Genomic DNA, 40,758 nt, shown 5'->3' with positions numbered 1-40,758 from the left:
ACCGACTTCGAGTGCGGTATCGGCCTCGGCAAGTACAACGACATCCAGGTCGGCGACGAGATCGAGACGACCGAGCTGGTGGAAAAGCCGCGCGGCTGAGCAGAAGGGGTCGTGACGCTCGAGGCGCCACGACCCCCGGGGCGGGCTTGGGGGAGAGCCCGCCTCTGGCCGGTGCAGGCCTCCGGGAGGCTACGGGGGATCGCCCTGGCCTGCACCGGATCAGCAGGGACGTCGGCGGCGACCGCTCATACTGACCCGTTCGTGGCGTGCGGCACCGTCGTCTCGCTCTGCGGTGCGATGGTCCGCGCGAGGAGGGGGCTGACGGGAGTCGTGCGCCGAGGACGATAGACGACACGTGACATGAAGACGAACCGGATCACGAATGCGACCAGGATCGTGACGCCTTGCGCGATGACGCTCGGCACCGGCGTGGTCTCCACGAGCAGATAGAGCAACGGCAGGCGCAGCATCGACTCGATGGTGTTGAAGCCGACAGAGGCGACGAACCTGTGCCAGAACGATCGGCCTTCGTGTCGGAGGTCGCGGAAGACGAAGATCTCCTGCAGGAAGAAGTTGCCGAGTATCGTCACGGCGGCCGCCACGGTGGCCGCGATCACGTAGCCGATCCCGAGAGCCACCAGAGCCGCCATGATCGCGAGGTTCGCGACGGCGCCGATCGCGCCGATCGCGGCGAACCGCGACATGCGGCCGAACCGCAGCGCAGCGAGCTGACGCAGGAAGCGGATGCCTTGCGCCAGGTCCGCCTTCGATTCGCCGGCGTGGCGCTCCGCGAAGATGAACGGCTCCTCGACCACCTGCATCCGGTGTCGGGCCAGGATCTCGAGCAGGATCTTGAAGCCGCGGGGGCGCAGCGCATCGATGTCGACCGATGAGCGCCGAACCGCGAAGAAGCCGGTCATCGGGTCGGTGCAGTTTCGCAGCCGCGCGGGGAACATGGCCCGCGTGAGCGCGATCGAGCCGTTCGAGACGAGCCTACGTCGCACGTCGCTGAGCCCCTGGTTGCTCCCGCCTCGCACGTGGCGCGAGGCGACGACGACATCAGCGCCGGTGGCCTGGGCCGACTGCAGCAGCACCGGCACCATCTCCGGGGGATGCTGGAGGTCGCCGTCCATGACCACGCACCAATCGGTCGCCGCGGATTGGAGGCCCTCCACGACGGCGCCGCTGAGTCCCCCGATCGCCTCCTCCCGGTGGATGACGCGAACCGGGATGGCACTCCACTGCGCCGCGTGCGCGACGGCCTGCGGCGTGTCGTCGGACGAATCGTCGACGAAGAGGATCTCAGCGGCGCCGGTGCCGACGGCGTCGTTCAGGCGTCGCACGATCTCGGCGACATTCGGTGCCTCGTTGAATGTGGGCACAATGATGGTGGCGTTCATTGGTCGTTCCCTTCGTCTCGGGTGGCGTCAGCGTGCGGCGGGGCGATTTCGGAGTCGTGCACCTGGCGCACGTTCCACGCGCCGAAGCTCACGACCACTCGGGAGTTGTCGTACGCCTGCCGCGCGGTCTCGAGTCCCAGGTAGTCGATGTTCGGCGCCACCGTCGGGCCGTCGATGATCCAGTCGATGTCGCGCCAGCCCCCGGGGTGCACGGCGTCGAACTCCGAATCGAGGTCGACCTTCTCCAGCACGATGGCGCGCCAGGGGTCGTTCCATCCGAGTTTGTCGACGTCCTGCCAGAGCGAGTACGGAACGACGACGACATCTTCGCGGGGCAGATGCCGGTCCACCCACTCCAGGGTGCGTCGCCAGTCCCTGTTCTCGTCCGCCATCAGCAGCGGCGTGCCACGGGCGACCCACTGCTCGAGCGGTATCAGCACGACGAGCAGACCGATGACGGCCGCGGCCAACGGGCCACCGGCCCGGGTCGCCGGCATCCGATTGCGAAGCAGGCTCTGCAGACCGCTCCAGGTGAGGAAGGCTCCGGCGCCGATGGCGAGGCTGAGCAACGGCAGGGCGCCGATGATGTACATCGCGGGCAGATAGCCCTGGCTCGCGACGATCGGCAGCGCGAAGCAGACGATGGCGACCGAGATCCACCGTGTGCTCGCCGCGAAGGCGCACACGAGCGCCCCGGCGACGCCGCCGACGATGATGTAGCCGTCCAGGAAGAACCAGGAGGTGAGCAGCTCGTGCCTGGATGACCCGGCCTCCCAGATCCAGCCGGATCCTGATCGGGACAGGAACTGGTATGCGAGGGCGTCTTGCAGCGACACGTGATCCGGGCCGGCCAGCAGTTCGCCCCGCAGCAGCGCCATGAGGGGATAGAGCGCGATGACGAGTGCGCCGATGGTCAGGAAGGCGACCACCGAGAACGAGCGGCCGCGCCAGCGGTGCTGTCCGACCGTGGCGAGCAGCAGCGCGGGGCCGAACGCGGCGAGCGTGAGCTTCGAGAGGATCGCGATCGCGAAGGCGACGCCGGCCGCGACATGGTCCCAGAGGGCGCGGCGGGGGGAGAGCGCGAGGTAGAGGGCCAGGAGGACCCACGGCATGCCGACGGTGTCGAGGAAGACCTGCCTGCCGAGCGTGAGCGACAGCGGGGAGCACACGAAGATCGTGGCCGCGGCGAGGGCGAAGGGCAGCGAGATCCGGATGCGCCGGGCGAGCAGGAAGATCATCGTCGCGGTGACGGCGAACAGGAACGCCGACACGTATCGCATCGCGGCGAGGTCCGAACCGCCGCCGAGGCCCAGCAGCTGCGGGATCCAGCCGAGCGCCGCGAGCTGGATCCACCCGAGCGGCGGGTGATCGTACCAATAGGTGTAGGGAGCGAGGGTGCCGTTCTGCACCGCCACGGCCTGCGCGACATAGGTGCCCTCGTCGTCCTGGAACGCCGGCGAGCCGGCCACGTTCCACGTGCCGATGACCAGCGCAACGACGAAGATCGCGAGCGGTACGGCGTTCTCCGGCCGAGCGAGCCACGCGACCGCGCGGCGCCGGATGCGCACGGCCGGGCGCTCGGGCGCCGGGGAGGAGATCGCCGAACCTACGGCCGCCTCGTCCGCCGGTGCGAGATCCGGGTTCTCCGGTGCCGTGATCGTCATCGCGCGACCTCCGCGCTGAGATAGCCGAGGTGGCTGCCGGAGTGCGCGGTCTTCTCCCACCGGAAGTCCCCGCCACGGAACTTCACATAGGCGCGGAGGGCGGCGATCGCGAGCAGGAGCTGGTAGGCGGGTGTGCTGAGGGCGAGCACCGCGTAGTCCCGTGCGGTGACCGGCAGGCCGTGATCGCGCCCGAACTCGCGGAACATGCAGGCTTCGAGTGCAACGGTCGCGATCGTCGTCACGAGCGGCAGGAAGGTGACCATCGTGACCGGCAGGGGGAACTTGGCCCAGATCGCGAGGACGATGGCAAGCGGGATGGCGATCCCGGTCAGCGCGACCAGGTGCTGCTGCGTCAGCGTCCACCACGCCGTCGCGCGCTCGCGCAGGGTGGGCAGGCGACGCCACAGGCCCTTCGAATAGACCTGCATGAAGCCCAGCGACCAGCGTGTGCGCTGTTTGACGAGAGCGCGTACGGTGTCGGGCGTCTCTTCCCGGGTCACCAGCTCGGGGGAGTAGGCGACCACGATGCGCCGCTGCATTGTCGACAGGCGCACCCCGAGCTCGCAGTCCTCGGCGAGGCACTCCTCGTCCCAGCCGCCGACGTCCTCCAGCAGCGCGCGACGGACGAAGACGGTGTTGCCGCCCAGCGGGATGAATCCGAGCCTGGCGTGCATGTGCAGACGCGAACTGAACCAGATGAAGTACTCGAGGCAGTTGCGCAGCGAGAACCACGTGTCGCGGTAGTTGATCAGCTGGACCGCGCCCTGGACGGCATCGGCGCCCGTCCTGCGAAAGCTGTTGTCGATGTTGCGGAGCAGATCCGGGGCGGCGACCGACTCCGCGTCGAACACGCCGACGATGTCGTTGCGGCACTGCCGCAGCGCCGAGTTGAGCTGCCGCGGCTTGTTCTTCACGGGGCTGTCGTCGACGGCCACGCGCACCCGATCGGGGCTCTCGGCGGCAAGGCGACGGGCGATGGCCGTCGTGGCGGGGTCGTCGTGACCGACCGAGATGAGGACTTCGAGCTCACGGTGGCTCTGCGAGAGCAGCCTCTGCAGCGTCGCCCGCATGACCTCCTCCGTCTCGTGGCGGCACGGCATGATGAGCGAGAAGCTGTGCGCGTCGTCGCCGTCGAGATCCGGGTACCCGGTGCTGGCGCGTGCGCCCGGATCCCACCACGCGTAGGTCGCGGCGTAGAGGGTGCTCACCGAGACCGCGAGCAGCAGCAACGCGAAGGCGATCAGTAGGACGGATGCGATGATCATGTGACGCTCCTGGGCAGAATTCGGGTTGCTGGGCCTGGGCGGATGGTCTGAGGTTCAGGGGACGGCGGATGCCGGATCGTCGGGCTCGCACGCCAGGCCGTCGCCGTCTCCGTCGAGTCGGTCGGGGTCGTCATCCGGGGCTCGTACAGAGATGCCGTCGGGGAAGAGCTGGACGACCTCGGTGCAGGTCCATGGGTGCGGCATCGAGAGCGGGTCCTCGCCGGCCTGCAGCATCTGTGCGGCGTGCGCCGCCATGCTCGGCGGGATCACCGGCAGGCATTGCCCGTCGTCGCCGTAGGAGGCGTGGCATCCGCCCGGAGCGATTCCCGACGCCAGCACCTCGTCCGGATCGATGGCCGCACGCGGCGTACCGAGCGAGTCCGCGCGACTGGTCTCCGGTGCGGCCGAGCTCGCTTCGGCCAGCGACGTGCGCGCCAGGTCTCCGGCCGATGCCCCCGCGGGAGGTTGCACGACCTCGGCCGTCGTCATGTCGACCGCGAGCGGTGCTCCGCTCGCCTGGACGGTGGGGAGCGCGTGGTGCTCGTGCAGGTCTTCGCCGGTGACGACGTCTTCGGTGCTGGTGGCCGCGCCGCGCGGCCACAGGAACACCGCGCCGACGAGCACGATCGATGCGATTGCGGCGACCGCGATCAGTGCGCGGCGCCGGCCGCCGCGTTCGCCGAGGAAGCTGCTCATTGCACCCACACCCACTCCGCTGTGCTCGGCACACCGTCTGCATCCAGCACGGTGAGCATGTACGGTCCCGGCGGCAGCAGGTTCGGATTGGCCGGGACCTGGGCCGTCCGTGTGTCTCCCGCGCCGACGATCGGAAGGTCGACGAGGCGCGCGTTCGTGTCGGTCTGGTGCGTCGACGACATGGGCGACATGAGCGAGGCCGAGGTGACGTCGCCGGTGAGCTGCAGGTCGAACACCTCGCCGTACGTCAGGGTCTGCGGTGCAGAGGTGATCGTCGGTCGTTCGCCGCGGTGCAGGTAGGCGGGGAGGTAGATCGAGATCCGCTGCTCGAACGAGTTGTCGGCCGGGTTGGAGCCGAAGACGGCGACCCGTCCGTCGGGGAGCACGAGCGACGTCGAGTGATAGTTCCGCCCGACCGGATCGGGACCGATGCTTGTCCACGCGTTCGTGACGGGGTCGAAGATCGCCGCGGTGAGCACGTCGTCCGCACGATTGAGCCGGGCCCCGTCCGCCGCCAGCACGGTGCGGTCGGGAAGATTGAGCACGTTGACGTAGGCCTTGCCCGGGCCGGGCAGGTCGGCAGCGGGCGTGTACTCCGGGGCGGGCAGCGAGAGGTCGATGATGTCGACCAGGTTGATCGCCGGCACGTTGCTGTCGGTGTTCCCCCCGCCGACGATCATGACACGCTGGTCCTGCGCGGGGGGCAGCAGCACGGAGCCGGCCTGGTCGCGCAGGTCCTTCTGGCGCAGCCCCGGGACATCCCACATCTGGGCGGTCGTCCAGTCGTAGAGGGAGGCGCCCGTGCCGGGGAGCCCGTTGCCGAACGTGTGACCGCCCGCGTAGAACAGCATCCCGTCGTCCAGCAGATACATGTGCGGATAGGTGCCCCAGAAGCTCCACGTCTGAGGCACTTCGCCGGGTGCCAGCCAGCGCATCTCGGAGGAGTCGAAGATCTCGGTGAGGACGGTGCCCTCGGCCTTCTCGTCGAGCCCGCCGGCAGCCCACAGGTCTCCGTTGCCCAGTTTCGTCAGGGTCGGATACCAGTGGGCGCCGGCCATGTCGGCGGTGGGGTGGAACTGGTCGTCCGCGGGATCGAAGTAGTAGCTCTTCCTGCTGCCCTTGAAGGTGTTCGGCCCCTGGTCCTCCTCGGGGAACGCTTCGGTGCCGCCCGTGAGGAGGACCTTCCCGTCGGGAAGGGTCACATGGCCCGCGCAGAACATGTCGTACGGCACCGGCACGTCGAGATAGGTGTCGTCCGCCGGGTTCCACACCACCGCCGTGAAGCTTCCTGCCGCGAAGGCCGTCCCGTCGTTGCCGCTTCCGGCGACCAGCAGAACGCGGCCGTCGTGGAGGAGCGTCGTGTGGATCGCGCGCACCGGCATGGGCGCGTCGAGCACCTCCCATGAGCCGATCTCGGCCGGATCGCCGGCCGGGTCGGGGCCGGGGTCGGGGTCGGGAGTGATCGCGCGCAGGGCATAGCCGGTCGTGGAGAGCTCCCCGTCCGCTGCGACGGAGACACCGAAAGCGACGCGGTCGACGGTGTCGGGCACGACGGGAAGGGCGACCGTCGTGCTCTCCCAGCCGCTGGTGGGCGGCAGCTCGCCGAGCTCGGTCCAGTACGACCAGCCGGTGGCCGTGTGCTGGAACGCCGTCAGGCCGGTGGCGGCCGACGTCGAGCGATAGCTGACGGCGAGCTCGTAGCTGGTCCCCGCCGTCACCCCTGGCGCGCACCCGGGCGCCTCGGACTGCAGCAGCTTCGCGTCACCGGACGAGCGGCCGGCCATCGAGATGGTGAAGGAACGCGCACCTGCCGGAGAGGTCGCCGGCACGTCGGCGCTGATCGCGCCGGTCGCGCCGTTGTCGCCCCAGCCGGCCAGCATGAAGCAGTCCGGAACGTCCCCCGATCCCTCGGCGAGATCGGGATTGACGATCAGGTTGTCGGTCACGGTGGGCACCTCGGGCTCGTCCGTGCCGGTCGCCCAGAGCGAGTAGTCGTCGGTGACCAGGGTGCCGCTGGCCGAGAGCGCGAGGCCGAAGACCATCCGATCGGTGCCGTCCGGGACGGCCGGGGTCGTCGCGACGGCCTGCGACCAGGTGGCGGATGCCGGGAGCACCGCGAAGTCCGCCCAGTACGTCCAGCCGGTGGCGTCATGCCGGAAGGCGGTGAGCTGGACGGGGACCGTCGAGGAGTACCAGACCCCGAGCTCGTACGTCGAGCCCGCCGCGACGGCGGGCGCACAGGCATCCGACTCGGTCTGCAGGAGCTTGCGGTCGCCGCCGGTGTACGCGCCGATCGTGACGGCGACCGCGCGGTCGCCGTCGTGACCGTCGACGAACGCCCATTCGCCCTCTGAGCCCCAGCCGCTCGCGTGGAAGCAGTCCGGCCACGCGCCCGCTTCGAGCGAGGCGTTGGCGACGAGGTTCTCCGGCGCCGCGGATGCGGTCGGCGGTGGCGCGATCGTGACGCCGAGCACGACGAGCAGAAGTGCTGCGGCGGCGGTGACGGCGATGGAGCGCAGAACGTTCACGGGTCCCCCAGCGACGCACCCGACCTTCGGTCGACGGCGTCAGACTCGCGTTGTGTGACAGCAGAAAATGGCCCGCTCCTGGGGATCCCACATCCCCGTAGTGCGGTGGATGGCGGTGCCGGCCGGGTTCCCCGTCAGGCTCAGCCACCTGTGGCGACGGTGCCCAACGTGTTGCAGTCGTCACGGTATTGCTCCGAGTCGCATGAGGGGAACTCCTCGAAATTCGGATCGGCGGGCGTGTCGCGGTCGTCCGAGAGGCCGCGGGCGGCCTGTTCCGCTTCGACGTCGGCTGTTCGGCCGGTGCCGAAAAAGACCCGGCCGAGTTGTTAATCCGAGCGCTCTGCTCAGGGGCTGCACTGGTCCCGGACAGGCGATGGAAAGGGTGCGGGAGACAGGTTCGGGGGTGTGGCGGAAGGGGCGAAACTTCGCCCGCGGTTCACCCCTTCTTAATGACGGCGAAACGCGAGACGGGCGAGAGCTGGTCTTCGACGCCCGGTTATCCTGGCAGTGCCGGGCTGGATCGGGCCTGCGGCATCGATCATGGCGCGTCGCGGGCGCGAGAACGGAGACACGATCATGGCCGGCAGCGACAGGGTGGCGCGGCTCGCGGATCGCATCCGCGTGCTTCTCGCGGAGCGTCTCGAGAAGGGGTTGCGCGACCCGCGCCTCGGGTTCGTCACGATCACCGACGTGCGCGTGACGGGCGACCTGCAGCACGCGTCGGTCTTCTACACGGTGCTCGGGTCCGACGAGGAGCGGGCGTCGTCGGCTGCGGCGCTGACCTCGGCCACCGGCATGCTCCGAAGCGCCATCGGGCGCCAGCTCGGAGTGCGGCTCACCCCGACGCTGGAGTTCATCCACGACGCGCTGCCCGAGAACGCGGGCCACATCGCCGACCTCCTGCGCGAGGCGCGCGAGCGCGACGAGGCGGTCGCCGGGCTCGCGGCATCCGCCCAGTACGCGGGCGACGCCGACCCGTACGTCAAGCCGCGCGAGGCCGACGCGGACGACTAGCCTCGCAGCGGATCCACCCGTCTCAGTCCGGGGATTCCGTCGAACGCCGGATCCGACGACGCGATGGTCTCGATGCCGTAGGCGAGGGCCGGTGCGCCGAGTGCGTGGAGGATCACCGAGGCGTCGATGAGCACCGCATCCTCGCCCATGGGGTTCATGAGATCTCGCGGAGCACCGGGGAGTCCAGAAGATCGTCCTTCGTGTGCGCCCAGTCCAGTGGCGTCGGCGTCGGATGGGCATCGGCGCGCGCGAACAGGCGCTCGAGCGCGGCCTGTGCGTCGGCGCGTCGACGGTTCAGTCGGGTCTCGACCGCCTCGCGGATGATGGCCCCGACGCTCGTCCGCTCGGCGCGCGCCTCGGCCTCCAGTCGCGCGTACAGCTCGGTGTCGAACAGCACCTGAACCCGCTTCTCCAGCATCGCCATGGATGAAGCCCACTCCTGCATGCACATGCATGTGCATGTCTCGCCGGCCGCGCGCTGACGCGGATCAGCTCGGCAGACGCAGCGTGCCGCCGGATGCCTCGGCCAGCCCGTCGGCGACGAGCGAGTCGATCGCGCGGTCGCGCTGGAGCGGATCGGGCCAGTCCGGGATGACGGCATCCTGCGGCATGGCATGGGCAGCTCTCAACGCCCTCAGCACCGCACCGCGCGCCTGCCGGTCGCTGCCCTCGTACCGGGCCTGACGGCGGCGCTCGTCGCCGGTGTCGGGGTAGCCGGCCGCCCGCCACGCGCATGCATGCGCGATCGGGCATATGTCGCAGCGCGCCGTGCGCGCGGTGCAGACGACGGCGCCGAGCTCCATCGTCGCGGCGTCGACGATCGCGGCATCGGCCGGCGCCTCGGGCAGGATCGCCGCCATCGCGTCGAGATCGCGCTTCGAGGGCGCGCCGGGCTGGCTGCGTCCCTCGATCGCACGGGCGAGCACGCGTCGGGTGTTCGTGTCGACGACGGGATGCCGGTCGCCGTACGCGAACACCGCCACCGCCCGCGCGGTGTAGTCGCCGATGCCGCTGAGCTCCAGGAGCGCCGCGACATCGCGGGGCACGGTGCCCTCGTGCCGGTCGCGGATCTGCACCGCGGCGCGGTGCAGCCACAGCGCGCGGCGCGGATAGCCCAGGTTCGCCCACTGCCGCACCGCCTCGGCCGGCGCGTCGGCGGCGAGCGCGGTCGGGGTCGGCCACCGGTCCAGCCAGGCCTCCAGGTGCGGGACCACGCGAGCGACCGGCGTCTGCTGCAGCATGAACTCGCTCACGAGCACCCCCCACGCCCCGAACCCGGGGCGTCGCCACGGGAGGTCGCGCGCGTTGTCGCGGTACCACGCGATGAGCGGGGTCGCGAGATCCGGCATCCGCTCAGCATAGGCGCGGGTCAGCCCACGACCTCGACACCGCGTGCCGCGGCCGCCGACCGGAGCCCCTGGTCGAAGGTCGCGAGCGGCGCGCCGAGCTGCTCGGCAAGCACGAGCACGTAGCAGTCCGGCAGCGCGACCCTAGTCTGCGCGCGGACAGTCGCCACGCGGACGGGCTCGTCCTCATCGGGCGTCCACAGCCGCAGGCCCAGCCCGTCGACGAGTGCATCGCGCACCTCGTCCGCGATGCCCGCCCGAGCCGGGACCACGAGGCATTCGGCGAGCGTGACCGGGTGGATGATCAGGTCGTCCGCCCGCGCCAGGAGCGCCGCGGCGCGTCCGGCATGCCGGTCATGCTCCGAACGGAGAGCGATGACGACGCTGGCATCGAGGATCATCGCGCCCACTCCGCGCGGAGGCGCTCGCGCTCGTCGGGAGAGTGGAGCTCCCCGGCGAGCGCGCGCAGGCGTGTCAGAGCAGCCGCACGATCGGCGGCGCGCCGCACGTGCTCCTCTGCACCGGACCGGTCTCCGGCGAGAGCGAGCCGGAGGACCAGCTCGCTCCGCGAGGCGCCGGGCCAGCGCTCGGCGGCGCGCTCCAGCGCGGCGAGGAGCTCGTCGTTCGGCGTCACCTGGATGCGCGGGTGTACCGTCGTCATGACAGGAGTGTACCACCCGGTCGCAACCGTAGGCTGGTGCCATGCGCCTGCCCACCACGCCCGCCTCGACGCTGTGGCGATCGCTGCGCGACGAGGTGCGGCAGCACAACCGGCGGGGCCGCGTGCTCATCGGGGTCGACGGGATCGATGGGGCCGGCAAGACGACCTTCGCCGGCAACCTCGCGAAGGTCTTCGCCGAGGAGGACGTGGCCGTGTTCCATGCCTCGCTCGATGACTTCCACCGGCCGCGCGCCGACCGGTATGCGCGCGGACGCAGGTCACCCGAGGGGCACTACCGCGACTCCTACGACCTCACGACGTTCCGGCGGGTGCTGGTGGATCCGTTCCGCGGCGGCGGGGACGTGGGAACCGGCTTCCAGCTGCGCGCATTCGACCTCGACCGTGATGCCCCCGTCGAGGCGGACTGGACGACGGCTCCGCGCGACGCGTACCTGATCGTCGACGGGCTCTTCCTGCACCGGCCCGAGCTTCGCGGGCTCTGGCACTGGTCGGTGTGGCTCGACGTGCCGGTCGACGTGGCGTACGCCCGGATGGCGGCACGCGACGGCACCGACCCCGACCCGGCCGCGCCGTCGAACGCGCGCTACCGGCAGGGGTTCGAGCTCTACCTGCGCGACGGCGACCCGCGTGCCGCCGCCTCGGCGATCGTCGACAACACCGACCCCGCCGCTCCGACCCGCGTGTACCGGGACTTCTGCTGATGGCCGGGGACCGGCTCGGGGCCGCGCCGAACGGCATCCTGCTCGTCGACAAGCCCGGCGGCATCACGAGCCACGACGTCGTCGCGCGGGCGCGCCGCGCCCTGCAGACCCGCAGGATCGGGCACGCCGGCACGCTCGACCCGATGGCGACCGGCCTGCTGATCCTCGGCGTGGGCGCCGCGACGCGCCTGCTCACCTACCTCGTCGGACTCGACAAGACCTACGAGGCGACGATCCGGCTGGGCGTTTCCACCGACTCCGACGATGCCGACGGCGCCGAGACGGCGAGAGCGGATGCCGCGGCCGTCGCCGCCGTCACCGATGACGCCCTGCGCGCCGGGGTCGCCGCGCTGACCGGCGAGCTCGCCCAGGTGCCCAGCCGCGTCTCGGCGATCAAGGTCGGCGGGCGCCGCGCCTACGACCTGGCCCGCGCGGGGGAGGAGGTCGAGCTCAAGGCCCGGCGCGTGACCGTGTCGCGCTTCGACGTGCTCGCCGTCCGGCGGGCGGAGGGCGTGCTCGACCTCGACGTCGTCGTGGACTGCTCCAGCGGCACGTACATCCGCGCTCTCGCCCGCGACCTGGGCGCGGCGCTCGGCGTCGGCGGCCACCTGACGGCGCTCCGCCGCACCCGCATCGGGCCGTTCGACGTCGCAGGCGCGGTCGCCGATCTTGCGCCGGGGGTCGAGCTGCGCAGCGCGGCCGAGGTCGCGGCATCCGTCCTCGGCGTCTTCGCGGTGACAGCCGACGAGGCGCGCGACCTGCGGCACGGCAAGCGGCTGATCGGTGCCGCGTCGCGCCTGCCGTCGCCGACGCCCGCGGCTCTCGATCCGGCAGGGCGGCTCGTCGGCGTCGTCGAGCGGCGCGGCGAGGACGTCAAGAGCGTCATGAACCTGGCGGAGGAGGCTTCGTGATCCTGTGGTTCTCGATCGTCCAGGTGATCGCGGCGAGCGTCGCGGGAGTGCTGTGCGTGGTGCTGGGGCTCGCCGGGCGCCGCCCCAGCGACCTCAGCGTCGGCGCGATGGCCGCGGTGCTGCTGCTGCTGATCGTCCAGGTCGTCGTCGCGATCATCGCCCCGCTGGCGGGAAACCCTCCGACCGGGAGCCTCCTGGAGTACTGGGTGTACCTCGTCTCGGCGGTGCTGCTGCCGCCCGGCGCCGTGCTGTGGGCGCTCGTGGAGCGCAGCCGCTGGAGCACCGTGATCATGGGCATCGCAGCTCTCGCCGTGGCGGTCATGGTCTGGCGCATGCACGTCATCTGGACCATCCAGCTGGCCTGAGCGGAATGGGCGGGTTGCCGTCGCGCGGTCGCTATCATTGACGGGTCATGACTTCGTCCCGCCCCCGCGTGACCGGCATCGGCCGTGTGCTCGTGATCGTCTACGCGATCATGGCGCTCGCCGCGACCGGTCGCTCGTTCGTCCAGATCGTGCAGCGGTTCGACGAGGCGCCGGTCGCCTATACGCTGTCCGCGGTCGCCGCAGTCGTCTACCTGGTCGCGACGCTCGCCCTCGTGTTCGCCGGCTCCCGCCGCTGGTACATCATCGCGTGGCTCACGATCACCTTCGAGCTGGCCGGCGTGATCGTCGTCGGTGCGCTGTCGTTCGCACTGCCGGAGCTGTTCGCCCACCAGACCGTGTGGTCGTGGTTCGGGCGCGGCTACCTGTTCATCCCGCTCGTGCTGCCCTTCTTCGGCCTGTGGTGGCTGGCCAAGCACCCCGTCGCGGTCCCGGTCGCGGTCAAGGATGCCGCCGCCGAGCCGGTCGCCACGTGATCGTCTTCCGCGACGAGAGCGATGTACCGGCCGGGTTCGGCCCCTCGGTGGTCGCGATCGGCAAGTTCGACGGCGTGCACGCCGGGCACCGGGCGGTGCTCGAGCGCGCGCGTGTGGACGCGACGCCGGGAGGGGCGAAGGTCGTTGCGGTCACGTTCGACCGCAACCCGCTCGCGCTGCTGCGGCCGGACCTGTGCCCGGTGAGCCTCATCGGCGTGAACCAGAAGCTGCAGCTGCTCGCCGACAGCGGCATCGACGCGACGCTCCTGCTGCGCTTCGACGACGCGCTCGCGAGCCTCGATGCCACGACGTTCGTGGAGCGCTACCTCGTCGAGGCCCTCCACGCGAGGACGGTGCTCGTCGGAGCGGACTTCCGCTTCGGCCGGGGCGGCGCGGGAACCCCCGAGCTGCTGCGCGAGCTGGGTCGGGTGCACGGGTTCGAGGTCGACGTCGTCTCCGACGTGCGTGCGATCGGCGGTCGGCGGGTCTCCTCGACCTGGATCCGGGAGCTGCTCGACGCCGGCGACGTGGCTGCCGCGCGGCGGCTGCTCGGCCGTCCGCACGCGGTGTGGGGCGAGGTCGTGCGCGGGATGGCCCGGGGACGGGAGCTGGGCTTTCCCACCGCGAACCTGTCGCCGCAGCTGGAGGGCTTCGTGCCCGCCGACGGCGTCTACGCGGGCTGGCTCGTCGACGAGGGGTCGGCCGACGGGCTGCGCCCCGGCCTCCGGTACCCCGCGGCCATCAGCGTCGGCATCAACCCCACGTTCGACGACGTGCACGCGCGCCAGGTGGAGGCCTACGTGCTCGACGAGACCGACCTCGACCTCTACGGGCACCTGGTCGAGCTGCAGTTCGTCGCCCGGGTGCGCGGCATGGCGGCCTTCGACGACGTCGACGCCCTCGTCGCGCAGATGACCGCCGACGTCGCCGACGTCCGGCGCCTGCTCACCTGACCGGCCGCCGCGTCCCGCTTACAGGGCGAGGTGGCCGTAGTGCGGCTGAAACCCGTCGTCGGGCCCGGTTCGCCCTGTAAGCGGGACCACCGGGGCCGCTGCTGAGCCATCCCACGGGGCGTGCAGCCACCAGCGGCGCACGGACGCCGCGCAGTGCGGCTACACTGGGCGTGAAGGATCTCGTCGCCCCGATCGCCGCAGCTCGCCGAAGCGAGTACCCGCAGCCGGGAGGACCGTTCCTCGCCGAACCCGTCGCACGTCGCCCGCGTGCGGCGATCAGAAGCGGTCGCTTCGCGACCACGCCGGCGTATACCGGCCACACGCTCAGGAGGAGCATGCCGACCACGGCATCCACCGCGCAGAGGACTGCGCCGAACCGCAGAAGGACGTCGTCCGCGCGCCGCGACGAGGACGCGCCCCTCATCCCGATCCTCGCCCGCAAGGTGCGCGAGGTGGAGGCCAAGGCCCAGCGCGGCAAGCTCGGCCCCACGAACCGCGTGAAGTTCCAGGTCATCGCGTTCCTCGTGCGCGAGGAGCGCGCGAGGGTCCGCTCCGATGCGACCGTGGACCTCGCCGCCCGCACCGAGCTGCTCAAGCGCCTCGACGGGGTGGCGACGATCCTCGCCAAGACGGCGGCCCGCGACACCTCGCTGATCCACCTGCTCGAGGTCGACCAGGCGACCTCGCCGGTGGCGCGCCGCATGCGCCGGGACTGGCTGATCGAGTCGGGGGCGGAGCTCGCGCCCGACGAGCTGATCATCACGGATGCCGCGCCCGCGCCCGCAGCCCCGGTGGTGCCGCCCGCGCTGGCCGACCGCCAGGTCGTGCCGCCGCAGATCGAGGCCCGCCGCGAGGCCAACCCGTTCCTCGCCCCCGACTTGACGCTGCGCGCCCCCGCGGCCACGCCGCGCCGGAGGCTCGACGGCTGGGAGCTCATGCAGCCGCTGTACAAGGCGTTCGAGTCCGGCGCGGGCGGCGGCTCGGCCTCGATGGAGCTGCCCCCGGTGCCCGAGTTCGACCGGCTCTCGCCCAAGGGTCTGGAGGTCATGCCCCACCAGTCGCGGTTCCTGGAGGCCGTCCGTGCGGGTCATCGTTCGTTCCTGCTGGCCGACGAGCCGGGCCTCGGGAAGACCGCGGAGTCGGTGCTGGCGGCATCCGTCGCGAACGCCTATCCGCTCCTGGCGGTCGTCCCCAACGTCGTGAAGATGAACTGGGCGCGCGAGGTCGCGCGGTGGACGCCGCAGCGCAAGGCCACGGTCATCCATGGCGACGGCGAGACGATCGACGCGTTCGCGGACGTGTTCGTCGTCAACTACGAAGTGCTCGACCGGCACCTGTCGTGGCTGAGCTCGATCGGCCTGAAAGGCATGGTCGTCGACGAGGCGCACTTCATCAAGAACCTCGGCTCGCAGCGCTCGCAGAACGTGCTGGCGCTGGCCTCCCGCATCCGCGAGCAGGTGCGCGATCCGCTCCTGCTCGCCCTCACCGGCACGCCGCTGATCAACGACGTCGAGGACTTCGACGCGATCTGGCGTTTCCTCGGCTGGACCAACGGCGAGAAGCCCGGTCCCGAGTTGATGGCCAAGCTCGACGCCACCGGCCTCACCCCGGCCGACAAGGCGTTCTATCCCGAGGCGCGCGACGCGGTGATCTCGATGGGCATCGTGCGCCGCAAGAAGAAGGACGTCGCCCACGACCTCCCCGACAAGCTCATCGCGGATCTCCCGGTGGAGCTCGACGACGAGTTCGGCCGGTCGATCCAGCGCGCCGAGCGCGAGCTGGGACAGCGGCTGGCGGCGAAGTACCGGTCCATCCTCGAGGCGCGCGGCGACCGCGTGCGCATCGGCGAGGTCGACGAGGACATCGTCCGTCTCGTCGCGCAGGCCGAGCTGGAGGAGTCCAAGGCCGCCGGCACCGGCGCCGACAACGTCTTCACGATGGTGCGCCGGATCGGTCAGGCCAAGGCACTGCTGGCCGCCGACTACGCCGCGCAGCTGCAGCGCTCGGTCGGCAAGGTCGTGTTCTTCGCCAAGCACATCGACGTGATGGATGCCGCGGAGGCGCACTTCGCCTCCGTCGGGCTGCGCACGGTCTCGATCCGGGGAGACCAGACCACCCCCGCCCGGCAGCAGGCGATCGACGCGTTCGACAACGACCCGGGCGTCGCGATCGCGGTCTGCTCGCTGACGGCTGCGGGCGTGGGCGTGAACATGCAGGCCGCGTCCAACGTCGTGCTCGCCGAGCTGAGCTGGACCGCCGCGGAGCAGACGCAGGCCATCGACCGCGTCCACCGCATCGGTCAGGACGAGCCGGTCACGGCGTGGCGGATCATCGCCGCGCACACGATCGACACGAAGATCGCCGAGCTCATCGACGCCAAGCAGGGGCTCGCGCAGCGCGCTCTCGACGGCGTCGCTGTGGACCCGGCATCCAGCGACTCGGTGCAGCTGTCCGCCCTCATGCACCTGCTGCGCGAGGCGCTCGGGGCCGCGTAGCCCTGCGCGCTGCCTTCATCGGCCGGATGCCGCGAGGCGGACCTGCCGGGTGTCGTTCCACGGGATGCCGGCTGCCTCGAACGCGAGGAGAGCGGCGCCGCGGAGCGGGTCGAGCGCGGGTGCGACGATCGTCGCCGGCGCCTCGTCGCCGTCGGCGCGCAGGGCGGCGGCCAGCCTCCTGCGGAAGGCGGGGTCGGTGGCGACCGCGCCGGCGAGCGCGACCGGGGCGGGCCGCTCGCCGATCAGCGCGCTGAGCAGTCGAACCCCGCGAGCGGTCTTCTCCGCCAGGAAGCGGACCGTCCGGTCGGCCAGCGGCGATGTGTCGGCGGCGGCCGTGATCACGGGCGCGAGCGTGCCGTAGCGGGGCATGACATCCCGGCGCTCGAGTCGATCCGGGGGAGCGTCGGCTCCCGACCCGGGCCCGTTGGTCAGCCCGCACCGCTGCACTAGGGTCGGGTGTGGCAGCGTCGCCGTGACCGTCCACCACTTCGTACCCGAAGGACATCACCATGAAGATCGGCATCCTCACCAGCGGCGGCGACTGCCCGGGCCTTAACGCCGTCATCCGCGGCGTCGTGCTGCGCGGAACGACCTCGCACGACCTCGAGTTCGTCGGCATCCGCGACGGCTGGCGCGGCGTCGTCGACGGCGACTTCTTCCCGCTCACGCGGCACGAGGTCAAGGGCCTCGCCAGAAGCGGCGGCACGATCCTCGGCACCAGCCGCACCAACCCCTACGACGGACCGCGCGGCGGCGCGCAGAACGTGGCCAAGAACCTCGAACGGCACCGCGTCGACGGCATCATCGCGATCGGCGGCGAGGGCACGCTGGCCGCGGGCAACCGCCTGTACAACGACGGCATCAACGTCATCGGAGTGCCCAAGACGATCGACAACGACCTGCGCGCGACCGACTACTCGTTCGGCTTCGACACCGCGGTCAACATCGCCACCGACGCGATGGACCGCCTGCGCACCACCGGCGAGTCGCACCAGCGCTGCATGGTCGCCGAGGTGATGGGGCGGCACGTGGGCTGGATCGCGCTGCACTCCAGCATGGCCGCAGGGGCACACTCCCTGTGCATTCCCGAGGTGCCGATGACGATCGATGAGATCTGCAATCAGGTCACGAAGGCCCACGACCGCGGCCGCGCGCCGCTCGTGGTGGTCTCGGAGGGCTTCACGCTCAAAGGCATGGTCGAGGCATACAGCGACAAGGGGCTCGATGCGTTCAACCGGCCCCGGCTCGGCGGTATCAGCGAGGTGCTCGCGCCGGAGATCGAGCGCATCACGGGCATCGAGACACGTGCCACGGTGCTCGGCCACATCCAGCGGGGCGGATCGCCGTCCGCCTTCGACCGGGTGCTCGCCACGCGCCTGGGGCTGCACGCGGCCGACGCGGTCGTCGACGGCGCCTGGGGCAGGATGGTGGCCCTGCGCGGCACCGACATCGTCCGGGTGCCCTTCGCCGACGCCCTGGGCGAGCTCAACACGGTGCCGCTGGAGCGCTACCAGGAGGCCGCGGCCCTGTTCGGGTGACTCGCGGCGCTCAGGCCTGCGCCAGACCGAGCACGTCCAGGAGCCAGGCCAGCTCGAAGGCCCGCTCGCGCCACGCGTTGTAGCGGCCGCTCACGCCCCCGTGCCCGGCCGCGAGCTCGCACTTGAGCAGGGCGTCGGCACCGACCTCGCGCAGGCGTGCGACCCATTTGGCCGGTTCCACGTACAGCACGCGCGTGTCGTTGAGCGAGGTCACCGCCAGGATGCGCGGATACCGAACGCCTTCGCGCACGTTCTCGTAGGGCGAGTACGACTTCATGTAGGCGTACACCTCCGCGTCGTGCAGCGGATCGCCCCACTCGTCCCACTCGATCACGGTGAGCGGCAGCGACGGGTCGAGGATCGTCGTCAGGGCGTCGACGAACGGCACGTCGGCGAGGATGCCGGCGAACAGCTCCGGCGCGAGATTGGCGACCGCCCCCATCAGCAGGCCCCCGGCGGAACCGCCCTCGGCGACCAGCAGCTCGGGGGTCGTGTAGCCCTCCGCGACGAGGTGGCGCGCGCAGTCGACGAAGTCGGTGAACGTGTTGCCCTTGTGCAGGAGCTTGCCGTCCTCGTACCACCGCCGGCCGAGCTCTCCGCCGCCGCGCACGTGTGCGACGGCGAACACCACGCCGCGGTCGAGCATCGACAGCCGCGCCACCGAGAAGCCCGGCTCGATCGAGTGCTCGTACGAGCCGTACCCGTACAGTTGCAGCGGGCGGGGGGCGGCGCCGGGCTCGCCGGCCGAGCGCTTCCAGACGAGCGACACGGGCACCTGTGTGCCGTCGGCGGCCGGGGCCCACACGCGCGCCTGCCCGTACTGCCGCGGGTCGTAGTCGCCGAGGACGACCTGACGCTTGCGCAGCAGCAGCTCCCCGGTGGCGACGACGTAGTCGTAGACCGTGCCGGGTGTGACGAACGAGGCGTATCCCAGCCGGATCACCGGGGGAGCCCACTCGCCGTTCCCGCCGATGCCCGCGGAGTACAGCGGCTCGTCGAAGGCGAGCTCGGTCAGCGCGCCGGTGGGGTAGTCGAGCATGCCGAGGCGCGCCAGCCCGTCGCGGCGGAAACCCACCACGGCCCAGTCGCGGAAGGACGACACCCCCAGCAGCCGCCGGCCCGGCTCGTGCGGCAGGACGACCTGGCGTTCGCCGGCCGGGTCGGCCGCCGAGACCCTCACCAGCTCGAAGTCGAGCGCACCGTCGTTGTGCAGCACGAACAGCACGTCCTCGCCGTCGAGGACCGCGTGCGAGGCCGAGTACTCCACTCCCTCGCGTCGCGGCCACACCGGACGCGGCGCGGCGCGGAGGTCGGCGGCATCGACCAGCAGCTCCTCCGACGTGATCGAGGAGCCCACCTCGATCACGAGGTAGCGCTCGCTGCGGGTGAACCCGGCGCCCACCCAGTACCGCTCGTCGGGCTCGTGGTACAGCCGCGTGTCGGCGGCGACGTCGGTGCCGATCTCGTGCAGCCACACCGTGTCGGGCCGCCAGGCGTCGTCGACTGTCGTGTAGACCACGAACCGGCCGTCGGGAGAGAGCACGGCGCCGGCGAACGTCTCCGGGATCTCGTCGGGCAGCTCCGTTCCGGTGCGCAGGTCCCGCAGCCGCAGCGTGTAGCGCTCGTCGCCGTCGGTGTCGACGCCGTAGAGCAGCAGCGTCCCGTCGGAGGACACGTCGAACGTGCCGAGCGAGAAGAAGTCGTGCCCCTCGGCCTCGACGTTGCCGTCGAGCAGCACCTGCTCGCCGGGCACGTCCGCCTCGGTGCTGAGCTCGGGCGGGGTCCAGTCGTCGGGCGAAGCGAGCGGGGCGCGGCAGTGGATGCCGTACTGCTTGCCCTCGACGGTGCGCCCGTAGTACCACCAGTCGCCCTGTCGCGAGGGGACGGAGAGGTCGGTCTCCAGCGTGCGGCCCTTGATCTCCTGGAAGATCCGCTCGCGGAGCGCCTCGAGGTGGGCGGTGCGCGCCTGGGTGTGACGGTTCTCCGCCTCCAGGTGGGCCCGCACGTCGGCGTCGTCCTTGGCGCGCAGCCACTCGTAGCGGTCCACCACCTCGTCGCCGTGGTGACGGCGCACGACGGGTCGCGCGGCGGCGACGGGCGGGGAGTCGGATGCCGCGGTGCCGGCCTGTTCGTTCGTCACCGCTCCACGCTAGCCGAGCTCTCAGGGAGGGGTACTGCGCACCCAGGATGATGTGCGAGGATTTGTGTGTTCCGGGTTGCCGGAGCCTGAAGCCACGGTGAACTGTTCGTTCGCACCGCCGATCTCGTCGGCATCCTCTTTCGACACAAAACGGAAAGCGAACAGTGGAAACCGCTGTCTTGATCGTGCTGCTGGTCATCGCACTGGCCCTGTTCTTCGACTTCACGAACGGGTTCCACGACACCGCGAACGCGATGGCGACCCCCATCGCCACCGGGGCCTTGAAACCGCGCACGGCGGTGATGCTGGCCGCCGCCCTGAACCTCGTGGGCGCCTTCTTGTCCACGGAGGTGTCCAAGACGGTCTCGCACGGCATCATCCGCGAGGACCAGATCAGCCCGGAGGCGTTCCTGCCGCTCATCTTCGCCGGCCTGATCGGCGCGATCACGTGGAACATGCTCACGTGGCTGCTGGGGCTTCCCTCCAGCTCATCGCACGCGTTGTTCGGTGGACTCATCGGCGCCTCGATGGTGGGGGCGGGCGTGCTCTCGATCGACTTCGGCGTGGTGCTCGGCAAGGTGGTGCTGCCGGCGCTGATCGCACCGGTGACCGCGGGGGTCATCGCCTTCGCCGCCACGCGGGTGGCCTATGCGCTCACCCGCCGGGACGACAACAAGCCGGACGGGCGGGACGGGTTCCGCTGGGGTCAGATCTTCACTTCGTCGCTGGTCGCCCTCGCGCACGGCACGAACGACGCGCAGAAGACGATGGGCGTCATCACCCTGGCCCTGGTCATGGCCGGCTGGCAGAGCAGCGCCCACACCGAGCCGCAGGTGTGGGTCATCTTCGCGTGCGCCATCACGATCGCCCTCGGCACCTACATGGGGGGGTGGCGCATCATCCGCACGCTCGGCAAGGGGCTGACCGACGTCAAGCCGGCGCAGGGGTTCTCTGCCGAGACCTCCACGGCCTCGACGATCCTCGCCTCCAGCGCGCTGGGCTTCGCCCTGTCGACGACGCAGGTGGCGTCGGGGTCGGTGATCGGCTCGGGACTCGGCCGGCGCGGCTCGAAGGTGCGGTGGGGGACGGTCGGTCGCATCACGATCGGCTGGGTGCTGACCCTGCCCGCCTCCGCGGCGGTGGGGGCGTTCGCCGCACTGCTGGTGGTCTGGCTCGGGATGTGGGGCGTGCTGCTGGATGCCGTGATCGCCATGGCGATCATCCTCTTCCTGTTCTGGCGCTCCCGGGTCAACGAGGTCAACGCGCACAACGCGATGAGCGAGGTCGCCGACTCCGCCCTGGCCGTCAAGGTCAAGCGCTCCGCGCCGAAGGGGGGATCGCGGCGATGACCGTGTCGATCGACTGGCTGGCCTTCGTGCAGGTGTTCGCGGCGGCGCTGGCGGGCGCGCTCCTGGTCGTGGGGTTCTATGCGATCGGACTGCGCCTGCTCGTGCGCGGCGGCCGACCGCCCGTGGTGGCGCCTGCGGAGTTCACCGACGCGATCACGGTGATCACCGAGAAGGAGGCCCAGCGGGCGGCCAAGGCCGCTGCGAAGGCCGCCAAGAAGAGCCCGCTCACCGAGGGGCAGAAGCGTGTGGCGCTGGTGGGCGCCTACGGCTCGTTCGGCCTGTGCGCCCTGGCGGTGCTCGCCGGCATCGTGATCATCGTCCTCGGCCGCTGACCGTCGCGCGCGCCGGCGGGCGCGGCCTAGGCTGGCCGCATGCAGCCCGTGCAGTTCGGCGTGCACCCGCCCGCCCGGCGGGTCCTCGTCCACCTGAGCGACACCCATCTGCTCGGCGACGGGACCGCGCTGGGTGGTCGCTTCGACGTCGTCGCGAACCTCCAGGCCGCGCTGGATGCGCTCGAGCGACTCGAGGTGCGCCCCGACGCGATCGTGTTCACCGGAGATCTCGCCGACGTCGGCGACGAGGCGGCCTACCACCGGCTGCGGGCGGCCGTCGAGCCGGTCGCCGAGCGCCTCGGCGCCCCGATCGTGTGGGTCGCCGGCAACCACGACGAGCGGTCGGCGCTGCGCCGTGCGCTGCTCGATGCCGCGCCCACCGAGGAGCCGGTCACCGGGGTGTGGGACCTCGGCGGCCTGCGGCTGATCGCGCTCGATTCGACCGTGCCCGGCTGGCACCACGGCGACCTCGACGCCGCGCAGCGGGAGTGGCTCGGCGAGGTGCTCGCCGAGCCCGCGCCGCTGGGCACGCTCCTGGCCATGCACCACCCGCCGCTTCCCTCGCACGTGCCGCTGTTCGACATCCTGGAGCTGCGCCATCAGGAGGAGCTGGCCGAGATCGTGGCGGGCAGCGACGTGCGCGGCATCCTCGCCGGCCACCTGCACTACTCCATGAGCGGAACGTTCGCGGGGGTGCCGGTGAGCGTCGCGGCGGCCACGTGCTACACGATGAACCTGCAGCGCCCCGCGGAGCGCGTCAACGGCATGGATGCCGGGCAGTCGTTCCACCTCGTGCACGTCTACGACGACACGATCACGCACAGCGTCGTGCCGCTTGTCCAGGCGCCCACCGGCGACGTGTTCTCGGCGGAGTGGGTCGCGCGCATGGCCGCGCTCACCCCCGACGAGCGCCTGGAGGCGTTCTCGCGCAAACGGTGACGGCGCCCCTGCCGCCGTTAGGCTGGAAGCGCACCAGCCCACGGTGTCAGACCGATGAGGACGTTCACGAATGACACAGGACGCGACGACGCGCACCCGTACCGAGACCGATTCCCTGGGGTCCCTGGCGATCCCCGACGACGCCTATTGGGGCATCCACACCGCCCGGGCCCTGGAGAACTTCCCGATCTCCCGACGGCCGATCTCGGTGTACGCCGACCTCGTGCGGGCGCTCGCGATGGTCAAGCAGGCCTCGGCGCGCGCGAACCGCGACATCGGGGTGCTCGATCCCGAGCGCGCCGACCTCATCGACCGCGCCTCGCAGCGCGTGATCGACGGGGAGTTCCTCGACCAGTTCGTCGTCGGGGTCATCCAGGGCGGGGCCGGCACGTCGACGAACATGAACGCGAACGAGGTGATCACCAACATCGCGCTGGAGCTCGCCGGCCGCGAGAAGGGCGACTACGCCTACCTGTCGCCGATCGACCACACCAACCGCAGCCAGTCCACCAACGACGTCTACCCGACCGCCGTGAAGATCGGGCTGAGCCTGGATCTGCAGACCCTGCTGGAGGAGCTCGATCTGCTGCGCCAGGCGTTCCTCGTCAAGGCCGACGAGTTCCACGACATCCTCAAGATCGGCCGGACCCAGCTGCAGGATGCCGTGCCGATGACCCTCGGCCAGGAGTTCCACGGCTTCGCGACCACCCTCGGGTACGACCACCAGCGGCTCACCGAGAACGCCCACCTGCTGTTCGAGGTCAACATGGGGGCGACGGCGATCGGCACCGGGATCACGACGCATCCGGCCTATGCGCCCGCGGTGCTGCGGCACCTGCGCGAGATCTCCGGGCTCGACCTCGCCACCGCCGCCGATCTGGTCGAGGCCACCAGCGACACCGGGTCGTTCATGTCGTTCTCGGCCTCGCTCAAGCGCAACGCGATGAAGCTGTCGAAGATCTGCAACGACCTGCGCCTGCTCTCCAGCGGCCCCCAGGCAGGGCTCGGCGAGATCAACCTGCCCGCGCGGCAGGCAGGCTCGAGCATCATGCCCGGCAAGGTGAACCCGGTGATCCCCGAGGTCGTCAACCAGGTCGCCTATGCGGTGGCGGGTGCCGACCTCACCGTCACGATGGCCGCCGAGAGCGGCCAGCTGCAGCTGAACGCCTTCGAACCGGTGATCGCGCACTCGATCTTCCAGTCGATCACGTGGATGCGCCGTGGCATGCACACGCTGCGGGTGAACTGCGTCGAGGGCATCACGGCCAACCGCGACCGCCTCGGCGCGATGGTCGGCTCGTCCGTGGGCGTCGTGACCGCGCTGACCCCGTTCATCGGGTACGCGGCGGCGGCCGCGCTCGCGAAGACGGCGCTGCTCACGCACCGTAGTGTCGCCGACCTCGTGGTGGAGGCGGGCCTGATGTCGCGCGAGGAGGTCGACAAGCAGCTGTCCCCGGCGCGTCTTTCCGGGCTGGAGACGGTGACGCAGGCGATCCCGATCGTGCAGGCCGCCGAGAACCTCGTCGAGGGATGAGCGCCGCGCCGCGCGCGCGTCTTTGCGCCGTGCGCGTCGGGTCGGTAGCGTGCACGTGCCGGGGGGAACCGGCCCAGAGCCTGAGGAGGGCACCATGACAGATCCGCAGACACCGAACCAGCCGCCGCCGTACGACCCTGCGGCATCCGCACCGTCGGCCTACCCGCCGCCGCCCGCGTACACAGCCGCACCGCCGGCGTATCAGCCCCCGCCGCCGGCGTACACCGGCTCGGGGCCGGTTCCCGGACGCACCCTCGGGATCGTGGCGTTCGTCCTGTCGTTCTTCGCTCAGCTGTTCGGCCTGATCCTGGGGATCGTCGCGCTCGTGCAGAGCCGCAAGGCCGGCGCGAAGAACGGATTCGCGCTGGCGGCGATCATCATCAGCGCGGTGCTGGGGGTCGTGGGCATCGTCGTCGGCATCTCCCTGCTCGTCTACTTCGCCGACCTCGGCAATCAGGTGGCGCAGCAGTGCGGCCCGGGCGGTTCCGGCGTCGTGGAGGTGTGGGGTCAGCAGGTCCCGTGCTCGGAGATCGAGGGCTGACCCGCCTCCCCTCCCGCCTCCCTTCCCGCCGACCCTCCCGCCGACCCTCCCGCCGACCCTCCCGCCGAGTCACTGCTCTACACGCGAGTCACTGCGCTGGAGGCCAGTGATTCGACGCCGAAGCAGTGACTCGCGGGGATAAGGGCTCGGCAGGCAGTGACTCGTGGGGGGGTGGTGGCTCGGCAGGGCAGGGACCGGACGGGTGCGGGGCCGGGTCAGGCGGCGGATGCCGTCAGCACGGCGCGGACGGACGTGCTGCGCCGGCGGGCCACCACGACGACCGTCGCGGCGAAGGCCACGATCGACCACGCGAGCAGACCCGCCAGGGCGGCCCCGGCCCCTCCGGCGGGGGTGAGGGCGGTGAGCATCGCGCGGTAGGCGGGCGCCGTCGGCATGAGGTCGGCGACCCCGACGATAAAGCCGGGCACGGTCGACACCACGCCGGTGGCCACGGCGAGCACGCCCACGAGTGCGGCGACCCAGCGCCCCGCGCCTTCGAAGACGGCCACGAACCCCTGGTGCACGATCGCGAAGACCACGCCGGTCACGGTGGTGACCCCGGCGAAGGCGACCCAGGTCGCGCCGTCGTAGGCTGCCGCGAGCTGCACGACGCAGGCGACGAGGAGGCCCTGCAGCGCGCCGATCCCGGCGGCGGGGGCGAGCGCGCGCAGGGCCAGCACGATCGAGGGACGCCGCGAGGAGAGCACGCCGCGCGGCACGGCGCGCAGCGCCACGAAGGTCGCGAGCCCGCCGAACCACAGCGCGAGCGTGGCCAGCAGCGGAATGGCGGAGGCGCCGAAGAAGTCGGAGCCGACGCCCTCGGTGGTCACCGGGCGGGCGACGACCTCGGCGAGGCGGTCGGCCTCGCTCTCGGTGTACGAGGGCACGGAGCCTGCCGCGGTGGACAGTCCGTCGGCGAGGGAGTGCGTGCCGTCGGCGAGCCGGCTCGCCCCGGTGCCGAGCTCCGCGGTGCCGGTCGCGAGCGTGCCGAGCCCGTCGGCGAGGGTCTGCGACCCGCTCGCGAGCTGTCCTGCGCCATCGGCGAGCTGGCCGGCCCCGCTGGAGAGCGACCGCGCTCCGGCCGCGGACTGGTCGATGCCCGCGGCGAGCGGAGTCATGCCCGTGGCGAGCTGGCCTGCGCCGTCGGCGAGCTGCCCGGCGCCGTCGGCGAGACTGCGCGCTCCGGCCGCGGACTGGTCGATGCCGGCCGCGAGCGGAGTCATGCCGTCGGCGAGCTGCGCGGCGCCGTCAGCGATGGCGTTCAGCTGGGCGGCGAAGCCGGCCGGCGCCTCGACCGCGAACTGCTGCAGCCCGCCGGAGGCATAGCCCGCATCGGTGGCCGCTCCGGCCGCGGTCTGCGCGGCGGTGCCGGTGGAGGCCGCGGCGGCGCCGAGCCGGGCGCAGAACTCCGCGGTGGCGCCGGAGGCGACGCAGTCGCTCGCGAGCGCGCCGAGGTCGACGGCGACCGCACCGATCGCCCCGGCCGTGTTCGCCGAGCCGGTGGCCGCGTTCGCCGCGTAGTCCAGCAGCGCCTGCGGCACGATGCCGTCCGCGACCAGCTGCGCCGCCCCGGCACGGGTCTGATCGGCCAGCCGGGTCGCGCCGTCCTGCGCCGTGCGGGTGCCCGCGGCGAGCGCATCGAGCCCGGTGGCCAGCTGCGCGGCGCCGTCGCCGAGGCCCTGCGCGCCGGTGACCAGCTGTCCCGCTCCCGAGGCGGCCGTGCGGGTGCCCGCGCCGAGCGCGTCGAGTCCCGTCGCCAGCTGTCCGGCGCCGTCGCCGAGGCCCTGCGCGCCGGTGGCGAGCTGACCGGCCCCGCCGGGGAGCTCGGCGGCTCCGTCGGCCGCTCCCGAGGCGCCCTCGGCCAGCTGCGCGACGCCGTCGGAGAGGCTCGTAGCCCCGCCGGCGAGGTCGTCGGCGCCCTCGGCGGCCTCGCCGAGGCTGTCGCCGAGGGTCGTGAAGCCGAGGTACACGTTCTCCAGGTAGGTCGCCGACAGCTGCTCGCCCATGAGCGACGCCGCCGTCTGCGTGACCTGGGCGGTGATCGCGTCGTCGACGATGCGGCTGTCCGGCGGCGTCTGCACCGAGATCGTGGCGCGCTGCGGGGTGCCGCCGGGCGCGGTCGAGGTGGCCGCGGCGGAGAACTCCGCGGGGATGGTCACGACCGCGTCGTACGTGCCGTCGGCTAGTCCCTCCGCGGCATCCGTCTCGTTCGAGATCGTCCAGGTGAGGTTGCTGGGCTCGTCGTCGGAGCCCTCGATCAGCCCCGCGGTGAGCTGGCGGCCGAGCGGGACGTACTGCCCGTCGATGGTGACCGGATCGTCGTCGTTCACGATCGCCGCGCGGATGCCGTCGAGCCGCTCCACCGGGTTGTCGAGGGCCACGACGAGGATGCCGCCCACCAGGACCGGCAGCAGCACCACGCCCAGGAGCGTGAGCCATGTGACCGGCCGGCGGGTGCGGGCGCGTTCGAGGGAGAGGGTCATGCGATCACCTGCGTTGCGGGTTCGGGGGCGTGAAGTTCGAGCGGGGTGACGTCGGGGCGGCGGGCCTCGGCGAGGATCGGGAGGACGGCGCCTTCGCGCTGTGCCGTGACGACCAGCGTGAAGGGCGAGCGGGCGTCGCCGCGCCGGTCCCCGGCGGCGTCGCGCAGCAGGGCGGCCGCCTGGTCGCGGTCGGCGCCGTGCAGGGTGTCGAGCCCGTCCACGGCGAGCAGGCGCGGGTCGCCGGCGAGGGCGCGGCGCAGCTGCGCGACCGGATCGTCGGCGCCGGCCAGGAGGGCGACGCCCACGTGCGCGCGCACCCAGGGTGCGCGGCCCGGGAGCAGGTGCCCGGCGACGCGCAGGCGTCCCTCGACGGGGTCGAGGCGGCCGGCCACCATGAGGACGAACGCGCGCCCGGCGCGCGGGTCGGCGGAGGTCGCCAGCAGGGTGCCGCCGTCGGCGACGCGGAACGAGGCGCCGGCGAACAGCATGAGCCCCTGGTCGCCCACGGCGAGGTCGTCGCCGGCGAGCGGTCCGCGGAAGCCGTCGCCGGGCCAGTCGGCGAGCGCGCGCTCGCGTTCGACGGCCTCGCCCTCGATGTCGACGTGCGGGAGCGCGCGTTCCAGCCGGCGCGGCATGCGCCACGCGCGGTCGCCGAGGAGGGCCATGACCGCGGGGACGAGGGTCATGCGCACGAGGAACGCGTCGATCGCGATGCCGGCGGCAAGACCCAGCGCGATCGGCTTGATCGACGAGTCGCCCTCGGGGATGAACGCGGCGAACACGGCGAACATGATGACTGCGGCGGCCACGACGACGCGGGCGGATGCCGTGAAGCCGGTGCGGACGGCCCCGATCGCGCTCGCGCGGTCGGCGCGCCCGCCCCGTGCGCGGCGGGCGTGCACGTAGTCCTCGCGCATGCGCGAGACGAGGAAGACCTGGTAGTCCATGGCGAGGCCGAACAGCACTCCCATCAGGATGATCGGCATGAAGCTGATCACGGGGCCGGTGCGGTGCACGTGCAGCAGGTCGGCGAACCAGCCCCACTCGAACACGGCGGCGACCACCCCGAACGAGGCGGCGACCGACAGCAGGTAGCCGAGGGCTGCGGTGACCGGCACCCACAGCGAGCGGAACACGATCGTCAGGAGCACGAGCGAGAGGCCCACGACGAACACGCCGAACGGCAGCAGAGCGGCGCCGAGCCGGTCGGAGATGTCGATTCCGACCGCGGTGAACCCGGTGACCTTGAGGTCGACGTCGTACTCGTCCTGGAGCCGGTCGTGGAGGGCGCGCAGGTCGCGCACGAGCTGCGCGGTGGCCGGGTCGTCGGGCGCGGTCTCGGGCACGATCTGGATGAGCCCGGTGTCGGCGGTCTCGTTCGGGGTGGCCAGGACCACCTCTTCGACGCCGGGCACGCGCTCGACCTCGGCCTTGAGGTCTGCCATGAGACCCAGCGGGTCGGTCGAGGTGACGATCGTGCCGGTCATGATGAGCGGACCGTTCGAGCCCGGGCCGAAGTGCTCGGCGACGAGGTCGTAGGCCTGCCGCGCCTCGCTCGTGGTCGGCTGCATGCCCGCGTTCGGCAGCGCCAGCCGCAGGCTCGCGGCCGGGATGGCGGCGATGCCGAGCACGCCCACGACCGCGATCGCGACGACGACCGGATGCCGCGTGACCCCGCGCACCCAGCGCTCGCCGCGCGTGCGGGCCGCACGGGGGCGGCGGCTGGGTCGCACGCGCCGGGGGCGACCGACCACGCGACCGCGGACGAATCCGAGGAAGGCGGGGGTGAGGGTGATGGCGACGACCACGGCGATCGCCACGGCGACCGCGGCGGCGACCCCCATCGTGGTGAGGAACGGGATGCCGGCGAAGCTCAGTCCCACCAGCGCGATCAGCACGGTGACCCCGGCGAACACCACGGCCGAGCCGGCGGTGCCGGTGGCGCGGGCCGCGGACTCCTCGGGGTCGGTGCCGGCGCGCACCTGGTCCTGATGTCGGGCGACGATGAAGAGGGCGTAGTCGATGCCGACGGCGAGCCCCAGCATGATGGCCAGCAGCGGCGTCGTGGACGAGACCGAGGCGAACGCCGTCGCGGCGAAGATGAGCGCGATCGCCAGCCCCACCCCGATGAGGGCGGATGCGAGCGGGAACCACGCCACGGCGATCGAGCGGAACGCCACGATGAGCACGAACAGCGCGATGAGCACGCCGACGGCCTCGGTCGGGGTGATGCTCGGCACCGAGGTGGAGAACAGGTCGCCGCCGATCGCCACCTCGGCCTGGTCGGGAAGGGTCGTGCGCAGCTCCTCGGCGACCTCGCGCAGCGCGGTCTTGGTCGCCGGGGGCACGTCGGTGGCGCTCCCGTCGAACTGGAGGCGCACGATCGCGGCGCGCTCGTCGTCGGAGACGAGGCCCGAGACCAGCTCGTCGAAGGGGTCGGTGACCGCGAGCACGCCGTCCAGGTCGCTCAGGGCGTCGACGGTGTCGGCGATGCCGTCGGTGTACGGGCTCTGATCGACCCGCTCGGAGGGGGTGGCGACCACGATCAGCTGCGCGCTCGTGCCGCTGGCCTGCGGGAAGGTGCGCGAGAGCAGCCCGAGGCCCTCCTGGGCCTCGGTGCCGGGGATCGAGAAGGCGTTGTCGGTGCCCTTGGCGAGCACCGCCGCACCGCCTCCGGCAAGGGCGAGCAGGAGCAGCCACGAGACCAGCACGCGCCACGGGTGGCGGTACGACCAGCGGCCGAGGGAGAAGAGCAGGGTGGACACGGGCGCTCCAGGCGATCTCGGGACGTTCGATACAACACTGTATCGGATACATCGGTGTACTGTAATGCCGATGAGCGAGACCACCCATGGCACGTCGCGGCGACGCGAGCAGACGCGCGCGCGCCTGCTCGAGGCCGCGCACGAGGTGTTCGGCGAGGTGGGGATGGATGCGGCATCCGTCGAGGCGATCTGCGAGCGCGCCGGCTTCACGCGCGGCGCCTTCTACTCCAACTTCGAGTCGAAGGACGAGCTGTTCCTGGCCCTGGTCACCCGGCTCGCCGAGGACAAGCTCGACGAAGTCGCCGGCCGGGTGCGCGAGATCGGCCCCGACGACATGACCGATCTCACCGCGCTCGTCCACCGGGTCGTGGGCGCCTCGTTCGGCGCGAAGATGGAGCCTCAGCTGATCAGCGAGATCCGCACCCAGGCGCTGCGCGACCCGCGCATGGCCCAGGCCTACCTGGTCTGGCAGTCCGCGATGCGCGAACGTGTCGCGGGCATCATCGGCCACGTCGTCGACGTCTACGGCATCCGGCTGCGGCTCCCCGTCGACGACGTCGCCCAGCTCCTGGTCGACGTCTCGGACGACACGTGCGTGCGCGCCACGATCGAGGGCCGCTCGGCGGCGGAGATCGGCACCGTGCTCAACGACCGGCTCGGGCGCCTGGTCGGAGCCCTCGAGGAGTCCTGACCGCCGGCGGCGCGCGGGTCGGCGTCAGTGCGCGCCGTCGGCGAGCAGCGCATGGCAGCGGCGCAGGCGCGCGAGCCACCAGTCGCGGCGTGCGGCAGGTGCGGCGTGACGGACCAGCGCGACGGGATCGGCGACCACCCGTTTCACCGCCAGCGCGCCCTCGCGCGGGAGCAGCGGGTCGGCGACCACGTCGGCGGCCAGGAGCGCGGCCGTGCCGAGCCCGGCGTCGAACGCCGGCTCGGGGAGGGCGGCGGCCAGGGCGAGCCCCATCGACAGGCCGACGCTCGTCTCCAGCGCGCTGGAGACGACGGCGGGAAGGCCCGCCGCGGCCACGAGCTCGCGGGCGCGGCGCACCCCGCCCAGGGGCTGGGCCTTGACGACGAGCAGGTCTGCGGCGCCGGCACGGGCCACCGCGAGCGGGTCGTCGGCCTTGCGCACGCTCTCGTCGGCCGCGATCGGCACGTCCATGTAGTGCGTGCGCCGGCGCAGCTCGGCGAGCTCGGCCACGCTCGCGCACGGCTGCTCGACGTACTCCAGGTCGAACTCCGCCAGCGCGTGCAGGGCGTGCTCGGCCTCGTCGAGGCTCCAGGCGCCGTTGGCGTCGATCCTGATCCGGCCCTCCGGCCCGAGCACGGTCCGCACGGCCCGCACGCGCGCGACGTCGTCGGCGAGGCGCTGCCCGGGCTCGGCCGCCTTGACCTTGGCCGTCCGGCATCCGGCGAAGCGTGCCAGGATGCCGGGGACGTCGGCCGCGGCGACCGCGGGCACCGTCGCGTTGACGCGGACCTCGGTGCGCAGCGCCTTCGGCTGCTCGTTCCAGCCGAAGTCGATCGCCGCGGCGAGCCAGGTCGCCGCCTCGGCGTCGCCGTACTCGGTGAACGGTGAGAACTCGGTCCAGCCCGCCGGGCCCTCCAGCAGCATCGCCTCGCGCACGTCGATGCCGCGGAACCGTGTCGCCAGCGGCAGGGCGACCACGTGGGCGCGAGCGAGGAGGTCGCCGACGGCGGGGAGAGCGCTCATGCGACGCGCTGTCCGCACATCCCGCACACCCCGGTGGCGGGCACCTCGACGAAGCAGTCGGGGCACAGCGCCGCCGGCCGGTCGGGGACCGACGGCCGGGGCGCGCGGGGGAGGCGCGGTGACGAGCCCGGGCGGCGGGCGGTGGGGGCCGGCGCCGCGGGTCGCGGGGCGTGGGCGCTGCAGTAGAAGCGTACGAAGCCGGCGGGATTGTGCGGATGCCGGTGCTTCACGGCCCACAGCCGCGCGCGGGGCAGGGGCGCGGCATCCGCCGGACACCCGGCGCACCGGGCGGGGTCGCCCGCGGCCACGTCGGTGGCGGGCACGGGCGTGTCGAACGGCAGCTCCTCGCGCCAGTCGGAGGACGTCCTGATCCTCATCCGCCGTCCTCTCCGGCGGCCCGTCCGCCCGTCCGCCCGTCAGTCACGATACGCCCCCGGGCGTCGTCGGCGAGACGGCTCTTGACTATAGTGTGTGAGACACAGTAGCGTGTGAGGCATGAGCGAGACTCAAGCCCTCGAGACGCACCTGCAGGAGCTGCGCCGCGGCACGGTCGTGCTCGCCTGCCTCCGACTGCTGAACGAGCCCGGTTACGGGTACGGGCTGCTGGAGGAGCTCACCGCACGCGGTTTCGACACCGACGCCAACACGCTCTACCCGCTGCTGCGTCGCCTGGAGAAGCAGGGCCACCTCGTCAGCCGGTGGAACACGGATGAGGCGCGACCGCGCAAGTTCTATCGCACGAGCGCGGCCGGCATGCGCCTGGCCGTCGAGCTCACCGCCGAGTTCGCCGCCATCGCCGCGGCGATCGACACCCTCCCGACGATCGACACTCTCCCCGAGGAGGCATCATGAACCCGACCGTCATCGACCGCTACGTCGACACGGCGATGCGCACCGTGCCCGAGAAGCAGCGCGCCGATCTTTCCGCGGAGCTGCGCACCCTGATCGCCGACCAGGTCGACGCACGCGTCGAGTCCGGCGAGGCGCCGGATGCCGCCGAGAGCGCGGTGCTCACCGGCCTCGGCGACCCCGATCAGCTCGCCGCGGGCTACACCGGTCGCCCGCTCCACCTGATCGGGCCTCGGTACTTCCTCACCTGGCGGCGGCTGCTGAGGGCGTTGCTGTGGATCGTGCTGCCGTGCGTGACGATCGTCGTCACGCTCGGCGCGGCGCTCAGCGGCGCGGGGCCGGGTGAGATCGCCGGGGCGGTCGCCGTGGCGCTGGGCCACGCCGTCGTGCACATCGGATTCTGGACGACGCTCGTGTTCGCGATCATCGAGCGTGCGACGCCGAGCGATCGGCGTGGCGTGGTGCGATCGTGGACGGTGGACGACCTCCCGGAGCCCCGTCTGACCAGCGTGAGCGCCATCGACGTCGTCGGCGCGGTGCTGCTGCGCGTGGGCTTGGCCGGCTATCTCCTGTTCGACCACTTCGTCCTCCCCACCCTCAGCTCGCCCAACATCGACGCCGGGGTGTCCCTGTTCGCCGCCGGACTGTGGCCGGGCTGGCTGATGTTCCTGTTCGTCGTCATGGCGCTGGACATCGCGCTCGTGATCGTCGTGTGCATCGTGGGCAGATGGACGCCCGCGCTGGCGACCGTGCGCGCCGTGCTGACCACCGTCGCCGTCGTTCCGGCGATCTGGCTGCTCGTGACGGGCCGGCTGATCAACCCCGAGACGTTGACGATGCTCCAGGACGTGCCCGACAGCGGCGTCGCCTTGACTGTCATGACGGTCGTGACGGCGTTCGGGCTCGCCGCCGTGGCCGCGTGGCACACCTACTTCACCTTCAGCAAGGCCCGGCGCTGAGCCGGTCTCGCCGCGCCTGTGCCCACGGCATCCGGATCCACGACCCGTTCCGTGAACGCGGCTCGTCCGCCCCATAGGCTGGGCGTCATGGTCTCCGAGCTGTTCGACCCGGCCGAGTGGATGCCGGCACCCGGCGCCGACGCGTACACCGACATCACCGCGCACGTCTCGCGCGACGGCCGCATCGCCCGCGTCGCGTTCGACCGGCCCGAGGTGCGCAACGCCTTCCGCCCCCGCACCGTCGATGAGCTGTACCGCGCGCTCGACCTCGCCCGGCAGGACCCGCGGATCGGCGTGGTGCTGCTCACCGGCAACGGCCCGAGCCCGAAGGACGGCGGCTGGGCGTTCTGCTCCGGCGGCGACCAGCGCATCCGCGGGCGCGACGGATACAAGTACAGCGACTCAGAGGCGTCTATCGCCGATCCTGCGCGGGCGGGGCGGCTGCACATCCTCGAGGTGCAGCGGCTCATCCGGTTCATGCCCAAGGTCGTGATCGCGGTGATCCCGGGCTGGGCGGCCGGCGGCGGGCATTCGCTGCACGTCGTGTGCGACCTGTCGATCGCGTCGGCAGAGCACGGCCGGTTCAAGCAGACCGATGCCGACGTGGGCTCGTTCGACGCCGGGTACGGCTCGGCGTACCTGGCGCGGCAGACGGGGCAGAAGCTCGCGCGCGAGGTGTTCTTCCTCGCCGAGGAGTACTCGGCCCAGCGCGCGTACGAGATGGGCGCGGTCAACCGGGTGGTGCCGCACGCCACGTTGGAGAAGGAAGCTCTCGCGATGGCGCGGACGATCCTGACGAAGTCGCCGACGGCGATCCGCATGCTGAAGTTCGCCTTCAACGCGGTGGACGACGGCCTGGTCGGGCAGCAGGTGTTCGCGGGCGAGGCGACGCGGCTCGCGTACGGCACCGACGAGGCGGTCGAGGGCCGCGACGCGTTCCTGCAGAAGCGCGAGCCGGACTGGTCGCCCTTCCCGTACCACTTCTGACCCGGACGATGATCGTGGCCGTGTCTGCACCTCCGCCCCTGCTTCCGCCCCTGCCCAAGCCCTCGCGAGACCTCTCGTTTGCACCGTTTCAGCGCCGAAACCGTTGCAGACGTGAGGTTTCGCGACGTGCGGGGTGGGCATGAGGCTCGAACCGGTGCGCGGCGACGGGGCGCGAGAGGTGCTGCGGGCGCTGCGGAGCGCGATCCACGGCGCGGGCCCGGCGGTGGCGCTCGGCGGTACGGCGACGGCGCGGACTTCGGCTGCCGGCTGGACGGGGGGCGGCTCGGGTTCGTCGCAGACATCGGATGCCGGATCGACGAGCCTCGGCGAGCGTACGACCGGCGAGGTCCCGGCGGGCACCGCGGTCGTGCTCGCGACCTCCGGATCCACCGGACACCCCAAGCGCGTCGTGCTGAGCCGCAGCGCGCTCACCGCGAGCGCATTGGCGACCGCCGCCCGCATCGGAGAGGGCGCGTGGCTGCTGGCGCTGCCGGCGACCTATATCGCCGGGGTCCAGGTGCTGGTGCGGGCGATCGTCTCCGGGCGCGAGCCCGCGGTGCTCGCCGGCCGCTTCTCGCCGCAGGCCTTCGCCGCCGCCGCCGCGACGATGGCCTCCAGCGAGCGGGGCGAGCGCGTGCCGGCCTACACCTCGCTCGTGCCCGCACAGCTGCAGACGCTGCTGGATGCCGCGGATGCCGGCATCCGCACCGGGCTGACCTCGTTCGAGACCGTGCTCGTCGGGGGGCAGTCTCTCGCCCCGGCTCTGCGCGAACGGGCCGAGCGGGCCGGTGTGCGGCTCGTGCGCACGTACGGCTCGTCCGAGACGAGCGGCGGCTGCGTCTACGACGGCGTCGCGCTCGACGGCGTCGGGATGCGCATCGTCGACGGCGAGGTGCAGCTGAGCGGGCCGACGCTCGCCGACGGCTATCTCGACGACCCGGAGCGGACGGCATCCGTCTTTCCGTGCGATGCCGACGGCACCCGCTGGTACCGCACCGGCGATGCCGGCGAGGTCTCCGGCGGCGTGCTGCGGGTGACCGGTCGCCTCGACAACGTCATCGTCTCCGGCGGGGTGAACGTCTCCCTCGACCGGGTGGAGCAGGTCGTGCGGACCGTGCCGGGGCTGGAGCACGCCGTCGTGGTCGCGGTGCCCGACGAGCGCTGGGGGGAGGCGTCGGTGATCGTCGTGCCCGGCGGCGCGCTCGCAGGCCGGGAGCCCGCGGCACTCGCGGCGGCGCGCACGGCCGTCGCCGCGGCCCTCGGCGCGCCGGCACGCCCGGCCCGGCTCGTCGCGGTGGACGCGGTGCCGGTGCTTGCGAGCGGCAAGCCCGACCTGCCGGCGCTCCGCCGGATCGCGGGCTCGGCCCTACCCCGTTCATAATTCAGGCAATTCGGGCCTTTGCGGCCGGATACGGGGCTTGGACCGGCGATCAGCCTGAGTTACGCGCAGGATCGTGGGTGTGAGCGCGACACCGTTGCTGCGGCCCGCGGATGCCGCCCCTCCGGGCGCCACGACGAGAAACCTTGAGCCGCCCATCGGCGCACGGTTTAGGATCGACCCTCGTGGCACGGTCCGACAACAAGCGCAGGCGTTCCGCTTCCGGGCGCGCGGGCGCGAAGAAGAAGGCGCGGCGCGGCGACCCGCGCTCGCCGCAGTCCTCCGGCCCGCGGCGGGCGACCCCGGCCGGTCCGCGGGACTGGATCGGCGCCGCGCGCCTGCGGACGCTGCCCCTCGCGGTGGCCCCGGTCCTCGTCGGCACGGGGGCGGCCCGGCTCGTCGACAACCGCTTCCACTGGGTGCTCGCGCTCCTGTGCCTGACCGTCGCCGTGGCCCTCCAGATCGGCGTCAACTTCGCCAACGACTACAGCGACGGCATCCGCGGCACCGACGACCATCGCGTCGGTCCCGCCCGCCTCACCGCCTCGCGCAAGGCCCGCCCGCGCACCGTGCTGACGGTCGCGCTCACGTTCTTCGGGCTCGCAGCCCTCGCCGGGGTTGCGCTCGTCGTGCGCACGCAGCACTGGTGGATGCTGGGGGTCGGCGCGGCGTGCGTGCTGGCCGCCTGGTTCTACACCGGCGGCAAGCGTCCCTACGGCTATGCGGGCCTCGGGGAAGTGTTCGTCTTCGTCTTCTTCGGGCTGGTCGCAACGGTGGGCACGACCTTCGTGCAGGCCGGCGCCGTGCCCGCCGAGGCCTGGTTCACTGGCGCGGCGGTGGGGCTCCTGGCGTGCGCCGTGCTGCTGGCCAACAACCTGCGCGACATCGATCAGGACCGCCTCGCCGGCAAGCGCACGCTCACCGTGCGCATCGGCCGGCGTGCGACCCAGGTGCTGTTCACGTTGTTCGTGCTGGCGCCGTTCGTGCTGCTGGGCCTGCTGGCGCTCCTCTACCCGATCGCGTGGATCGGGCTGCTGGCGCTCCTGCCGGGGATCGTGGCGATCGTCATCGTGTGGAGCTACCGCGAGCCGCGCGAGCTGGTCATCGCGCTGGCTCTCACGTCACTGACCGCACTCGGCTACGGCGCGTTCCTGTTCTGGGCGTTCGTCGGCTGACCGGGCTCGTTGTCGATCGCGGCGTCCTCGAACTCCTCGTCGGCGCGCGCGCCCCGTCGCCTCTCGCGTCGTTCGGCGAGCCCCGCCGCGATGTCATCGAGGGGCGCGCGCAGGAACAGCAGCGACAGGCTCAGCCCGATGAGGGCGGCGAAGATCGCGGCGAGCCAGTACAGCTCTCGAAAGAGGGGGATCAGCATCAGGATGCCGAACGGCACGAGGAAGGCGAGCAGCCGCAGCACCGAATAGACGACGGCCGAGCGCGCTCTCATGCTCTCAGCTTACGTCCGGCTGCCCGCGGTGCCGCCCGGGTCGGGCCCGCCTAGGATGGAACCGTGGCACGGATCCTGCTCATCGTGGCGCTGCTGGCTGTCGCATTCTGGGTCTACAGCATCGCCGACTGCGCCCTGCAGTCGCCGGACCGGCACCGCGGGGTGGGCAAGCCTGTGTGGATGCTCATCGTGATCCTGCTGCCGGTGCTCGGCGGGCTGCTGTGGTTCGTCGTGGGGCGGGTGCGTCCGCGTGCGGTGCCCGCCTTCCGCGCACCCGACGACAACCCCGAGTTCCTGGGCGGCATCGGGACGATCAGCGACCAGGACGAGCGCATCCGCCGCCTCGAAGAGGAGCTCGCCGCCCTCGACGCCGAGGACGACGACCCGCGCTGGCCGCACCCGCCGGGCGGCACGGACGAGTCCGACGAGTCCAACGGTCAGCGTGGCTCCCGCGGCTGACCCGGCGCGCGCCCCGGCCACCGACGCCGCCGCAGCCCTGCTCGGTCGCCTCGTGGAACGGGGTGTGCGTCATATCGTCGTCTCGCCGGGCTCTCGCTCGCAGTCCCTGGCGCTCGTGTCCGCCGAACTGGAGCGTCGTGGCGACGTGCGGCTGCACGTGCGCGTCGACGAGCGCGTCGCGGGGTTCACGGCGCTCGGCATCGGGCGGGAGAGCGGGATGCCGGCGGTCGTGGTCTGCACGTCCGGGACGGCGGCGGCGAACCTCCTGCCGGCCGCGCTGGAGGCCCATCACGCCGGCGTGCCCCTGCTGCTGCTGACCGCCGACCGGCCGCCCGAGCTGCGCGGGGTCGGCGCGAACCAGACCACGCGGCAGCCGGGCATGTTCGCCCCCAGCATGCGCTTCGAGGCCGACCTGCCGGTGCCGGAGCGGGTCGATGCCGACGGCACGGACGACCAGTCCGCGATGCTCCGCCGCGTCGCGGACGACGCGGTCGCGGCGGCCCTGGGCGAGGGGACGCGCGCGGCCGGTCCCGTGCACCTGAACCTGCCGTTCCGCGAGCCGCTCGCAGGCTCCCTCCCGGACTGGCTCGGCGCCGCGGCATCCCCCTCGACGGTGCCGGTACCGGCCGAACCGGTGGAGACCTCCGGCGCCCTGTATCAGGGCGGCGGGGGCATCGGCGAGGCCGATCTGCCGACGGATGCCGAGGAGGACCCGGTGGCGCTGGAGCGCGGGCCCCGCACCGTCGTGGTCGCCGGGGCCGACGCGGGGCCGGCCGCCGAGGAGCTCGCGCACGCCGGCGGCTGGCCGCTGATCGCCGAGATCGTCAGCGGCGCGCGGTTCGGACGCAACCTCGTGCACGGGTACCGCGAGCTCGTCGCCGACCCGGAGCTGGGCGGACGCATCGAGCGGGCGATCGTCTTCGGGCATCCGACGCTGAGCCGCGAGGTCGTCGCGCTGCTGTCGCGCCCGGCGCTCGAGGTGCTCGCGGTGCGCGGCCCGGGCGAGCCGCTCAACCTCAACGGCGCGACGATCGCGGTCGACGCGGTCGCTGTGGACGGGCGCCTCGATCGGGAGTGGCTCGGGCAGTGGCTGCGGGCCTCGCGCGCGGCATCCATCGATCTCAGTCCGGCCGCTCCGGATGCCGACGGGCTCGCCTCCGCGGTCCCGCGCGAGCGTCTCGGGGCGATCGCGGGCGAGCTCGAGGTCATCCGCGCCCCGCTCGACCGAGCGGGGCTCGTCGACGCCGTGTGGCGTGCGACCTGGCCGCACGACCGGCTGGTGTTCGCCTCGTCGCGGCTCGTGCGCGTGGCCGACCGGGTCCTCGGCGGCAAGAAGGTACCGGTGCACGCGAACCGCGGGCTCGCCGGCATCGACGGCACGATCGCGACGGGCACCGGCATCGCCGTGGCCAGCCAGGCTGGCGGCGCGCCGGGCGTCACGCGCGTGCTGGCCGGCGACCTGGCCGTGCTGCACGACGTCGGTGCGCTGCTGCTGCCGCCGGCGGAGGACGAGCCGCGCATCCAGGTGATCGTCGGAAACGACGGGGGCGGCACGATCTTCGACGAGCTGGAGGCGGCCGCCGTCGCCGATGCGCGGGATCTCGACCGCGTGCTGTACACGCCGCACACGGTGCGCCTGGAGGAGCTCGCGCGCGCCTACGGGTGGGAGTACCGCTGCGTGACCACGCGGGCCGCGCTCGACCAGGTGCTGACCGCGCCGGTCGGGGGGCGACAGGTGGTCGAGGTGCCGCTCGCCCGCTGAACCGCCGGCATCCCTGCCCCCGGGCCTTCTCTCCTCCGCGAAACCTCCTGTTTGCAACGTTCTCGGCCAAAAAGCGTTGCAAACGAGAGGTTTCGCGAAGGGGTGTGGATGCCGGAGGTCAGGGCGGAGGTGCGGACAGGCCATGATGGCGGTATGACTCCGAAGAGCGGCAACACGAAGAGCCACGACTCCTGGACGGGCGACCCCGCCCAGCTCCTCCGTGTCGGCGCGGGCTTCCGTCTCGCCGAGGTCGACCCGGGGGCGACGCCCGGCTACGCGGGCGGCCGGAAGGGTGCCGAGCTCGACCTCGCCGCCGGCGCGGCCCGGCTCGGCGAGCTTCAGGAGCGGCTGTTCGCGCAGAGCCGTTCCGACGCCACGGCGGACTCCGTTCTGCTCGTGCTGCAGGCGATGGACACCGCGGGCAAGGGCGGCATCGTGCGCCACGTCATCGGAGCGGTCGACCCGCAGGGGGTCGCGCTGACCGCGTTCAAGAAGCCGACGCCCGAGGAGCTCGCCCACGACTTCCTGTGGCGCGTGGAGCGGCGGCTGCCGGCATCCGGGTTCATCGGCGTCTTCGACCGCTCGCACTACGAGGACGTGCTGATCGGCCGTGTGCGGGCGCTCGCTCCGCCGGAGGAGATCGAGCGCCGCTACGGTGCCATCGCCGACTTCGAGAGGCGGGTGGCGGATGCCGGGACCCGCATCGTCAAGGTCATGCTGCACATCTCGGCGGACGAGCAGAAGGCGCGGCTCATGGAGCGGCTCGACCGCCCCGACAAGCACTGGAAGTACAACCCCGGCGATGTCGACGAGCGCGAGCTGTGGCCGCAGTACATGGCGGCGTATCAGACCGTGTTCGAGCGGACCTCGACTCTGGACGCGCCCTGGCACGTCGTGCCGGCCGACGCCAAGTGGTACGCGCGCCTGGCCGTGCAGGCCCTGCTGCTGCAGGCGCTGGAGGCCATCGACCCGCAGTGGCCCGCCGCGACCTTCGATGTCGCCGCCGAGAGGGCCCGCCTGGCCGCGACCTGACCCGGCGCGGCCGGCCCGCGCCCCCGCCCGCGCCCCGCCCTC

The 40,758-nt window shown here is 72.2% G+C and carries 39 protein-coding genes; 22 read left to right on the top strand and 17 right to left on the bottom strand.

The features are described from left to right. Nucleotides 1–245: 245 nt before the first annotated feature. The 5 genes from QM641_RS06920 to QM641_RS06900 are packed head-to-tail and all read right to left on the bottom strand — an operon-like array spanning nt 246 to nt 7,553. Complete coding sequence (locus QM641_RS06920; protein WP_415114812.1) at nt 246–1,400, bottom strand: glycosyltransferase; 1,155 nt, start codon at nt 1,398–1,400, stop codon at nt 246–248. Further along, nucleotides 1,397–3,064: a glycosyltransferase family 39 protein gene (locus QM641_RS06915; RefSeq protein WP_415114809.1), complete on the bottom strand. Its 1,668-nt coding sequence runs from the start codon at nt 3,062–3,064 to the stop codon at nt 1,397–1,399. Before QM641_RS06915 ends, QM641_RS06920 begins: the two co-directional genes overlap by 4 nt. Continuing rightward, nucleotides 3,061–4,329, bottom strand: coding sequence for a glycosyltransferase (locus tag QM641_RS06910; RefSeq protein WP_415114807.1), 1,269 nt, complete (start codon nt 4,327–4,329; stop codon nt 3,061–3,063). The genes QM641_RS06915 and QM641_RS06910 overlap by 4 nt, the downstream gene beginning before the upstream one ends. 54 nt (nt 4,330–4,383) lie before the next feature. Continuing rightward, nucleotides 4,384–5,025 (bottom strand): hypothetical protein, encoded by a 642-nt coding sequence (locus QM641_RS06905; protein ID WP_415114805.1) that lies wholly within the window; start codon nt 5,023–5,025, stop codon nt 4,384–4,386. Then, nucleotides 5,022–7,553 carry a galactose oxidase-like domain-containing protein gene (locus tag QM641_RS06900; protein ID WP_415114803.1) on the bottom strand — a complete coding sequence of 844 codons (2,532 nt, stop codon included), beginning with the start codon at nt 7,551–7,553 and terminating at the stop codon, nt 5,022–5,024. The genes QM641_RS06905 and QM641_RS06900 overlap by 4 nt, the downstream gene beginning before the upstream one ends. A 576-nt stretch (nt 7,554–8,129) precedes the next feature. On the opposite strand from QM641_RS06900, the gene rbfA reads away from it, so the two are divergent. Then, on the top strand, nt 8,130–8,567 hold the full coding sequence (gene rbfA / locus QM641_RS06895; protein WP_415114814.1) for a 30S ribosome-binding factor RbfA: 438 nt from the start codon (nt 8,130–8,132) through the stop codon (nt 8,565–8,567). On the opposite strand, the gene QM641_RS06890 is transcribed toward rbfA, so the two are convergent. The 5 genes from QM641_RS06890 to QM641_RS06870 all read right to left on the bottom strand — a co-directional run bounded on the left by QM641_RS06890 (nt 8,564) and on the right by QM641_RS06870 (nt 10,574). After that, a complete protein-coding gene (locus tag QM641_RS06890) occupies nt 8,564–8,716 on the bottom strand; it encodes a hypothetical protein (protein WP_415114801.1) in 153 nt (50 codons plus the stop codon). The two genes, rbfA and QM641_RS06890, sit on opposite strands and share 4 nt — an antisense overlap. A gap of 5 nt (nt 8,717–8,721) precedes the next feature. Continuing rightward, complete coding sequence (locus QM641_RS06885; protein WP_415114799.1) at nt 8,722–8,991, bottom strand: ribbon-helix-helix protein, CopG family; 270 nt, start codon at nt 8,989–8,991, stop codon at nt 8,722–8,724. Nucleotides 8,992–9,055: 64 nt separating this feature from the next. Further along, the gene (locus QM641_RS06880; RefSeq protein ID WP_415114797.1) at nt 9,056–9,916 is read right to left on the bottom strand and encodes an A/G-specific adenine glycosylase; all 861 of its coding nucleotides are present in this window, start codon (nt 9,914–9,916) and stop codon (nt 9,056–9,058) included. A gap of 20 nt (nt 9,917–9,936) precedes the next feature. Continuing rightward, nucleotides 9,937–10,314, bottom strand: a complete 378-nt coding sequence (locus QM641_RS06875; RefSeq protein WP_415114795.1) for a type II toxin-antitoxin system VapC family toxin — start codon at nt 10,312–10,314, stop codon at nt 9,937–9,939. Beyond that, on the bottom strand, nt 10,311–10,574 hold the full coding sequence (locus QM641_RS06870) for a hypothetical protein (RefSeq protein ID WP_415114793.1): 264 nt from the start codon (nt 10,572–10,574) through the stop codon (nt 10,311–10,313). The genes QM641_RS06875 and QM641_RS06870 overlap by 4 nt, the downstream gene beginning before the upstream one ends. 41 nt (nt 10,575–10,615) lie before the next feature. Here QM641_RS06870 and QM641_RS06865 point away from each other — a divergent pair, with 41 nt between their 5' ends. From QM641_RS06865 to QM641_RS06840, 6 genes are all read left to right on the top strand, one after another. Beyond that, nucleotides 10,616–11,296, top strand: coding sequence for a uridine kinase (locus QM641_RS06865; RefSeq protein ID WP_415114791.1), 681 nt, complete (start codon nt 10,616–10,618; stop codon nt 11,294–11,296). Further along, nucleotides 11,296–12,207 carry a tRNA pseudouridine(55) synthase TruB gene (truB, locus tag QM641_RS06860; protein ID WP_415114789.1) on the top strand — a complete coding sequence of 304 codons (912 nt, stop codon included), beginning with the start codon at nt 11,296–11,298 and terminating at the stop codon, nt 12,205–12,207. The genes QM641_RS06865 and truB overlap by 1 nt, the downstream gene beginning before the upstream one ends. Then, nucleotides 12,204–12,572, top strand: a complete 369-nt coding sequence (locus QM641_RS06855; protein ID WP_415114788.1) for a hypothetical protein — start codon at nt 12,204–12,206, stop codon at nt 12,570–12,572. Before truB ends, QM641_RS06855 begins: the two co-directional genes overlap by 4 nt. Before the next feature lie 47 nt (nt 12,573–12,619). Further along, nucleotides 12,620–13,066 (top strand): hypothetical protein, encoded by a 447-nt coding sequence (locus QM641_RS06850; protein WP_415114787.1) that lies wholly within the window; start codon nt 12,620–12,622, stop codon nt 13,064–13,066. Further along, nucleotides 13,063–14,019 carry a bifunctional riboflavin kinase/FAD synthetase gene (locus QM641_RS06845; RefSeq protein WP_415114786.1) on the top strand — a complete coding sequence of 319 codons (957 nt, stop codon included), beginning with the start codon at nt 13,063–13,065 and terminating at the stop codon, nt 14,017–14,019. Before QM641_RS06850 ends, QM641_RS06845 begins: the two co-directional genes overlap by 4 nt. Before the next feature lie 335 nt (nt 14,020–14,354). Next, the gene (locus QM641_RS06840) at nt 14,355–16,514 is read left to right on the top strand and encodes a DEAD/DEAH box helicase (protein WP_415114785.1); all 2,160 of its coding nucleotides are present in this window, start codon (nt 14,355–14,357) and stop codon (nt 16,512–16,514) included. Between the two features lie 15 nt (nt 16,515–16,529). Here the strand turns inward: QM641_RS06840 and QM641_RS06835 are convergent, their stop codons facing one another. Beyond that, complete coding sequence (locus tag QM641_RS06835; RefSeq protein ID WP_415114784.1) at nt 16,530–16,856, bottom strand: hypothetical protein; 327 nt, start codon at nt 16,854–16,856, stop codon at nt 16,530–16,532. A gap of 167 nt (nt 16,857–17,023) precedes the next feature. On the opposite strand from QM641_RS06835, the gene QM641_RS06830 reads away from it, so the two are divergent. After that, entirely contained in the window at nt 17,024–18,052 is a 1,029-nt protein-coding gene (locus QM641_RS06830; RefSeq protein ID WP_415114783.1) for a 6-phosphofructokinase, read from the top strand. A gap of 10 nt (nt 18,053–18,062) precedes the next feature. Here QM641_RS06830 and QM641_RS06825 read toward each other — a convergent pair whose 3' ends face one another. Next, complete coding sequence (locus tag QM641_RS06825) at nt 18,063–20,192, bottom strand: S9 family peptidase (protein WP_415114782.1); 2,130 nt, start codon at nt 20,190–20,192, stop codon at nt 18,063–18,065. A gap of 164 nt (nt 20,193–20,356) precedes the next feature. Between QM641_RS06825 and QM641_RS06820 the strand changes: the two genes are divergently transcribed. The 5 genes from QM641_RS06820 to QM641_RS06800 all read left to right on the top strand — a co-directional run bounded on the left by QM641_RS06820 (nt 20,357) and on the right by QM641_RS06800 (nt 24,887). Then, the gene (locus QM641_RS06820) at nt 20,357–21,541 is read left to right on the top strand and encodes an inorganic phosphate transporter (RefSeq protein WP_415114781.1); all 1,185 of its coding nucleotides are present in this window, start codon (nt 20,357–20,359) and stop codon (nt 21,539–21,541) included. Further along, nucleotides 21,538–21,873, top strand: coding sequence for a peptidase (locus QM641_RS06815; RefSeq protein ID WP_415114780.1), 336 nt, complete (start codon nt 21,538–21,540; stop codon nt 21,871–21,873). Before QM641_RS06820 ends, QM641_RS06815 begins: the two co-directional genes overlap by 4 nt. Before the next feature lie 39 nt (nt 21,874–21,912). Continuing rightward, a complete protein-coding gene (locus QM641_RS06810) occupies nt 21,913–22,812 on the top strand; it encodes a phosphodiesterase (RefSeq protein ID WP_415114779.1) in 900 nt (299 codons plus the stop codon). A gap of 70 nt (nt 22,813–22,882) precedes the next feature. Continuing rightward, a complete protein-coding gene (locus tag QM641_RS06805) occupies nt 22,883–24,346 on the top strand; it encodes an aspartate ammonia-lyase (RefSeq protein WP_415114778.1) in 1,464 nt (487 codons plus the stop codon). 94 nt (nt 24,347–24,440) lie between these two features. After that, nucleotides 24,441–24,887, top strand: coding sequence for a DUF4190 domain-containing protein (locus tag QM641_RS06800; protein WP_415114777.1), 447 nt, complete (start codon nt 24,441–24,443; stop codon nt 24,885–24,887). 215 nt (nt 24,888–25,102) lie between these two features. Here QM641_RS06800 and QM641_RS06795 read toward each other — a convergent pair whose 3' ends face one another. Both QM641_RS06795 and QM641_RS06790 read right to left on the bottom strand, forming a co-directional pair. Then, nucleotides 25,103–27,370, bottom strand: coding sequence for a YhgE/Pip family protein (locus QM641_RS06795; RefSeq protein ID WP_415114775.1), 2,268 nt, complete (start codon nt 27,368–27,370; stop codon nt 25,103–25,105). Then, complete coding sequence (locus QM641_RS06790; RefSeq protein WP_415114773.1) at nt 27,367–30,135, bottom strand: MMPL family transporter; 2,769 nt, start codon at nt 30,133–30,135, stop codon at nt 27,367–27,369. The genes QM641_RS06795 and QM641_RS06790 overlap by 4 nt, the downstream gene beginning before the upstream one ends. Nucleotides 30,136–30,205: 70 nt before the next feature. Between QM641_RS06790 and QM641_RS06785 the strand changes: the two genes are divergently transcribed. Then, nucleotides 30,206–30,826 carry a TetR/AcrR family transcriptional regulator gene (locus QM641_RS06785; protein WP_415114771.1) on the top strand — a complete coding sequence of 207 codons (621 nt, stop codon included), beginning with the start codon at nt 30,206–30,208 and terminating at the stop codon, nt 30,824–30,826. A gap of 24 nt (nt 30,827–30,850) precedes the next feature. Here QM641_RS06785 and QM641_RS06780 read toward each other — a convergent pair whose 3' ends face one another. Both QM641_RS06780 and QM641_RS06775 read right to left on the bottom strand, forming a co-directional pair. After that, on the bottom strand, nt 30,851–31,846 hold the full coding sequence (locus QM641_RS06780; protein ID WP_415114769.1) for an o-succinylbenzoate synthase: 996 nt from the start codon (nt 31,844–31,846) through the stop codon (nt 30,851–30,853). Further along, the gene (locus QM641_RS06775) at nt 31,843–32,223 is read right to left on the bottom strand and encodes a glucose-6-phosphate dehydrogenase (RefSeq protein ID WP_415114767.1); all 381 of its coding nucleotides are present in this window, start codon (nt 32,221–32,223) and stop codon (nt 31,843–31,845) included. Before QM641_RS06775 ends, QM641_RS06780 begins: the two co-directional genes overlap by 4 nt. Before the next feature lie 118 nt (nt 32,224–32,341). Here QM641_RS06775 and QM641_RS06770 point away from each other — a divergent pair, with 118 nt between their 5' ends. From QM641_RS06770 to QM641_RS06750, 5 genes are all read left to right on the top strand, one after another. Continuing rightward, nucleotides 32,342–32,698 carry a PadR family transcriptional regulator gene (locus QM641_RS06770; RefSeq protein ID WP_415114765.1) on the top strand — a complete coding sequence of 119 codons (357 nt, stop codon included), beginning with the start codon at nt 32,342–32,344 and terminating at the stop codon, nt 32,696–32,698. Then, nucleotides 32,695–33,654 carry a permease prefix domain 1-containing protein gene (locus tag QM641_RS06765; protein ID WP_415114763.1) on the top strand — a complete coding sequence of 320 codons (960 nt, stop codon included), beginning with the start codon at nt 32,695–32,697 and terminating at the stop codon, nt 33,652–33,654. The genes QM641_RS06770 and QM641_RS06765 overlap by 4 nt, the downstream gene beginning before the upstream one ends. Before the next feature lie 87 nt (nt 33,655–33,741). After that, complete coding sequence (locus QM641_RS06760; protein ID WP_415114762.1) at nt 33,742–34,641, top strand: 1,4-dihydroxy-2-naphthoyl-CoA synthase; 900 nt, start codon at nt 33,742–33,744, stop codon at nt 34,639–34,641. 139 nt (nt 34,642–34,780) lie between these two features. Next, nucleotides 34,781–36,022, top strand: coding sequence for an AMP-binding protein (locus QM641_RS06755; protein WP_415114759.1), 1,242 nt, complete (start codon nt 34,781–34,783; stop codon nt 36,020–36,022). Between the two features lie 182 nt (nt 36,023–36,204). Continuing rightward, entirely contained in the window at nt 36,205–37,194 is a 990-nt protein-coding gene (locus QM641_RS06750; protein ID WP_415114757.1) for a 1,4-dihydroxy-2-naphthoate polyprenyltransferase, read from the top strand. Here the strand turns inward: QM641_RS06750 and QM641_RS06745 are convergent. Beyond that, nucleotides 37,158–37,463 (bottom strand): DUF4229 domain-containing protein, encoded by a 306-nt coding sequence (locus QM641_RS06745; RefSeq protein ID WP_415114755.1) that lies wholly within the window; start codon nt 37,461–37,463, stop codon nt 37,158–37,160. The genes QM641_RS06750 and QM641_RS06745 overlap by 37 nt on opposite strands. 63 nt (nt 37,464–37,526) lie before the next feature. Here QM641_RS06745 and QM641_RS06740 point away from each other — a divergent pair, with 63 nt between their 5' ends. From QM641_RS06740 to QM641_RS06730, 3 genes are all read left to right on the top strand, one after another. Beyond that, nucleotides 37,527–37,922 (top strand): PLD nuclease N-terminal domain-containing protein, encoded by a 396-nt coding sequence (locus QM641_RS06740; protein WP_415114753.1) that lies wholly within the window; start codon nt 37,527–37,529, stop codon nt 37,920–37,922. After that, on the top strand, nt 37,906–39,684 hold the full coding sequence (gene menD / locus QM641_RS06735) for a 2-succinyl-5-enolpyruvyl-6-hydroxy-3-cyclohexene-1-carboxylic-acid synthase (protein ID WP_415114751.1): 1,779 nt from the start codon (nt 37,906–37,908) through the stop codon (nt 39,682–39,684). The genes QM641_RS06740 and menD overlap by 17 nt, the downstream gene beginning before the upstream one ends. A 153-nt stretch (nt 39,685–39,837) precedes the next feature. Next, nucleotides 39,838–40,716, top strand: a complete 879-nt coding sequence (locus QM641_RS06730) for a polyphosphate kinase 2 family protein (protein ID WP_415114749.1) — start codon at nt 39,838–39,840, stop codon at nt 40,714–40,716. The last annotated feature ends 42 nt before the right edge of the window (nt 40,717–40,758 follow it).

The organism is Microbacterium sp., from assembly GCF_047605725.1.
Lineage (GTDB): Bacteria > Actinomycetota > Actinomycetes > Actinomycetales > Microbacteriaceae > Microbacterium.
The sequence above is the reverse complement of the archived record's forward strand: the minus strand, read 5'-3'. Positions and strand labels throughout refer to the sequence as shown.

Bases quoted from the DNA above. Each gene is read 5' to 3' on its own strand.
- QM641_RS06880 (WP_415114797.1), bottom strand. From the start codon at position 9,916: ATGCCGGATCTCGCGACCCCGCTCATCGCGTGGTACCGCGACAACGCG.
- QM641_RS06780 (WP_415114769.1), bottom strand. From the start codon at position 31,846: ATGAGCGCTCTCCCCGCCGTCGGCGACCTCCTCGCTCGCGCCCACGTG.
- QM641_RS06810 (WP_415114779.1), top strand. From the start codon at position 21,913: ATGCAGCCCGTGCAGTTCGGCGTGCACCCGCCCGCCCGGCGGGTCCTC.
- QM641_RS06730 (WP_415114749.1), top strand. From the start codon at position 39,838: ATGACTCCGAAGAGCGGCAACACGAAGAGCCACGACTCCTGGACGGGC.
- truB (WP_415114789.1), top strand. From the start codon at position 11,296: ATGGCCGGGGACCGGCTCGGGGCCGCGCCGAACGGCATCCTGCTCGTC.
- QM641_RS06910 (WP_415114807.1), bottom strand. From the start codon at position 4,329: ATGATCATCGCATCCGTCCTACTGATCGCCTTCGCGTTGCTGCTGCTC.
- QM641_RS06755 (WP_415114759.1), top strand. From the start codon at position 34,781: ATGAGGCTCGAACCGGTGCGCGGCGACGGGGCGCGAGAGGTGCTGCGG.
- QM641_RS06770 (WP_415114765.1), top strand. From the start codon at position 32,342: ATGAGCGAGACTCAAGCCCTCGAGACGCACCTGCAGGAGCTGCGCCGC.
- QM641_RS06865 (WP_415114791.1), top strand. From the start codon at position 10,616: ATGCGCCTGCCCACCACGCCCGCCTCGACGCTGTGGCGATCGCTGCGC.
- QM641_RS06870 (WP_415114793.1), bottom strand. From the start codon at position 10,574: ATGACGACGGTACACCCGCGCATCCAGGTGACGCCGAACGACGAGCTC.
- QM641_RS06890 (WP_415114801.1), bottom strand. From the start codon at position 8,716: ATGGGCGAGGATGCGGTGCTCATCGACGCCTCGGTGATCCTCCACGCA.
- QM641_RS06765 (WP_415114763.1), top strand. From the start codon at position 32,695: ATGAACCCGACCGTCATCGACCGCTACGTCGACACGGCGATGCGCACC.
- QM641_RS06785 (WP_415114771.1), top strand. From the start codon at position 30,206: ATGAGCGAGACCACCCATGGCACGTCGCGGCGACGCGAGCAGACGCGC.
- QM641_RS06850 (WP_415114787.1), top strand. From the start codon at position 12,620: ATGACTTCGTCCCGCCCCCGCGTGACCGGCATCGGCCGTGTGCTCGTG.
- QM641_RS06775 (WP_415114767.1), bottom strand. From the start codon at position 32,223: ATGAGGATCAGGACGTCCTCCGACTGGCGCGAGGAGCTGCCGTTCGAC.
- QM641_RS06805 (WP_415114778.1), top strand. From the start codon at position 22,883: ATGACACAGGACGCGACGACGCGCACCCGTACCGAGACCGATTCCCTG.
- QM641_RS06905 (WP_415114805.1), bottom strand. From the start codon at position 5,025: ATGAGCAGCTTCCTCGGCGAACGCGGCGGCCGGCGCCGCGCACTGATC.
- QM641_RS06760 (WP_415114762.1), top strand. From the start codon at position 33,742: ATGGTCTCCGAGCTGTTCGACCCGGCCGAGTGGATGCCGGCACCCGGC.
- QM641_RS06795 (WP_415114775.1), bottom strand. From the start codon at position 27,370: ATGACCCTCTCCCTCGAACGCGCCCGCACCCGCCGGCCGGTCACATGG.
- QM641_RS06885 (WP_415114799.1), bottom strand. From the start codon at position 8,991: ATGGCGATGCTGGAGAAGCGGGTTCAGGTGCTGTTCGACACCGAGCTG.
- QM641_RS06745 (WP_415114755.1), bottom strand. From the start codon at position 37,463: ATGAGAGCGCGCTCGGCCGTCGTCTATTCGGTGCTGCGGCTGCTCGCC.
- QM641_RS06915 (WP_415114809.1), bottom strand. From the start codon at position 3,064: ATGACGATCACGGCACCGGAGAACCCGGATCTCGCACCGGCGGACGAG.
- QM641_RS06875 (WP_415114795.1), bottom strand. From the start codon at position 10,314: ATGATCCTCGATGCCAGCGTCGTCATCGCTCTCCGTTCGGAGCATGAC.
- QM641_RS06830 (WP_415114783.1), top strand. From the start codon at position 17,024: ATGAAGATCGGCATCCTCACCAGCGGCGGCGACTGCCCGGGCCTTAAC.
- rbfA (WP_415114814.1), top strand. From the start codon at position 8,130: ATGGCCGGCAGCGACAGGGTGGCGCGGCTCGCGGATCGCATCCGCGTG.
- QM641_RS06920 (WP_415114812.1), bottom strand. From the start codon at position 1,400: ATGAACGCCACCATCATTGTGCCCACATTCAACGAGGCACCGAATGTC.
- QM641_RS06815 (WP_415114780.1), top strand. From the start codon at position 21,538: ATGACCGTGTCGATCGACTGGCTGGCCTTCGTGCAGGTGTTCGCGGCG.
- QM641_RS06800 (WP_415114777.1), top strand. From the start codon at position 24,441: ATGACAGATCCGCAGACACCGAACCAGCCGCCGCCGTACGACCCTGCG.
- QM641_RS06840 (WP_415114785.1), top strand. From the start codon at position 14,355: ATGCCGACCACGGCATCCACCGCGCAGAGGACTGCGCCGAACCGCAGA.